Annotated in this window: 47 protein-coding genes, 1 pseudogene and 1 other annotated feature (2 of these 49 cut by a window edge); of the genes and pseudogenes, 19 read left to right on the plus strand and 29 right to left on the minus strand. The window is 49.6% G+C overall.

What is annotated here, in order from left to right:
* Positions 1-32, minus strand: the beginning of a protein-coding gene (locus tag A7975_RS21905; protein ID WP_483295927.1) for a carbohydrate-binding module family 20 domain-containing protein. 1,129 nt of this gene lie to the left of the window's left edge; the window shows 32 of its 1,161 coding nt (coding positions 1-32); the start codon lies at positions 30-32; its stop codon lies off the left edge, out of view.
* Between the two features lie 702 nt (positions 33-734).
* Here A7975_RS21905 and A7975_RS21910 point away from each other — a divergent pair.
* On the plus strand, positions 735-1,193 hold the full coding sequence (locus tag A7975_RS21910; RefSeq protein WP_053372756.1) for a Dps family protein: 459 nt from the start codon (positions 735-737) through the stop codon (positions 1,191-1,193).
* Between the two features lie 152 nt (positions 1,194-1,345).
* Here A7975_RS21910 and A7975_RS21915 read toward each other — a convergent pair whose 3' ends face one another.
* Entirely contained in the window at positions 1,346-1,978 is a 633-nt protein-coding gene (locus A7975_RS21915) for a fumarylacetoacetate hydrolase family protein (RefSeq protein ID WP_065386537.1), read from the minus strand.
* Between the two features lie 53 nt (positions 1,979-2,031).
* A complete protein-coding gene (locus tag A7975_RS21920; protein WP_065386538.1) occupies positions 2,032-3,972 on the minus strand; it encodes an ABC-F family ATP-binding cassette domain-containing protein in 1,941 nt (646 codons plus the stop codon).
* Between the two features lie 182 nt (positions 3,973-4,154).
* Here A7975_RS21920 and A7975_RS21925 point away from each other — a divergent pair, with 182 nt between their 5' ends.
* Complete coding sequence (locus tag A7975_RS21925) at positions 4,155-4,709, plus strand: guanylate kinase (protein WP_065386539.1); 555 nt, start codon at positions 4,155-4,157, stop codon at positions 4,707-4,709.
* Positions 4,710-4,768: 59 nt separating this feature from the next.
* Here the strand turns inward: A7975_RS21925 and fumC are convergent, their stop codons facing one another.
* The 4 genes from fumC to A7975_RS21945 form a co-directional block, all read right to left on the minus strand.
* A complete protein-coding gene (gene fumC, locus A7975_RS21930; RefSeq protein WP_053372760.1) occupies positions 4,769-6,154 on the minus strand; it encodes a class II fumarate hydratase in 1,386 nt (461 codons plus the stop codon).
* Between the two features lie 191 nt (positions 6,155-6,345).
* Positions 6,346-7,065: a glycoside hydrolase family 43 protein gene (locus tag A7975_RS21935; RefSeq protein WP_065386540.1), complete on the minus strand. Its 720-nt coding sequence runs from the start codon at positions 7,063-7,065 to the stop codon at positions 6,346-6,348.
* Positions 7,066-7,166: 101 nt separating this feature from the next.
* Positions 7,167-7,835 carry a bifunctional 2-keto-4-hydroxyglutarate aldolase/2-keto-3-deoxy-6-phosphogluconate aldolase gene (locus A7975_RS21940; protein ID WP_053372762.1) on the minus strand — a complete coding sequence of 223 codons (669 nt, stop codon included), beginning with the start codon at positions 7,833-7,835 and terminating at the stop codon, positions 7,167-7,169.
* 98 nt (positions 7,836-7,933) lie between these two features.
* A complete protein-coding gene (locus A7975_RS21945) occupies positions 7,934-8,245 on the minus strand; it encodes a Dabb family protein (RefSeq protein ID WP_053372763.1) in 312 nt (103 codons plus the stop codon).
* Between the two features lie 225 nt (positions 8,246-8,470).
* Between A7975_RS21945 and A7975_RS21950 the strand changes: the two genes are divergently transcribed.
* From A7975_RS21950 to A7975_RS21960, 3 genes and pseudogenes are all read left to right on the plus strand, one after another.
* Positions 8,471-9,373: a manganese catalase family protein gene (locus A7975_RS21950; RefSeq protein WP_053372764.1), complete on the plus strand. Its 903-nt coding sequence runs from the start codon at positions 8,471-8,473 to the stop codon at positions 9,371-9,373.
* 81 nt (positions 9,374-9,454) lie between these two features.
* Positions 9,455-9,676, plus strand: a pseudogene (locus tag A7975_RS35055) (hypothetical protein); the annotation flags it as partial.
* A 259-nt stretch (positions 9,677-9,935) separates the two neighbouring features.
* Positions 9,936-11,075 carry a winged helix DNA-binding domain-containing protein gene (locus tag A7975_RS21960; protein WP_053372766.1) on the plus strand — a complete coding sequence of 380 codons (1,140 nt, stop codon included), beginning with the start codon at positions 9,936-9,938 and terminating at the stop codon, positions 11,073-11,075.
* Between the two features lie 155 nt (positions 11,076-11,230).
* On the opposite strand, the gene A7975_RS21965 is transcribed toward A7975_RS21960, so the two are convergent.
* A complete protein-coding gene (locus A7975_RS21965; RefSeq protein WP_255314437.1) occupies positions 11,231-12,469 on the minus strand; it encodes a DUF418 domain-containing protein in 1,239 nt (412 codons plus the stop codon).
* A 107-nt stretch (positions 12,470-12,576) separates the two neighbouring features.
* Between A7975_RS21965 and A7975_RS21970 the strand changes: the two genes are divergently transcribed.
* Both A7975_RS21970 and A7975_RS21975 read left to right on the plus strand, forming a co-directional pair.
* Positions 12,577-13,317 (plus strand): response regulator transcription factor, encoded by a 741-nt coding sequence (locus tag A7975_RS21970; RefSeq protein ID WP_065386862.1) that lies wholly within the window; start codon positions 12,577-12,579, stop codon positions 13,315-13,317.
* Complete coding sequence (locus A7975_RS21975) at positions 13,314-15,050, plus strand: HAMP domain-containing sensor histidine kinase (protein WP_065386541.1); 1,737 nt, start codon at positions 13,314-13,316, stop codon at positions 15,048-15,050. Before A7975_RS21970 ends, A7975_RS21975 begins: the two co-directional genes overlap by 4 nt.
* Positions 15,051-15,095: 45 nt before the next feature.
* Here the strand turns inward: A7975_RS21975 and A7975_RS21980 are convergent, their stop codons facing one another.
* A complete protein-coding gene (locus A7975_RS21980; RefSeq protein WP_053372769.1) occupies positions 15,096-16,283 on the minus strand; it encodes an aminotransferase class I/II-fold pyridoxal phosphate-dependent enzyme in 1,188 nt (395 codons plus the stop codon).
* A gap of 53 nt (positions 16,284-16,336) precedes the next feature.
* Positions 16,337-16,574: a binding site (T-box leader), on the minus strand.
* Between the two features lie 247 nt (positions 16,575-16,821).
* Here A7975_RS21980 and A7975_RS21985 point away from each other — a divergent pair.
* Both A7975_RS21985 and A7975_RS21990 read left to right on the plus strand, forming a co-directional pair.
* Positions 16,822-17,511: a class I SAM-dependent methyltransferase gene (locus tag A7975_RS21985; protein ID WP_065386542.1), complete on the plus strand. Its 690-nt coding sequence runs from the start codon at positions 16,822-16,824 to the stop codon at positions 17,509-17,511.
* A gap of 223 nt (positions 17,512-17,734) precedes the next feature.
* Positions 17,735-18,076, plus strand: coding sequence for a hypothetical protein (locus A7975_RS21990; protein WP_053372771.1), 342 nt, complete (start codon positions 17,735-17,737; stop codon positions 18,074-18,076).
* A gap of 179 nt (positions 18,077-18,255) precedes the next feature.
* On the opposite strand, the gene A7975_RS21995 is transcribed toward A7975_RS21990, so the two are convergent.
* The 5 genes from A7975_RS21995 to A7975_RS22015 all read right to left on the minus strand — a co-directional run bounded on the left by A7975_RS21995 (position 18,256) and on the right by A7975_RS22015 (position 22,686).
* Positions 18,256-18,471, minus strand: a complete 216-nt coding sequence (locus tag A7975_RS21995; RefSeq protein ID WP_065386543.1) for a hypothetical protein — start codon at positions 18,469-18,471, stop codon at positions 18,256-18,258.
* Between the two features lie 259 nt (positions 18,472-18,730).
* On the minus strand, positions 18,731-19,411 hold the full coding sequence (locus tag A7975_RS22000; RefSeq protein ID WP_065386544.1) for an S-layer homology domain-containing protein: 681 nt from the start codon (positions 19,409-19,411) through the stop codon (positions 18,731-18,733).
* 79 nt (positions 19,412-19,490) lie between these two features.
* Positions 19,491-20,681: an MFS transporter gene (locus A7975_RS22005; RefSeq protein WP_065386545.1), complete on the minus strand. Its 1,191-nt coding sequence runs from the start codon at positions 20,679-20,681 to the stop codon at positions 19,491-19,493.
* Between the two features lie 51 nt (positions 20,682-20,732).
* A complete protein-coding gene (locus A7975_RS22010; protein ID WP_065386546.1) occupies positions 20,733-21,860 on the minus strand; it encodes a Gfo/Idh/MocA family protein in 1,128 nt (375 codons plus the stop codon).
* The gene (locus A7975_RS22015; RefSeq protein ID WP_065386547.1) at positions 21,853-22,686 is read right to left on the minus strand and encodes a sugar phosphate isomerase/epimerase family protein; all 834 of its coding nucleotides are present in this window, start codon (positions 22,684-22,686) and stop codon (positions 21,853-21,855) included. The genes A7975_RS22010 and A7975_RS22015 overlap by 8 nt, the downstream gene beginning before the upstream one ends.
* 349 nt (positions 22,687-23,035) lie before the next feature.
* On the opposite strand from A7975_RS22015, the gene A7975_RS22020 reads away from it, so the two are divergent.
* From A7975_RS22020 to A7975_RS22050, 7 genes are all read left to right on the plus strand, one after another.
* Positions 23,036-24,436, plus strand: a complete 1,401-nt coding sequence (locus tag A7975_RS22020; protein ID WP_065386548.1) for a stalk domain-containing protein — start codon at positions 23,036-23,038, stop codon at positions 24,434-24,436.
* A gap of 19 nt (positions 24,437-24,455) precedes the next feature.
* Complete coding sequence (locus A7975_RS22025) at positions 24,456-25,319, plus strand: phosphate ABC transporter substrate-binding protein (RefSeq protein ID WP_053372778.1); 864 nt, start codon at positions 24,456-24,458, stop codon at positions 25,317-25,319.
* Between the two features lie 170 nt (positions 25,320-25,489).
* Entirely contained in the window at positions 25,490-26,452 is a 963-nt protein-coding gene (gene pstC / locus A7975_RS22030) for a phosphate ABC transporter permease subunit PstC (RefSeq protein WP_053372779.1), read from the plus strand.
* A 14-nt stretch (positions 26,453-26,466) separates the two neighbouring features.
* Entirely contained in the window at positions 26,467-27,357 is an 891-nt protein-coding gene (gene pstA / locus A7975_RS22035) for a phosphate ABC transporter permease PstA (protein WP_053377476.1), read from the plus strand.
* 150 nt (positions 27,358-27,507) lie between these two features.
* On the plus strand, positions 27,508-27,999 hold the full coding sequence (locus A7975_RS22040; RefSeq protein WP_053372780.1) for a DUF1648 domain-containing protein: 492 nt from the start codon (positions 27,508-27,510) through the stop codon (positions 27,997-27,999).
* A 94-nt stretch (positions 28,000-28,093) separates the two neighbouring features.
* Positions 28,094-28,870, plus strand: a complete 777-nt coding sequence (locus A7975_RS22045) for a 3'-5' exonuclease (protein WP_053372781.1) — start codon at positions 28,094-28,096, stop codon at positions 28,868-28,870.
* Between the two features lie 116 nt (positions 28,871-28,986).
* Positions 28,987-29,868, plus strand: coding sequence for a DMT family transporter (locus tag A7975_RS22050; RefSeq protein ID WP_053372782.1), 882 nt, complete (start codon positions 28,987-28,989; stop codon positions 29,866-29,868).
* Between the two features lie 196 nt (positions 29,869-30,064).
* Here the strand turns inward: A7975_RS22050 and A7975_RS22055 are convergent, their stop codons facing one another.
* Complete coding sequence (locus tag A7975_RS22055; protein WP_065386549.1) at positions 30,065-30,613, minus strand: hypothetical protein; 549 nt, start codon at positions 30,611-30,613, stop codon at positions 30,065-30,067.
* 245 nt (positions 30,614-30,858) lie between these two features.
* On the opposite strand from A7975_RS22055, the gene A7975_RS22060 reads away from it, so the two are divergent.
* Positions 30,859-32,901: a methyl-accepting chemotaxis protein gene (locus A7975_RS22060; protein WP_065386550.1), complete on the plus strand. Its 2,043-nt coding sequence runs from the start codon at positions 30,859-30,861 to the stop codon at positions 32,899-32,901.
* A gap of 63 nt (positions 32,902-32,964) precedes the next feature.
* On the opposite strand, the gene A7975_RS22065 is transcribed toward A7975_RS22060, so the two are convergent.
* The 9 genes from A7975_RS22065 to A7975_RS22105 form a co-directional block, all read right to left on the minus strand.
* Positions 32,965-33,717 carry an amino acid ABC transporter ATP-binding protein gene (locus A7975_RS22065; RefSeq protein WP_053372786.1) on the minus strand — a complete coding sequence of 251 codons (753 nt, stop codon included), beginning with the start codon at positions 33,715-33,717 and terminating at the stop codon, positions 32,965-32,967.
* Positions 33,718-33,731: 14 nt separating this feature from the next.
* Positions 33,732-34,400: an amino acid ABC transporter permease gene (locus A7975_RS22070; protein ID WP_053372787.1), complete on the minus strand. Its 669-nt coding sequence runs from the start codon at positions 34,398-34,400 to the stop codon at positions 33,732-33,734.
* 52 nt (positions 34,401-34,452) lie between these two features.
* A complete protein-coding gene (locus A7975_RS22075; RefSeq protein WP_053372788.1) occupies positions 34,453-35,313 on the minus strand; it encodes an amino acid ABC transporter substrate-binding protein in 861 nt (286 codons plus the stop codon).
* Positions 35,314-35,709: 396 nt separating this feature from the next.
* Complete coding sequence (locus tag A7975_RS22080; protein ID WP_065386551.1) at positions 35,710-36,324, minus strand: DUF1349 domain-containing protein; 615 nt, start codon at positions 36,322-36,324, stop codon at positions 35,710-35,712.
* A 359-nt stretch (positions 36,325-36,683) separates the two neighbouring features.
* The gene (locus A7975_RS22085; protein WP_065386552.1) at positions 36,684-44,408 is read right to left on the minus strand and encodes a pullulanase; all 7,725 of its coding nucleotides are present in this window, start codon (positions 44,406-44,408) and stop codon (positions 36,684-36,686) included.
* 692 nt (positions 44,409-45,100) lie between these two features.
* On the minus strand, positions 45,101-47,539 hold the full coding sequence (locus tag A7975_RS33270) for a phosphodiester glycosidase family protein (protein WP_082198377.1): 2,439 nt from the start codon (positions 47,537-47,539) through the stop codon (positions 45,101-45,103).
* A gap of 322 nt (positions 47,540-47,861) precedes the next feature.
* Complete coding sequence (locus tag A7975_RS22095; RefSeq protein WP_065386553.1) at positions 47,862-49,970, minus strand: methyl-accepting chemotaxis protein; 2,109 nt, start codon at positions 49,968-49,970, stop codon at positions 47,862-47,864.
* Positions 49,971-50,083: 113 nt separating this feature from the next.
* Positions 50,084-50,263, minus strand: a complete 180-nt coding sequence (locus A7975_RS22100; RefSeq protein WP_141680387.1) for a hypothetical protein — start codon at positions 50,261-50,263, stop codon at positions 50,084-50,086.
* 38 nt (positions 50,264-50,301) lie between these two features.
* Entirely contained in the window at positions 50,302-50,727 is a 426-nt protein-coding gene (locus A7975_RS22105) for a DUF6157 family protein (RefSeq protein WP_065386555.1), read from the minus strand.
* Between the two features lie 168 nt (positions 50,728-50,895).
* Here A7975_RS22105 and A7975_RS22110 point away from each other — a divergent pair, with 168 nt between their 5' ends.
* Both A7975_RS22110 and A7975_RS22115 read left to right on the plus strand, forming a co-directional pair.
* Positions 50,896-51,147: a hypothetical protein gene (locus A7975_RS22110; protein WP_065386556.1), complete on the plus strand. Its 252-nt coding sequence runs from the start codon at positions 50,896-50,898 to the stop codon at positions 51,145-51,147.
* 146 nt (positions 51,148-51,293) lie between these two features.
* Positions 51,294-52,697 (plus strand): HEAT repeat domain-containing protein, encoded by a 1,404-nt coding sequence (locus A7975_RS22115; protein ID WP_065386557.1) that lies wholly within the window; start codon positions 51,294-51,296, stop codon positions 52,695-52,697.
* Between the two features lie 81 nt (positions 52,698-52,778).
* Here the strand turns inward: A7975_RS22115 and A7975_RS22120 are convergent, their stop codons facing one another.
* From A7975_RS22120 to A7975_RS22135, 5 genes are all read right to left on the minus strand, one after another.
* Positions 52,779-53,609 carry an AraC family transcriptional regulator gene (locus A7975_RS22120; protein ID WP_065386558.1) on the minus strand — a complete coding sequence of 277 codons (831 nt, stop codon included), beginning with the start codon at positions 53,607-53,609 and terminating at the stop codon, positions 52,779-52,781.
* 80 nt (positions 53,610-53,689) lie between these two features.
* Positions 53,690-53,824: a hypothetical protein gene (locus A7975_RS35060; protein ID WP_255314438.1), complete on the minus strand. Its 135-nt coding sequence runs from the start codon at positions 53,822-53,824 to the stop codon at positions 53,690-53,692.
* 191 nt (positions 53,825-54,015) lie between these two features.
* Positions 54,016-54,630, minus strand: coding sequence for an NAD(P)H:quinone oxidoreductase (gene wrbA / locus A7975_RS22125; RefSeq protein ID WP_065386559.1), 615 nt, complete (start codon positions 54,628-54,630; stop codon positions 54,016-54,018).
* A 39-nt stretch (positions 54,631-54,669) separates the two neighbouring features.
* The gene (locus tag A7975_RS22130) at positions 54,670-55,434 is read right to left on the minus strand and encodes a pirin family protein (RefSeq protein WP_065386560.1); all 765 of its coding nucleotides are present in this window, start codon (positions 55,432-55,434) and stop codon (positions 54,670-54,672) included.
* Positions 55,435-55,598: 164 nt separating this feature from the next.
* Positions 55,599-57,671, minus strand: partial view of an NEAT domain-containing protein gene (locus A7975_RS22135; protein ID WP_065386561.1) — the 3' portion only. It continues 1,821 nt past the right edge of the window; only the last 2,073 of its 3,894 coding nucleotides appear in the window; its start codon lies off the right edge, out of view; it ends in the stop codon at positions 55,599-55,601.

Genomic DNA, 57,671 nt, shown 5'->3' on the forward strand with positions numbered 1-57,671 from the left:
GTTTGCGTCAGCATAGAACCGAAGGAGCTCATCGTCTCCGAGAAATTGCCGAAAGCGTTCGTTGCTGCGCGGTAAAATTCAAAGTCAAGATTGTTTACCCCGGTACGAATGCAAAATGTACAGGCATTTGATTAAACGTTTCACTTTGTATTTTCTACTATATTTTATGGTGTATAATTTTTTCAATCGTTTTTTTGTAAGCGCTCTATTTAGGCGGAGTAGAATTGGATCTCCTGCTTTTTTTGGAGCTTTTTTCGTGTCGTACGGCATCGCTGCGCTAGAACGATTGGAACGCAGTCTGTTGTGAGGTTTCTATTGCAGTAACTGCAGCGTAGACCGTGAAAACAGTTAGCATATGAGTGTTGAGAGCGTTTTTAAGCGTGGTTTCTGCGACGAGACTGCTCGATAAGCACAAATGGATGCTTACAGGCCACACACTAGGGTTTCTCTTTCGCCGTTAGCGCATATACGTGCTAACGGCGGTTTTTCGACATGTTTTCTACGCCTATTTATCTCCCCCTCCTCTACTCGGGTTTTGCAGAAAAAATCAACACCCTGTTTCATTTCGAAGAAATTGGTTTATTAATATTGACAAACCTCTTCTAGTTTGTAATAATTATAAACAAAGAGTTAGTCTAAATCGTTATTTGGTCGACCCAATCACAATCAACATTACCATTTTCGTATTCACAGACTGCAAATAGCGCAGACTACCATCAGAAAGGATGATTACAATGACAACAACAACGAAAACCAACACAACCGTACAACAACATTTGAACCGCCAAATTGCCAACTGGAGCGTGCTTTACATCAAGCTTCATAATTACCACTGGTATGTGAAGGGCTCCCAGTTTTTCACTTTGCATGCAAAGTTCCAAGAGCTTTATGAGGAAGCTGCGCTTCACGTCGATGAGATTGCAGAGCGTCTGCTAGCGGTGAAAGGCACGCCAATCGCAACGATGAAGGATTATTTGAAAACTTCAAGCATTGAGGAAGCTTCCAACAAAGAGGACGCCACTCAGATGGTTGATCAATTAATTACGGATTTCACGACGGTTATCGGCGAGCTGAAGGAAGGCATGGAAGCCGCTCAAAAAGCTGATGACGAAACGACAGCCGATATGCTTCTTGCTATTCATACTACGCTTGAGAAGCATGTATGGATGCTGAGCGCATTTAACGGTAAATAAGCTGCTACAGCATAAGACGAGGGTGTCTCAGGAGCATAAGCGGCTCCTGGGGCATCCTCGTTTGCGTTCGTTCATATGAAGATAGCCCTATAACAAAAAAACAGCTCTTCCAACAACGGTTGGAAGAACTGCCCGCTAAACTATATCAAAACTTAAACAAGCTTCACACTGCAGCTGCCAACAGGCGATCCCGCCCATAGCGCTTGCAGCTGGTCGCCCTCATGCAAAGCAGCTACGCCAGCAGGCGTTCCTGTATACAGGATATCGCCGACGCCAAGCCCGTAATTCTCGCCTACATACTTAATGAGCTCGGAAACATCAAACAGCATATCGCTTGCTTTGCCGCGCTGTGCCTCTTCGCCGTTGCGCAGCAGAACAAATTCATCCTCCGCAAGCGCTGCTGCTCCCGGATAAGGCAGCCATTCGCCAAGCGGGGCTGAGCTTTTGAAGCCTTTGGCCGCAAGCCAAGGCTGACCCTTCGCCTTCAGCTTGGATTGTACGTCCCGAAGCGTTAAGTCCAGACCAAGCGCCATGCCGTCGATGCAAAGCTCGGTATCGATACCCGTCTCGTAAGCGCGCCCGATTCTCAGCACGATTTCCAGCTCAAAATGCACCTCGCCTACATTTCCCGGCAGCTCGACAACATTGCCTGCCATCGGAACAACAGCGTGAGACGGCTTCGTGAATACGAGCGGCTCGTCTGGCACCTCATTGCCCAGCTCCAATGCGTGAAGTCTATAATTACGGCCAATGCAATAAATGTTGCGAATTTCACTTGTGCTCATGAATCATGCCGCCTCTCTATCCTGTTCGTGTTATGCAATCCATATTTGCGCTTTTACTTCTGGGCAGCTATCTGCTCTGCCAATTCGTTAAGCTCTGCCCAGCGGTCCATAAGCTGCTCCAGCTTCTCTTCCAGCTGCTGCTGCTCCAACATCAGCTCCTGCAATCGCGCGGAATCGCTGCTTGCTTCTTCCATGCGGACAGCAATGTTGCTGAGCGCGGTTTCCGCCTCTTCAATCCAGCCGTCGATTTGCTCAAAGTCCCGTTGATCCTTGTAGGACATTTTAAGCGACTTGCCTGCCGGTTTCGCAGGCATAGGCGCAGATGCAGCCTTGCTGCTGGAATCAACGGCTGCTGCCGGTTTAGGAGCAGCCGCATCCGCCGGCGCAACATTGCCATGCTTTTCGACAAACGCCTGATAATCCGAGTAGTTGCCTGTATGATGGGCAATAACGCCGTTACCCTCGAATGCTATGATCTTATCCACCGTACGGTCTAGAAAATAACGATCATGGGAGACAACAAACACGACTCCCGGAAAATCATCCAAATAATCTTCAAGCACCGTTAATGTCGATATATCCAAATCATTCGTCGGCTCATCCAGCAGCAGCACATTCGGCGCGTTCATTAATACGCGCAGCAGCTGCAAGCGGCGTTTCTCGCCGCCGGACAGCTTGGAGATCGGCGTCCATTGCATCGTTGGCGAGAAGAGGAACCGCTCCAGCATTTGAGCTGCCGAAATCGTTGTGCCATCTCCGGTTTTGACCTGCTCTGCACCCTCGCGAATATATTCAATCACCCGCAGCGATTGATCCATTTCCTCATGCTCCTGCGAGAACCAGCCCAGCTTAACCGTTGCGCCAAGCTCGACCGTGCCTTCATCCGGCGTTAATTGGCCGGTAATGAGCTTCATCAGCGTAGATTTCCCGCTTCCGTTGCGCCCGACGATGCCAACACGATCCTCAGGAACGGCAATATAGCTAAAATCACGAATAAGCGTGCGATCGCCGAAGCCTTTCGTAACGTCTTCGATTTCAACGATTTTTCGGCCCAGCCTTGTCGAAGCAACGGATACGTCCATCTTGCCGCCAGCTTGCTTCGGCGCATCCGCTTTGAGCGCCTCAAACCGATCGATACGCGCCTTCTGCTTCGTCGTTCTCGCTTTGGCGCCGCGTCTAATCCAAGCAAGCTCATTGCGCAGCAAGTTCTGGCGTTTCGATTCCGTTGCCGCTTCGCGTTCTTCACGGTCGAGCTTCAGCTCTAGAAAACGGCTGTAGTTCGCTTGGTAAAAGTGAGCTTGGCCTTTGTCCAGCTCAATGACCCGATTGCTGACACGGTCAAGGAAATAACGATCATGCGTAATCATGAGAAGCGCGCCTCTGCGCTTTTGCAGCATGCCTTCCAGCCACGCAACCGAATCATTATCGATATGGTTCGTAGGCTCGTCAAGAATAAGCACATCCGACGGAAGCAATAGCGCGGCCGCCATAGCGACACGCTTGCGCTGACCGCCGGACAGCGTCTCTACCTTCGCTTCAAAATCGTTGATGCCTAGCTTCGACAGCGCCATCTTTGCATCGCTCTCGAGCTGCCAAGCATCAAACTCATCCATGAGCTGATTCGCCTTGATCAGCTTCTCCTGCAGCGCTTCATCGCTCGGTTTCAGCTCGATCGCTTCCATAGCCGCGGCATACGCCTGAACAGCTCTTAGCTGCGGCGAATCTCCGCCAAGCACATGCTCCAGCGCCGTTTCGTTCGGAGCGAACACCGGGTCCTGTGCCAGCATTCTTACCGTTACCCGGTTGCCGATTGACACCGTACCGGAATCCGCCGTATCGAGGCCCGCGATTACTTTAAGAAAGGTCGACTTCCCTGTACCGTTCACGCCGATGATGCCGACTTTATCGCCATCCTCTACGCCAAACGTTACATTTTCGAACAAAAGCTTCTCGCCATAGCTCTTCGTTATATGTTCAACAGACAATAAATGCATAAGGCAAACCTACTTTTTCGAATAGTATAGCTGCGGGTAGCAGCCTCTCGTATCATACCACAAAAAGGCCATTTCTTCACTTGGCAGCAGCCTTACAAGCCCCTTTTCCCATGCTTTCGGAAGCAATCATAATGAACGACCCATCTGCCGATATAAGTAGTATGAGGAAGGAGTGATTCCGCATGGGCAAGCCTTACTTGTTTATATTTACAGGCACTAGCGGCTCGGGCCGCAAAACCGCGGCGCATAAAGCGCTGCAAGGAACCGGCATCGCGCATATACCCTCCTGTACGGATCGGCCGCCGCGTGACAAAGAGCGTCCCGATCTGGACTATCGCTATGTGAGCAAAGAGAAGTTCGATCAAATGCAAGCCGAGGGCCTCTTTACCGAATCAGTCAAAATCGACCAATACCGCTACGGAATCGGCAAACGTTATCTAGATATGGCGCTTCAAGCCGGAAATAGCGTCTATCTCATTCTAAATCGCGACGGCTCGGATACGATTTGCAAGCTTTACGGTGACCGTGCCATTCGTATTTTCCTCTACGTCGACAAGAATACAGTATCCGAGCGGCTTGAGAGCAAAGGTACGCCGTACGAAATAATCGACAGCTACCTGCGCCATTATTCCGAGGAGGTCACCTACCGCAAAGCTTGCGAGCATGTGATCGAGAATTTGTCGCTTGAGCGAACGGCTCAGCAAATCAGAGCCATCATAGACAGCTATTTAAAATAAAAACAGAAAAAGGGCCGGCGCATCGTCATCACATGACGTGCGCCGGCCCTTTTTTATTATTAACGTTTTCCGATCATGTTCTCCGGACGAACAAACTCGTCGAACTGCTCGGAAGTAAGCAGGCCGCTTGCGATAGCCGATTCCTTAAGCGTAAGTCCTTTTTTGTGTGCGTTTTTCGCGATAGCAGCTGCGTTCTCATAGCCGATATGCGGGTTAAGCGCGGTAACGAGCATCAGCGATTGATCTAGATTGCGCTTGATTACCGCTTCGTTTGGCTCGATGCCGATTGCGCAATTGTCATTGAACGAAACCATGCCGTCAGCCAGCAAAGCTACCGATTGCAAGAAGTTATAAATAATGACAGGCTTGAACACGTTCAGCTCGAAGTTGCCTTGGCTTGCTGCCATCGAAATCGCTGTATCGTTGCCGATAACTTGACATACCGCCATCGTCAAAGCTTCGCTTTGCGTTGGGTTTACTTTACCCGGCATGATGGAGCTGCCCGGCTCGTTCTCAGGGATCGAGATTTCGCCGATGCCGCAGCGCGGTCCGCTTGCGAGCCATCTTACGTCGTTGGCGATTTTCATCAAATCAGCAGCAAGTGCTTTAACAGCGCCATGCGTATATACGATTTGATCGTGGCTTGTGAGCGAGTGGAATTTGTTCTCCGCTGTCACGAATGTTTTGCCAGTAAGAGCCGTTACTTCCGCCGCAACTGCAACCGCAAAATCCGGGTGCGCGTTAAGACCTGTGCCGACAGCCGTACCGCCAAGCGCCAAATCGCGCATCGTGTCTACGCTTTGCACGAGCATAGCGCGCGTTCTGTCCAGCATCGAATACCAGCCGCTAATTTCTTGGCCAAGTGTAATTGGCGTAGCATCCTGAAGATGGGTACGGCCGATTTTTACGATATCGTTAAACTTCTCCGCTTTCGCGCGAAGCGTCCCATTAAGCAAATCAAGTGATGGAAGCAACCGGTTCTCAAGCGCGATAACGCCTGCGATATGCATAGCGGCAGGGAAAGTATCGTTCGAGCTTTGCGAGCGGTTAACGTCATCGTTCGGGTGAATGCGCACATCGCTGCCGCGTTCTGCCAAAAGCCCGTTCGCACGGTTCGCAATAACTTCATTTACGTTCATGTTTGTTTGCGTGCCGCTGCCTGTTTGCCATACAACGAGCGGGAAATGGTCATCCCATTTGCCTGCTACGATTTCGTCTACCGCTTCACCGATAATAGCCGATTTTGCCGCATCCAAAACGCCGAGCTTCTCGTTGGCTTGTGCGGCTGCTTTTTTGATGTAAGCCATCGCATAAACGACTTCAATCGGCATGCGCTCTCCGCTAATTTTAAAGTTTTGCAGGCTGCGTTGTGTTTGCGCTCCCCAAAGCTTGTCCGCAGGAACTTGAATTTCACCCATCGTGTCCTTCTCAATCCGATAATCCATTAATTGAACGACTCCTTTAACCATTTGGTTTGTCACTTCATGACCCTGTTTCTGTTATAACGCTAATCTAGGCGAGAATCAAGCAATCCGGCTCAAAACGATCGGAAGATGCCCAAACAATTGACAGGAATTCGAACATTAGTTGAGCTGTAAAATAACGCCTCCGCGCATTTCCCCGTTCGATGCAGCTCTTATTGTTTTCGGCGAATCGTGCCGTCCATTTCTTCTACCTCTATGAATACCGCCCGCTCGTTGGGCTGATTGTTTGGCGTATGCATCGCTAGCATCAGCAGCTCGCCTGCTTTATTTTTGAATAGGAAAGGGCCGTCTGTTACGTATACGTTCTTCTCCTCGCCGCCAGCAACCGTCCAAGGCGCCTCGGAAGCCGCGAATAGCGCAATGGGCTCTCCTGCCGCTTCGCTCAAATCCTCGGTCAGAGGAATCGCGCACATTTTCCCATCCTTCACCTGTACCCATTCCTGGCAAAATACCATCCATGGCGCTCCATTCTCGTCAATGTGCAGCGTACCGTCCAGACACTCCCACTCGGGCGGCGTGACCGGGGTGCTGCTGATCGGCTCGAACGGGCCAAGCGGGCCGTCTGCTTTTAAAATTTGCGTAGCTCTGCGTTTATCCTCCGATTTGAAGGAAGCGAACATATAATAGCTGTCCTTGTGAAAATAAACCTCAGGCGCCCAAAAATGATGATCCGCCCAAAAGCCCGCTGCCGGACGAAAGGCTGGATAAGGCCCGTCCCATTGCTCAAGATCCGTGCTTTTGTACGTATCAAAGCCTGTTCCCGGGCCGGACCAGACGTTATCGTCTGTCGTTCCATAAAGGTAATAACATTGCTCCTGTTCACTCACGAGTATGTACGGATCACGAATTCGGATTTGTTCACGAGAAATCATGGGCTGGATATCCTCCTAGAGTTAGTTTCGCTGAATAACTTGGGAGACAAATGGAGAAAAACCCCTGACAGAGGCGTTTCCTCTCTATCAGGGGTTTTAGGTTACAGCCCTTTCGCTTCGCGGTACGCTGCGATGTAGGCGGCAGCTTTTTTCTCAATGAGTGAGAAGTCGCCGGTTTTGACAGCATCCTTCGTCAGATCGGAACCAATGCCGACCGCTACTGCGCCTGCTTTAATCCAGTCCTTCAAATTGTCGAGCGATACGCCGCCGGTCGGCATGACGTTAGCCTGCGGCAACGGGCCTTTTATGGAAGGAATGACACTTGGAGAGTACAGATTGCCCGGGAACAGCTTAACGATATCTACTCCGAGCTCAAGCGCGGTTTGAATTTCGTGAATGGTCATCGTGCCTGGCAAGATCGGAATCGAATATCTGTTGCAAAGCTTGATTGTATCCGGGTTAAGCGCTGGCGAAACCACATATTCGGCCCCTGCTAGAATAGCAGCGCGCGCCGTCTCCGGGTCAAGCACGGTGCCAACGCCGATAATGGCGAAGTTGTCCGCTTCAGGAGATACGTCGCTCGAATATTCCTTCGATAGCTGCTCGATTGCACGTAGCGCAAAAGGCACCGTCATCGTAATTTCGATCGCTTTGATTCCGCCCTTAATCGCACGGCGTGACATTTCCACTACTTCTTCTGGCGAGTCTGCACGCAATACCGCTACAACGCCCGCATCCGTAAGCTGCTGCAGCACTTTAAGCTTTTTCATCTGCTAGTCCCTCTTCCTATTTCGTTCGTTATTGTTCGAAAATGTTCCCTCTATAACGCTCATTATATGTCGTTTCTATTAAATCATCAATCGTAATTCTACTTTTTATAATCGATTTCTAGAAACTTTTCGACTTCCGTCACCCAACGTTCGTTAACAAACTGCACATGAAGCGGATGCTCATTATACGCCTCATAATCCGCTTGATTCGCAAATTCCATGGCAAAGCCGTGGCTGTACTCATTTTTGCCGCTTACCTGCTTATAGACCTGAAAGTTGGTTACGGTTGGGATTGATGTCAAAATGCGCTCTCCATCCTCCAAAAACCGGCGTTCCGCCTCCGATCCCTGCCCATGCTTCAAGCTAAAAATAACCGAATGCAAAATCCACTCTTTCGATTGCGTCGACATATGAATCGCTCCTTCCTCCATATGAAATAATATTATTCCTTTAAAAATAACATAAACAAGCCTCCGAATGGAACGCCTTCGACATTTTAACTGCAGAAATTTTACATTTTTCGCCAGAGTTTTTGTGCTGCATGCCGCTAACAACCGATTTATGTTTAACCTTGTCCAGCTAAGTTTAACCTACTAGGGTAAGACTAGTTCATAAATTAGGAGGTTGAGAAAATAATGTTCAGACGCATGGATGAAATTATGATCGAGATCCCGGATGTCGAGAAGCCGGATGCAAACGCTGCGGCCGCCATACAAGAATTGTTAGGCGGAAAGTTCGGAGAAATGTCTACGCTAAACAATTACCTATTTCAATCTTTTAATTTCCGTTCAAAAGAAAAGCTGAAACCTTTCTACGACTTGGTGATGAGCATAACCGCAGAGGAGCTTGGCCATGTCGAGTTGGTTTCGCATGCGATTAATAAATGCTTGAGGGGCACGACAAGCTATAAAGAACCGGATCAAACTCCGCTCGGTTCTGCTAAGGACGCACGTTTGTCCTATCATTTCCTTGCCGGAGCTCAAGGCGCTATGCCGTTCGACTCTATGGGCAATCCGTGGACGGGTGCCCATGTGTTCAACAGCGGCAATCTGGTGGAAGATTTGCTGCATAATTTCTTCCTCGAATGCGGCGCCAGAACGCATAAAATGAAAGTATATGAAACGACGGACCATCCGGCTGCGCGCGCAGTTGTAGGCTTTCTGCTCGTTCGGGGCGGCGTTCACGTAGTCGCTTATGCCAAAGCTCTGGAAATCGCAACAGGCGTGAACGTCACCAAATTGGTGCCGATTCCGTCTCTAAGCAACAAGTCATTTAATGAAGCAAGGAAATATGAAGAAAAAGGCGCGCACACGAAGCTGTACACATGGAGCGACAGCGACTTTACCGCGATTGATCAGATCTGGAAAGGGACGCATCCGGAAGACGGGCTTCCGCTAGAAGTCATTCAAGGCTCGCCAAAAGGGTTTCCGATCCCGGAAGCGCCTGCGGTCGAAGAGGAATTCGCGCCGGGCATTTCCACCGAGGAGTTTAAGGCAATCGCTAAGCGTTTGAAGCAGGCCGGAAATATTACGGAGTAATGATCGTTTGCCATTCACGTGGAGCCTGCTAAAGAGAATGTTATACTTTGAGCAGACGAAGAACGTCCTAATGCCACTCATGTGGCTTTGGGGCGTTTTTTTCTGCTGCAAAATGTATGTTGGCCGGTCTTCGGCACTTTTCGCAATTTGCATCCCGAATATGAAATATATGATTGGAATCGCAAATCTCAATTTCTTGATTTCGCCTTTCTTCCGGAGTTCGGCCGTTTCGGGCTGGAGTGCGACGATTTTCAGAGCCATATTAAAGATATGGATAGAGAGAAGCACAGCTATGCTTCAAATTTCCCGCCACGACGAGCTCTTCTGCTGCATTTCTGCAACGCAGCATCTTCTTACGCCCCTAATGTGAGCTTTCTGCTGCACAAAATGCAGGGTACGGCGCAGCATGCCCCGACCGTCATCACAGGCCGATGAAGCATTTCATCTCATCCGCACATTTATTTCACATGACCAATCAACGCTGACATAATGCTGTCAGGGTTTGCCGATTACAATTAAGTTAATAATGAACAACAATAACTAATGTGGAGGAGATTGCAGCATGCCTACCGTTAAAGCTCAGCAGGCTGGTACCGCCTTGGCACCCATCCTAAGTACGCGCCAGCTTAATCGGGCTTTGCTGGAGCGGCAAATGCTGCTGCGCCGCACGAGCCTCTCCGTACTTGAAGCAATCGAAAAATTAGTTGCGATCCAAGCACAAGCGCCTAATCCGCCTTATTTTGCGCTATGGACCCGGCTTGAGGGCTTCCACCAGGATCAGCTCTCTGCGCTTTTAAAGAAGCGGCAAGTGGTGCGCATTGCACTAATGCGCTCCACGATCCATTTGGTCAGCGCGCGCGATTGCTTGGCGCTTCGCCCCTTGATTCAGCCGGCAATAGAGAAAAGCCTGCTGGGTTCATACGGCAAAGAGCTCCGCGGCTTAGATTTACAGGCGGTTAGTGCAGCGGGGCGCGCACTTGTGGAGGAGCAGCCGCACACCGCAAATGAACTCGGCAAGCTGCTCGGAGCGGCATGGCCGGATCACGATCCAGCAACCCTCGCAAGTGTGATCCGAACATTCGTCCCGCTTGTTCAAGTGCCGCCCCGCGGAATATGGGGATCTAGCGGCCAAGCGAGGCATACGTCTGCGGAAGCTTGGCTAGGCGAGCCTATGGCAGCTGAGCCTTCTATAGAAGACATGCTGATTCGCTACCTAGCTGCCTTTGGCCCTTCTTCCATTAAAGACATGCAAATCTGGTCAGGTCTGAGCAAGCTTCATGAGACAGTCGAGCATATGCGTCCGCGTCTTCGCACCTTCTCAGATGAGCAGGGCAATGAACTGTTCGATCTGCCGGGTGCTCCCTTGCCGCCTGCCGACACGGTTGCTCCAGCAAGGTTCCTATCCGAGTTCGACAACATGCTGCTCTCCTATTTCGACCGCAGCCGGATCATTAGCGAGAAGCACAAACCGCTTGTGTTTACGATAAACGGCATCATTCGATCTACCTTTCTAATAGATGGATTCGTGCGCGGCATTTGGAAAATAGAACAAACCCGCCAGTCGGCTGCTTTAATCATTCAGCCTTTCGAGCCGTTAAATGATGCGGATCGCGAAGCGCTGGCAGCGGAAGGAGCTAAGCTCCTTTCGTTTGCGGCAGCGTCCTCCCGCTCGCATGACATCCGATTTGTCGGCTCCGATTAAAAGCTGCTGAAGCAAACAAAAAAAGGAGCCGACCGCACTACCGGCCGCTCCTTAACGCCCTCACCACAGGCATCTAACTGTCTCTTCCTAACCAGCTTCACCTAGCTCAAGCTTTCTTCCCCATCCGCAACGCCATTAACCATACGCTCCATTACCTACACCGCCGTATTCACATCCGGCGTCTCCGTTATTTTGCGCGATGCCTTCGACTTGCCGCTAAACGACCAATACGTCCACATCCGCAGCAACCGCTCTAAAGGGCCATTTTTAAATACTCGCAGCAAATAACTGGACACGATCGCTTGAATGGCATAAAGGAGAATCGCGAGAAGAAAACCGTTTAACATCCCGATTTCCCCGAACCAGCCAAGGCCATAACCGTAAAATAAAGTAGTACAAATAACCGATTGCATCAAGTAATTGGTCATAGACATCCGTCCCACCGCCTCGAATGCCGCTATAATCATCGAACGCTTCGATAAAAAGGACAATACGAGCGCAAGCCCAAATATATAACCGAGCGCCAGCAGCTCCGCCCCGGCTGTTGTCAGCAGGCCGCTCCATGCACCTTCGGGCTGCAGCACGGCAAGGCTCTTCAGCAAAATACCAATCGGCAGAAAGAGCGCGGTCGCCCATATATATCGGTGCCTCTCCCGCTTCGGATTATGGAACCACTGTTTATTGGCAGCCGCAATGCCGAACAAAAACATCGGGAGCAGCACCAATGGCATTAAAAAAACAAGCATAATGATTACCGCTTCCGGCAGGTCCAGCGGATCTTCATTCATGCGAAAATCCATAACCTCCAAATAGGTTCCCTCGCCATAAACCGCAATCGATTGCTCCACGTACCGCTTCATGCTTTCCTTCTCTTTTGGCGTATCGTCCTTTAACCCGTAGCTAATGCCCGCTATGAATACGCTTAGAATAAAGCCCCAGATCACCAGCGTCTTTGGCTTTCTTTTGACGAATAACAATAAGCAGAAGCCCGTTATCCCGTATGTGAGCAAAATATCGCCCTCCCACAGCAATATGCTGTGCAAAAGGCCAAGCGCCATCAGCATTAGAAAGCGCCGCACCAGCGGTTTTCCCGGTTTAATTCCCTTTGACACCAAGCTTTCCCTCAGCTTAAACAAGCTGTACCCGAACAAGAACATAAAGATCGGCATAAAGCTGCCTTCCACTAAAATAAGCAGCCATTGATGCGTCACAACGTCCAGCTTGGAAGGGTTGAAAAACTTCATCGTTTCTCTTCCGTAAATGCCGTATTGAAAAATAATCATATTGGCAATCAATATGCCGAGCAAGCAGAAGCCTCTAATCGCATCAATAATACGAATGCGGCTCCCTGTTTCAATTTGGTTAACCATCTCCATCACCTCTGCCACAATCATAATGACTCTTCTTGAACAAGTGAAAAACAGAACTATAACATCAGCTTAATTTTTTCCAGCCGTGTTCAACTTCTGTTAAGGTTTGTATGCTAGCATATAATCGGGTGATGAATATGAATAACATTGTTATCGTTGATGATGAACCGTCTATCGTTAAAATGCTGCAGCTTGTCCTTCAGAAGGAAGGTTTTCAGCACATTTATACAGCAGGAACCTGCCAAGAAGCACTCGATACGATCGCTCGATACGGCGCTGATATCGTGCTGCTGGATGTGATGCTTCCGGACGGCAGCGGCTTTGAGCTGTGCTCCAAAATCAGGCAGCTCGGCAACCCGCATATTTTATTTTTAACCGCCAAAGCCTCCGATCTGGATATATTGACCGGATTCGCGCTGGGCGGCGATGATTATATTACAAAGCCGTTTAATCCTTTGGAAATCGCTGCCCGAATCAAAGCGCGACTGCGCCGAATGGATGGAATGGACACCGCTTCAAGCGCGGCTCCTCCTTTCATGAACCCTTTAAACGCACAGCGAATCTATAGCTTTGGCCGATTTCAGCTGAATGAAGCAGCCGGCGAGCTGCTGGTTGATCAGAAGCCGGTCCTGTGCCCTGCCCAAGTTTTTCAGCTGCTGCTGCATTTTTGCAAAAATCCTGGCATCGTCTTCTCCAAGGGCCAGCTTTATGAAGCCGTATGGGGCATTGACGGCGTGGGCGATGACAATACGGTCATGGTCCATATCCGAAGAATACGGGAGAGGATTGAATACGATCCCAGCATGCCGACGCATTTGCTTACCGTACGCGGGTTAGGCCATAAATTAGCCAAGGAGCCCGCAAAGCTATGAAGATTCAACGTCGATTGGCTTTTCATTTTACCTACCAGCTCATTATCTATTCCATCCTTATCTTCATTGCAATGGTCTTGCTGTTCCTTATCCTCATCAGCAAACTAATGAATGACGATCTCAAACGAAACTTTCCTACCGGTGCGATCAGCTCCATTGTAGCGGGAAGCTACTACGAGAGTGACGAGCTCAAGCTGTCTGCGCATTGGAAGCAGCTCATTGAAGATCGCGAGATGTGGCTTCAGGTTATCGACTCTAAGGGCAACGCGATATACACCATTAATACGCCTGCCGATCAGCCTTCCTCTTATTCGGTTACGCAGCTGTTGTCGATTCAGCAAACCGGCAAATTCGGTCCATACCTCGTAGACAGTGAGCTCGATCAGACATACAGCTCTCCGCTATACTTTCTGCTCGGCTACAAGAGCCCGCAGCTAGAGAAGCTGACTGCTTGGTATACGTCCTACCAGCAAAATGGACTCGTAAACGAACAGCATAAAGATGACCTGCTTGCCAAGCTGCTGGAAACGGACAGCTATCTGCTGATCCTCGATCAGGCGGGCAACAGCGTCCAGACGATTGGCGCTAAAAACTCGGCATTCAACATTTATGAGCCCTTGGAAGTGCTGTCCATGCAGCAAAGCCCCGGCGATTACGACACGAATATAGCCGTATATCAGCCGTCAGCAAGCGGGATGACTTGGATCATGCATACGCCAAACGAGCGGGGAACGTTCACCAAGCAGCCTATGCTCAAAGAGATTATACGAATCTTTATTTGGGTAGGCGGCTCCATCCTGCTGCTGTCGCTTGCTATCTCCATTTGGCATGGCTACCGTTACGGGCAGCCGCTCATCTTGTTCTCCGGATGGTTCGAGCGCATGGGCAGCGGTCTTTATGAAGAAGTGCTTACGCCGAAGGATCGCCGAAAAGTATTCCGCCGCAGCGGCAAGCTTCGGATACGCTACCGCCTCTACCGAGAGGTAATCGCAGCCTTTTATCAAATGGCGGAACGGTTAGCGCGAACGGAGAAGGACCGGCTGCAGCTGGAGAAGACAAGAGAAGAATGGATGGCCGGCATCTCGCATGATCTGCGCACGCCGCTCTCTACCATTCAAGGTTATGGTTATATTTTGGAAAGCACGCCTACGAGCTGGAGCACGGATGAGCTTCAGGATATGGGGAAAATGATTCGCGAGAAAAGCGATTATATGCTGGATCTGATAACCGATTTCTCGCACATTTATCAGCTAAAGCAAGGTCCTTTGCCCATGGAGCGGAGCAAAATCGAGCTCACGGAGCTCGTTAGAAGATCCCTATTAAAATATGTCAACGATGCAACTCTTACGGAGGTCGAGCTCCGCTACGAGGGGGATGAGCTTCCCGTCGTCATATGCGGCAATGAAAAATGGCTGCAAAGGCTCATGGATAATCTGATATCCAACGCGGTGAAGCATAATGCTCCCGGCATCACGGTGACTGCCTCAAGCGGCATGCTGAATGACGAGGCATTCATCCGCGTCTGCGACGATGGAAAAGGCATGGATGAAGAGACGATCCGCAACCTGTTCGAGCGATATTACCGCGGTACCAACACCGAGGAATCAAGCGACGGCTCCGGCCTTGGCATGAGCATCTCCAAAATGATTGTAGAAGCGCACCAAGGGCGCATCGAGGTACAATCGGCTCCCCACGAGGGCACCACCATCCACATTTATTTTCCAATCGACTGATAGTATTGCTTTGACGGCAAGGGGGCCTTTCGCAGGCCCCCTTCTTCATATCCGCGGCAGGCCTGAAGCCTTTAAGCAGCGATCGATTCGGTCGACTGCTTCCGTAAGCCTGGATACGGAGGATGCGTAGGAGCAGCGAATGAACCCTTCGCCGCCAAGACCAAACACATGCCCAGGCACGGTAGCCACGCCTGCGTCGAACAGCAGCTTTTGCGCAAAATCATCGGAGCTAAGTCCCGTGTGCGCAATCGACGGAAACGCATAAAACGCTCCTCGCGGCTCATGGCAAGGCAAGCCGATTTCCCTAAGGCTCTTCACGAACATCCGTCTACGCTGAGCGTATGACTCCATCATCATGTCCTTCGCCTCCAAGCCGTTTCGCAGTGATTCAATCGCTGCGATCTGACCGATGATAGGCGCGCACATGACGGTGTATTGGTGGATTTTCAGCATCGCAGCTATTAGCTCCTGATGGCCGCAAGCATAACCGATCCTCCAGCCCGTCATCGCAAAAGCTTTGGAGAAGCCGCTTATAAGCAGCGTTCGCTCCCTCATCCCCGGCAGCGAGGCGAAGCTCACATGCTTCTCATCATAGGTCAGCTCTGCATATATCTCATCCGAAATGACGATAAGGTTGTTTTCCTCCACAAGCTTTATGATCGGCAGCCAGTCTTGCAGGGTCATGATCCCGCCTGTCGGATTATTAGGGTAGTTAATAATGAGCACCTTCGAGCGCGGCGTCAGCACCGCCTGCAAAGCTTCAGCCTTCAGTTTAAATTCATCCTTCGCGAACGTTTCGACCTCGACGGTCTTCCCGCCATTAAGCTGTGCAATAGGCGAATAAGCTATATAGCTTGGAACGGGCACAATGATCTCGTCGCCAGGCCCGATTAATGCCCGCAGCGCAAGATCGATCGCCTCGCTTCCCCCTACTGTCACGAGCACTTCATTCGTTGGCTCATATTTCACTTGGAAGCCATTGTACAAATAGCTAGCGATCTCTTCCCTAAGCTCAAGAAGTCCCGCATTTGGCGTATAAGAGGTTTTGCCGAGCTCCAATGCACGGACGCAGGCAGCCCTGACATTTTCCGGCGTTACGAAATCAGGCTCCCCTACGCCAAGCGAAATAATATCCTTATTGCCCTCTGCCATGCTGAAAAATTTGCGAATGCCCGAAGGCGGAATCTGCTGCACCACCGGGGAAATCATCTCGTTCATCGACCATGTTTTCATACCTATACTCCTCCTAAAGGTTGTTAAGAAAACAAAAAAGAGACCCGTCCCTATAAAGGGACGAGTCTCCACCCGTGTTACCACCCTAGTTTCGCGCACAAAGCGCGACACTCCGCTCATGTATCAATCAATACATGTTCCCGTTAACGCTGGAAATGCGGCAGAGCTTACTCTCGTTCAGCCTGCTTCTCGGAGATGGCTTTCCGCTAGCGCCCGAACGTTGGTTTTCAGCTGCCCCAACTCTCTGTTCGATCAGGCTCTTAACGTACTCTTTCTCGTCATTGAATGTAAAAGCTATTTAGCTTGTTGTATGAAATCATCGATAATCGCAAATTTTTTACCAATGATAACACCAAAAAACAGGAAGCGCAATACCCAGTTTTTAGCTGCTAGTCCGAGTTCATTTAATAGCCTTAAACTATAAAGTTTATTCTTTTTATATATTTCACTTATGAATAGCACAGCTGTAAGATACAACTAACCTAACACGGAAAAGCAGCAGAGAAAATCAAACCATCCACAAAGAGGAGGCTATTCTATGAGTGATATCGTCAAACAACATTTTGATGCGGTTGCCCCCCAATATGATCGTCAGCGCCGCCAGCTTATTCCCTGCTTTGATGATTTTTACGGCATTGCGACCGACATGGTAAACTGCGACAACGAGGCTCCGCGCATTTTGGATCTAGGAGCAGGAACGGGGTTATTCGCCTCGTTCATACGCAGCAAGTACCCAAAGGCTTCTCTTACTTTAATCGATCTAAGCGAGGAAATGCTGAAGGGTGCGCGCTTGCGCTTCGGCGATGATCCTTCCGTCAGCTATATTGCAGCCGATTATACAACCTACCCTTATACCGGAAAATACGATGCGATCATCTCCTCGCTGTCCATTCACCATCTGACGCATCCAGCCAAACGAGCGCTGCTGCGCAGCATCCATGGGCTGTTAGTTGACGGAGGTTGCTTCGTTAACGCCGATCAAGCGGCCGGTACGACACCGTATTGGGATAACTATTACATGACGCAGTGGCAGACAGCCATCAAGCAAAGCGGCCTAGCCAATGACGCGATTGAAGCTTCAATCGCGCGCCGGAAAGTCGACATCAACGCAACCGTCCAAGATCAGCTTGACTGGCTTCGCGAGGCTGGATTTGCCCACTCCGATTGCGTATACAAGCATCATGGGTTTGCTGTTTTTGCTGCTCTTAAAGGCCCGTGCTTCTCCTAATTTTCAATCCGATTTTAAGCAGCGGAATTAATCCCAATCTTATAGGTTGGAATTAATTCCGCTGTCCGCGCAAACTCAGCCGCCACGCTTAAATGCCTTATTGCGACTCTGTTTTCCTTATATCCGACTAATCTTATTCCAATTTAAACAAACCACTTGCATTTCCTTTAATTCCGAGTATAATACTAGGTATACGAAGTTACGGAGATTGGAGCTGACCTGCATGACGTATTCCGAGAAACAAATAGCAGCAAAATGGGTTGATGATTATTTGGATCTATACAACTTTGCCGTGAAAATCGGAGATGCCGAATGGCAGCAGCAAATTCTCCAAAATCTACAAGCGAAAGACAACCATATTCGTCTTGAAATCGAGCATGGCATTCGTGTGGATCTATGGCTTCGGTTCGATAACATTAATCGCAAAATGCTTGAAATATATGAACAGCTTCGTCATTCGCAGCATTCGGAGCAGCAGCAAAAACAGCTGCGGGATAAGGTTTGGGAGTTTAAGCTTCAACGTGTCATGATCGCAAGCAAGCTGAAAGCCCACTACACGATTTAGAGTAAAATTTCGAGGATAAATAACAGAAGGTCTCCAAATAAAAAAAAAGCCGGCATGCAGTGATCTGCTCTGCTTAGCTATGTAGGATCAAGCTATAAACAATGGCATGCAGCGAACTGCTCTGCCGATGGAACCACATCGTTGCGGTCTATGAATGGCCAGATTCATAGATCATATGCTTACATCGATACCTGCTCCATGTCGCGCATCATTTTCATCATCATTGTAGACATTTCGTCGCACTCTTGCATTTTCATCATCATCATGTTCATATCGATGCTGTCCATCATGTTCATTTCCATCATCATGTCCATCATCATCTTCATCGATTTCATCTTGCACATCATTTCATCCATGCACATGTTCATCATCATTTGCATTGCCATCTTTTCCATCCCCGTTCACCTCCCTTAATCTTTTACTATACTGAAGATACTACAGCCTGGAATAAAATTCAAGGTTTTTTTGCATTTATTTCTTGATTTTTTAATTGCAGATATGTTATAAATAAAGATTACACATTTAATTCTTATTACTCCGCTTGGAATTATCGCGATGCTCGGACAATAAATGCATATAAATCTTAGTAAAAAAACAGCTAATCAAGCGCTTTAGCAAAGCTCCTGATTGGCTGTTTTTCATTTGCCCGAAATATTAACCGTTTGCGCCCGTCTCTGGAGCGGCATCATCCTTATGCGCTTCAATAAAGCTAACCGCATCGTACAAGGAAGCTGCAGCTTCGGCGCGTGTCAGCTTGTGTGCCGGATCAAACTTGCCTGCTTCATCCAAAGAGGCGATTTTGTACAGAAGCGCACGCTGGATCGTACCTTGGTACGCTACCGTAATATCCTGCTCGTCTTGAATCGGAATGAACATTTTGACCGTCGGATACTGGCCTGTAAGCTCGAGCGCTTGCACGAGGTAATGCGTGAACTGCTCCTTCGTAAGCGGTGACTGCGGATCAATATCCGCCGGGATATCCAGACCATTATAGTGGGCAATGACAAAATCCTCGGCGTACCAAACGTCATTATTTATTTTTGTATAGAACCCGTCTGCAGTAGGCGCTTTGTTGAAATCAATAGCGGCGAGGCTGATTTGCGTCGCTCTCACGATTAGGGAAATGCCTTGCGCGGCAGTCAGGTTATCTTCTGGATGAAATGCCGTATCGCTCACCCCTTTAATGATGCCTTGCTGCTGCAGAGCTTCAATCTTCGCTTTGTTGCTTACGCTCGCGATATCGCCAAAAGGGCCTTCCGCGAAGGCTTGTGTTGCAATAGATGCAGAAAGCATGACCGCGACCGCTGCAATGGCAGTGCTCCAACGTTTTTTCATGGTCGTTCACCTCTTCTGATTAGTTGGCGTTGTCCGTTCTCTTACTTGAGAGACCCTACGCTAGAAAAGGTTGCAAGCGTCATGCGCTCGTGCTTATTTCCTTGCCCGTCTTGAGCGATCTGTGCAGCTTAGAGAACAGCAGTGCGAAACCAACGATTCCGACCGCCGCCAAAATGCTGCATAACTGGTACATCGCCTGCGGACCGGATTGCTCGAATACAAAACCTCCGATAATGCCAGCCGCGATGCCGGATAAGCCACCCCATGTCAGCGCATAGACCGCCTGGCCCGAAGCTCTGAATTCAGCCGGAACGAGCAGCACGGTCAGCTGCGTGCCGATATAGTAATAGCCGCCGAAGGTGATACAGTGAAGCACTTGAATGTAAATAATTTGTTCCGCGCTGCTCGTATGCGACATGAGAAACCAGCGCAGCGTGAACAGCACGCTGATGACGATTAGACATAGCACCATCGTCCTTGCGTTTTTTTTCAAATAGCGATCCAGCAGCAGAAATATCGGGATCTCAAAGATTGACGACCAAAAGGCAGACCAGCCAATCAAAGAAGCGTCCCCTCCCATTTCTTTAATATAGAGCGAAATGAAAGTTGAATTCATAGAGTTAGGAATCGAGATAACAAGACCAATGATTAGGAACAACAAAAAGGTTCGGTTTACGAACATGGAGCGATAGTTAACCTTGCCTGCAGGCGCAGCCCCCTTCACCTCGCCTTTCGGCAGCGTGAAGGCAAAGGCGAGCGAGATAAGCATCATTACCGTATAAATAATCCACAGCCGTTCGATGCCGATCTGACCGATAATGGGTCCTGCCGCCACAGCCATTAGTGCCCAGCCGAGCGAGCCAAACAAACGAAATGCGCCGAAATTTTGCCCTGTTCCCTCAATGCTATTTAGTATCAAGCTGTTGGTTTGCGAGAATAAAGGCATTTGAAAAAAGAAAAAGAACAGCATACTCGTATAAATGATGGTATAGGATTCGAACAAAAATACGAGCTGCATGATAAGCATGCTGCCTATGAGCATAATGATCAAGGACCGTTTGACGTTGCGAAGCCGATCGCTCAAATAGCCCCATAACGGATTCGCGATGATGGAGACGACAGGCCCGCCGGCCATTAATGTACCGATCTCCATGGTTGACATGCCAATGGATTGCAAATAAATCGCAAAAAAAGTGCTGTAGACGGCAATCGCGCCGTAGACGAAGAAATTAAACGCTTTAATGAAATGAAACGATCGTTTCTGGTTCATAATGTTGCCCTTCATCCCGCTGTCAGACCGTTAGCCGCCCGCTTCCCATGATTATAGTTCAACGGCGGACGTTCGCGAGCGCTTTATCACTTCCTCCGCGCTGACTTCCCGTCCAAGCTCCTCCGACATGTAGATGCCTTCGCTAATTAGCATAGTATTCAGCGCGATTTCCGCTGTTGGCAGGAGCGGAACTCTGCCTTGCAGAGCCGCTACCCAGTGGTGCTGCGAGGAATTGTAAGCCTCCTCATTCTCGTACAGCCGATGCCTGCGCAAATCCATCATATCCAAATCCAGCGTGCTGTCCATATCCATATCGCAAACGGTGCTGTGGAAGCTGAACGGCTGTGCAGCCGCTCCCGTCTGCTCATTCGGCAAGCGTACGCCGCCCTTGGAGCCGGCGATGCTGCTGCCCTCAAAGCCGCCCATATGTACGGCCCACGCTTCTACGATATCAAGCGTCAAGCCGCCTGCAAACCGAACAAAGCCCGCAGCGAGCTCCTCGACATCGAATCCGCTCTGCTCCCTTCTCTCCTCCAGCATATCCGTCTCTTGGTACAGCTTGCCTGAGACTCTCTCCACCTGCGGATTTCCTAATAAATAGAGAAGCTGCGCAATATGATAGACGCCCATATCGAGCAAAGCGCCTCCTGCCGCTGTTTCCTTCCGCGTAAAATAAGGCGTGCCGTAGCCGTCGACGAACGGACGGTTTCTTCTGCGGAAGCCCGTCGAGCGCGCATGGTAGAGCTTGCCGAGCATGCCCCCGTCAATTAACGTTTTTGCCGCTTTTGTATCTTTACCATATAACGTAAATAGTTGTACATGCAATTGCTTTCCGTAAGCTTTTGCGGCTTCGACCATCGCTTTGCCATCGAAATAGCTTCCTGCTATTGGCTTCTCGCAATAAACATGCAGCCCTGCTTGGAGCGCAGCAATCGTTACCGGAGCATGAAAATTGTTGTGCAGGCACACATCCACCGCATCCAAATCCTCGTGCTTCAGCAGCTCCCTAAAATCAGAATATACATGCGGAATGCCGTTCAGTTCAGCAACGCGCCTAGCTTCCAGTTCATTCACGTCACACACAGCCACAAGCTCAGCACCGGGTATGCTTTTGTACTTTTCGATATGCATCTTGCCGATCTGTCCTACTCCGATAATGCCAATTCGAATATTATTCATCGTGCTGAGCTCCTCTGCCTGATTGTTGATCTGCGTCCACCAGCAGCTTTTTCACTTTGGAAATAAGCAGCTCCGTCTCTACATACTGATTGCCTAGCGCGTTGTATTCTACTCCCCAATAGCCCTTATAGCCTGATTCCTGAAGCATATGAATCGTCTCAATGGCATGGTCGGAATTCGCCGTCTCCACGTCAAAATGAGTATGGTAGGCCCATGGCGCAACGATCCGGTCCCCTTCCGCTTGATCCACCTTCCAACGACCTAGATGAACTAGAAATCCGAAGGAAGGATGATCGACCGCCTCCGCGAGACGCTTCATTTCATTCGGGTCAAGCGATGCACCCATATGATTCTCTGGTCCGATTAAAAAACCATGGTCTGCTGCATAAGCAGCAAATTGCTGGTAGCGCTTAACTGTATATTCGAACTGAGCCTCGCCCATTTTCTCCCAATCCTGATAACTGCCGCCCGTATCAATACGAACCGTCTCTGCGCCTAAAAGCACAGACGCCCGCAAATGCAGCAGCGCATTATCGTACAAATGCTGGCGCATCTCCTCGTCCGGGTCCCACAAATGAGCGCCGTCGATTGCCAAATTAACCACTCGCATTTCCTTCTCGTCCAGCGCCTCGCGTATTTTCCGGATATAGCTTTCATCGGCCAGCTTCATTATAGGCTTGCTGCCACTATCTATAAAAAATCCATTCCACAAATCAACGACATCCATGCGATAGCGGTATTTGACGGTTTCCAAATAACCGAATACATCCATCTTTCCTTCCAAATACGTGTTATTGAATGAATAGCCTCCGATTGATATGTTCATCGATTAATCCTCCAATTGGCGAATAGATTTGCAGTCATCCCCATTATAAACCTCGTGTAAAAAAGGCTTCGGTGCACTTTCTTCTTATTGAGGGGGAAATTTCTACTTTAATGGAAGAATTACTGAAACTAGTTCTCTATTCCCCCTCTTCTTTACAAATTCAATACAATTTCTAAATAATGGGATGATAAATCGCTGTTATGATCAGGTAGAACTAGAAACCAAACATAAGTAATGTAACGAATTATCGCCGCCTGGGAGGGATCTAGCCAAATATACATACCGACCAAGGCTGTCGGAGATTCGGTTTACAATAAAAAACCCCATTTGAGAAAGGTGACCCTATTCCATGCAAATGAAAAAAGCAATGGTAGTTTCGATGATCGCCGTGGCAATTAGCGCAACAGCAGTTACTCCGATCTTCGCACAAACGGCAGCAAGCAGCCAAGCAGCACAAGTTAGCCAATCGAACTTTCTCGTTAATGCAAATCCGGTTTCCATTCGTACGGTTGTAGACGGTGGCGTTACGCTAGCTTCTGTTCGTGACATCGTCAATGCAGTTGGCGCTACGCTTCACATTAACAGCGACCATACGGTGGTTGTAAAGCTAGGCGAAACCACGCTGAAGCTGAAAATTGCTTCCAAAACGATCACAGTAAATGGTGTAGCAACTCCCCTTCAGCACCCTGCTAAAGAAGTCGCTTACTCCACTTACATCGAACCAACCGCATTCGTTCAAGCGCTTGGCGGCACCTACGAAGACAACACAATTAACACGGTTAAGCTTCTTCCGGGAGCAGAGCATGCGGTTTGGGTTAACTCTTCCCAGCTGATCGTTTCCAATACGGCAGGCGAAGGCCGTGAAGATTACTTAGTTGATGCAGCTTCTGGAAAATACGAGCTGCTGCTCGCATCAGAAGGCGCTTCTGAGCTTGTTCTTTCGCCAGATGGCAAAAGCGCGGCTTACTCCGATCCTAACGGCGCGGTGTTCATCATCGACCTGAGCACAAAACAAGCGAAGCAAGTTAGCACGGACAACTCGATCAAAAATGAGCTGACTTGGGCAAAAGACGGCTCGGCCCTCTTCTTCTTGCAAGGCGACAAAAGCTCAGTTATCGCGAAAGTTGCTGTAGCTGATGGCAAAGTATCTAAAGTACTGGAAGACAAAGTAGATTACAAAGCGAACCTGAAGGTTTCTGATGACGGCACGCAATTTGCATTCTACGTCTTCAAACAACCGAAAGTTACGGCTGACAGCAGCAAAGAAGTAGATCTTGATGATGTAGCGATCGATGCTACAGGCACTGAGCCGCAAATCTACTACTACAACGCTGCAACTGCAAACAATAAGCCTGTACAGCTAACGAAAGATACGGCAGATAAAGTATTCCTTGAGCTGGCTGCAGACGGATCCAAAGTTAGCTACGTAAGCGTGAGCGCGGACGAAGCAAGCGTTGGCCAACTGGTTACTGTTGATAATACAGGCAAAGCAAGCACGCCATTGTTCGCTGACAAAGACGTGTATGAGCTGGTTAAAGGCGGAAGCAAGCTGTTCCTGCTTACTGCTGACGGCAACAGCACAAATGCGATCTACGAGATCGATAGCGCGGCTGGCACTAGCAAGCTCGTACAGACGGTTTCAGACAGTGCATCGGAATTGATCGTTTCCGGCAACTCGGATATCGCAGCTCTTATTGATGGTCAGCTCGCCGTATCCGCGCAAGGCAAATGGAAAAACATCACAAACTAATTAATGGAGGTCATTCCTAATGAAATGGTTTAAACAATTAACAATCGCTGCGCTTATTGCCGTAATTGGCTTCAGCTCAGTTCCAGCATCCACTCCTACTGCTACAGCAGCAAGCAAGCTAAGCGGCAAAATCGTAATTAACGGCTCTTCCGCACTTCTTCCATTGACGCTTCAAGCGGCTAATGAATTCAAAAAGCTTAACCCTAAAGTAAAAATTTCCGCATCCGCTGCCGGTTCGATCACTGGACCGCAAGCTGTACGCAAAGGCATCGCTAACATCGGCGCTGTAGACTGGGACGCTTCGAAGGATGTACCTGGCTTCAAAAAATTCGATGGCCAAGTCGCTCATAAAGTTGCAGTTATTCCTTTCGCCGCAGTAGTAAACAAAAACGTTACAGCAACAAACCTAACAACGAAAGAGCTGCAAGGCATCTTCTCCGGAAAAATCAAAAACTGGAAAGAAGTTGGCGGCGCAGACGCTCAAATCATCGTCGTAAACCGTACTTTCGGATCTGGAACTCGCGTTAACTTCCAAGACAAAGCGCTTGACGGCACTGATTTCATGACTAAAGGCGACAACTACAAAGAAGTAAAAACAAGCGGCGACATGAAATCCACAATCGAAACGACTCCTAATGCGATTGGATACATGGACCTTGCTTACGTAACAGACAAAATGACAGCTGTAAAAATCAACGATATTGCACCAACTGAAGCTAACGTTATTAACGGCAAATACAAAGTTTGGGGCTACGGCTACTACATGACTAAAGGCGAGCCTACTGGCGCGACTAAAGAATTCATTAAATACGTACAAGGCACGAAGTTCCAAAACGGATCGCTGAAAAAGCTTAAATTCATTCCGATCTCGGCAATTAAATAGATTGGAATCAAAAGAGCGGCCGGCTTGCGCAAATGAGCGCCTAAGCCGGCCGTTCTTTCCTTCCAAAACATAAGATTTTAATTATTTGCCCCGTTCATATTTCACCGCGAAACGAGCTAAGCTGCCAACCGGCCGGCTACAGTCGATTTCGCTTGAAGGAGCCTATTCATATGTTGGAATCTACTCATGCCGGCCCGCAGCCGCGTATCAACGCAGAGCTCGGCAAGGCGATTTTAGCTGGCAGCAGTAAGCCTTTTGACCGCAGGTCACGCCTTTTCTTCACGAACCGTCTCTTCCGTTATTTGTGCATAGCAGCCGCAAGCTTTGTTTGCCTCATCCTCTTTCTCATCTTGCTGCTTATGTTCCGGACCGGCGTACTGACGTTTGGACAAATTTCATTCGCGGACTTCTTTTTCTCTGCGGAGTGGAATCCCGAGAATGAACAATACGGTGCGCTCATCTTCATCTTCGGCACCTTTGCACTGACCGCATTAACGCTGCTCATTTGCGTGCCGATTTCTCTAATCATTGCTGTATTTCTGTCCGTATTCGTTCCGGCTTGGCTAAAAAACATGCTGCGCCCGGTACTGGACTTGCTCGTTGGCATCCCTTCGGTCGTTTACGGCTACCTCGGCTTAACGGTGCTGATCCCATTAATTCGAAATGTTACCGGAAGCGGCATGGGCGATGGCCTGCTTGCAGCAGCGCTTGTGCTTACGATCATGGTTTTGCCTACCGTAAGCCGCATTAGCGACGATGCGATCAGCGCGGTCCCTGCCAAGTTCAGCGACGCTTCCTATGCGCTTGGCGCTACTCGGTTTCAAACGGTATGGAGAGTGCTCATTCCATCAGCCAAAAGCGGCATCATGTACGCCGTTATTCTCGGCATGGCCCGCGCGGTCGGCGAGACGATGGCCGTCGTCATGGTTATCGGAAATACGCCGCAGCTGGCTGACAGCCTGCTTAAGCCAACCTCCGTCCTTACGAGCAACATCGTTATGCAAATATCGAATGTACCTTTTGACTCGACGTGGAACTACGCTCTTTACTTGATGGGCTTCCTGCTCCTCGTTATCTCATTGCTTATGATCGTTGCCATTCGCTGGCTTCAAAGAAAGGGGTCTCAAGCATGAAGCAAGCTATAGACATGAACCCTTTAACGAATCCCTTTAGCGGCAAAAAAGGACTTAATCGGCTAAAAGACCGCTTATTCACCGGCATCGTTTGGTCGCTTGGCGTCCTTATTATCGCGTTTATTTTCGGGCTCCTGTATCTCATTCTGCAAGATGGTCTCCCGAAGCTCACTTGGGACTTTTTGTTTGGCTTGCCAAGCGAAATCGATGAGGGCGGCGGCATAGGCCCGACCCTGCTGAACTCCTTCTACATCCTGTTTATCTCTTTGCTTATTTCGATCCCGCTCGGGATGGCTGCAGGAATCTATTTGGCGGAATTCGCTCCTGACAACAAGCTGATCGGTTTCGTGCGAATTTGCGTAGAGGGGCTCGCTTCGGTTCCTTCCATCATCTTCGGCTTGTTCGGAATCGCGTTATTCGTTGAATACTTCGAGATTGGCTTAACCATTCTCGGCGGCGCAGTCAGCCTTGCCTTTCTTAACCTGCCCGTTCTAACCCGCGTAACCGAGGAATCGATCCGTTCGGTGCCGAAGGAGCTGAAGAGCGCTTCGTTCGCGCTAGGCGGCACCCATCTGCAAACGATAACGCGCGCGCTTATCCCGGCTGCGCTTAACGGCATCATAACGGGCATTTGCCTTGTTGCTGGCCGCGCTTTTGGCGAGAGTGCCGTTATCATCCTCACCGCTGGCGTTACGACATCCGGCGAAATGTGGGATTTCAGCCTCTTCTCGCCAGGCGCTACGCTAGCCGTTCATCTCTGGTATGTGCAATCCGAAGCCATCGTAGGCGATGCGCAGGAAATTGCCCAGAAAGCAGCAGCCGTGCTCGTGTTTGTCGTCCTGCTCATCAATTTAGTTTTCCGCATTCCGCTATGGCTTAATTCCCGCCGTACGAAACGTTCATAGGTGAGAAAAAAACCTTCCGTATCCGCCCATTTGGCTGATGCTGAAGGCTTTTTTCATGGAAACTTTATCCTATAGTTGTTACCAAAAGATACAAATTCAAGGTATAATTAAAGGGTAATCTCATTACGAAATGAACGGCGGTGCTGCATATTGTCCAAATTACCAAAGCTCGTCATTCCAAAAACGAATCTTGAAAGATGGCATGACGGGCTGTCCATTATTATTTTGCTCTTCTCCTTCGTCTATTTAATCGTAAAATGGTCCGAGCTTCCGCAAACGATTGCGATTCACTTCAATGGCAGCGGCGAAGCTGATGGCTGGGGAAGCAAAGCCTTCTTGTTCATCCTGCCTATCTTTGCCCTTCTTATCTTTATAGGCCTAACGCTATTGCGAAAGGTGCCTCATCAATTCAACTACATGGTTCCGATAACGGATCAAAATGCTCCTTATCAGTACAAGAACTCGATCTATCTGCTAAGCTGGATCAAGCTTGACCTCGTGGCGATATTCGCTTACGTGCAGTGGGCCGTTATTCAAGACGCTTTGGGGATTACCTCTGGCATTGGCATATGGCGCATCCCGATCGCACTCGTCATCTTGCTAGCAACCGTAGTCTTTTATGTCATGAAATTAAGAAAATAAACGGGTAAAGTCGTTCTACCATATTGTAGTTTCCATCTGGATAACGTTTTCTGATAGAATGGAGAACACAGGCTATCTATCGGAGGTTAAGATTTTGGACTATATTATACTCGACATTGAATTTAATGGACGCAAGTTTGCAAGCGAATTGCCCATGGAGGTTATTGAGATCGGCGCGGTTCGTTTGAATAGCTCGCTTGAGCAAACCGATGAATTTTCCGCTTTGATCAAACCGATTTATTTCTCCAAGCTAAACAGCTTCATTAAGAAGAAAACGGGCATCCCGCAGGAAGATATCGATACCGCGAGCCGCTTCCCGAAAGTGATTGGCGATTTTACCGCTTGGCTCAAAAAAAGCGACAGCTTCCTGCTCTTCACATGGGGCGGCGAGGATTTAAAGCGAATTGTATTCGATACGCGGATGCATAAGCTCGATGACAGCTTCTGGATGGCTGCCGATTATTTTGACCTATTAAAGGGCTATATTCGTTATAAGAACGTTACGAACGATGTCAGCGTCGAGGCGGCTCTCATCGATCTCGAAATAACGGCAGAAGGCTCCGCGCACCGGGCACTGGATGATGCACGCATGACAGCCGAAGTGTTCCGCAAAATTTTTGGCGAGCTGGATTTTGACCTCAAGCAGCAGTTCAAGGATATGTACACGAATGCGAAGGAACGCAGAATGGTCAAAAATGCGATTCGATCGATGAACGCGCAAAAAATCGTGCCGCAATGGGAGGTTTTCGCTGAGCGTTACCTCGCCGGCAAAGCCTCCTTTGAGGACGTGCGGAAGGTAGCAGAGCTGCAGCAATACTTCGACGCAGAGCTGGAGAAAGCAGCGAAGCCTTCAGCCGGACAAGCCGGATAGTTTATCCGATGTTTTCATGCGATTAATAATATGAAATAAACCCCTGCCTATTAACAACAGCTGCCGCTGCTGCAATGGGACGCTAGGGGTTTTTAAGTATGGGAGAATCAACAGCTATGAACCGCAGCACCAAATCTTTTGCTACCCATGAATTGCTTTACATTATCGGCATTATCGCGATCTCTTTTTCTTCGATATTCGTTCGTTGGTCTGACGCCGACGTCGCCGTGATCGCGATGTACAGGTTGTATTTAACCAACCTTATTATGCTCCCGCTCGTCTGGAAATATCGGGCGGAATTGTTCCATCTCACCGCAAGGCAGTGGCGGCTGTTAACGGCCTCCGGCATCATGCTGGCACTGCATTTTTTGCTTTGGATGGCGTCACTGCGGCTAACGACTGTCGCCAGCTCTACTGTTATTTTGACGCTGGAGCCGGTCATGGTCATGCTTGGCTCTTATTGGCTGTTCCGCACAAAGGCAAATCGCATGATGCTTTGGGGGATGGGCATTGCGCTCATCGGCTCCGTTGTCATCGGATCAGGCGACCTCTCCCTCTCGAGAGAAGCGCTGCTCGGCGATGTGCTATCTTTGCTGGGCGCGGCTGCTGTAGCCGTGCACATGCTGATCGGCAAGCAGCTGCGCAAGGATATGAGCGCATTTGCTTATAACTTCTGGGTGTTCGCGCTTGCCGCCACGGCACTCGCCTTCTACAACATCGTTCGCGGCAACTCCTTTACGGGCTACAGCCCGAAGGAATGGGGCATCTTTCTGCTGCTCGCGATCGTTCCGACGTTGTTTGGCCATTATTTGTTCAACTGGCTGCTCAAGCATATGAGTGCCGCCGCCGTATCGATGTCCGTGCTTGGCGAGCCTGTCATCGCTTCCCTGCTCGCTTGGGCGCTTTTGAAGGAAGCATTAACGGGCTATCAGCTCGCGGCTGGCGCGCTAATTTTGTTCGGCGTATGGCTTTTCATTCGCCATGGCAAAGAAGAGTGAAAGCGGGATTGTCCCTAAGCAGTATATGTTCTCGGAAAGATTTTTGATCTGGCAGGTTGGAAGGAAGCTCGCTCTTTTGGCAGGTGACGTGTGCAGAAATAAGGCTAATTTCTAGTCTTATTTCTGCAATTTCGGCTTGTTTGAGTGAAATAGTGCTAGTTTCTAGCTCTATTTTTCATTCCGTTTTTTCTATCTGCTAAGCCTTATCGGGAAGCCGCCAAACTATCGTGCCAAGGCGGCACTTTTCCGCAACCGCAGGCGCTGGTAGTCTGCCCTTACGCTCCAAATCCTCCATAACTGCAAAAATGAGCGTCGAGCCATCCACCATCGCTTTATACACGATCTCCTTATCCGAGATGAACGATGGCGAGTCCCTTCTCCATATGACGATCATATCCTCGTAAATTTGATTCGCTTTTGCTTTAAATTTTCGTACGATTTCGTAATCAGGCAAATTCGTTTTATATTCCTCTTCGCTATATACAATAGAAGCGTTTACGATGTATTTCCCGCCATCTTTTCTTTCATCCGGCTGATTTTGATCATAATAGGCTTGATCTTTCACTTGAAAATACTTCTTCCATACCGCATAAGGCAGCAGCGACCATAGAAGAAAATTGTCATTCAAATGCGAGCCTTGAAAAGCAAGTCCGTTGCTCCGTGTGAAGCAGCAAATCGTGTGAACCCCTGCGTCCATGTTGTCCACCTGCTTGCCCGTTAGAAGCGATCGGTACAGTGCCAGCAATATCTCCTGAGACAAATCCTTCGCATTTTGTTCATGTGCCGTCTTGGATACCCTTGTTTGCCATGTTTTCCTGCTCTCGGAGTAAGTTTTGTTAAGCCAGCGTTATCGCAAAATTTTCTAAGCATTAAATTAGAACTAGAGAACTATTTTTTGAAGGATAGTGTCTTATTTTGTCTAATTATATAATAGAAAAAGTAACAATGACCATTTTTTATGCAGAAATTTCACTAACAACGGAGGGTTTCATGAAGAGCATTCGAACGAAGACCTTATTAACGATTTTGCCGCTGGTTCTGTTAACTCTCATTGCTGTGTCTGTTCTATCCTATTTTTATTCGAACACCCTGTTTCTGAACGAAACGGAAAGAACGATGACCGAGCAAATAAAGGGCACGATCGACCGAATTGACAACCGTTTTATTGCCCATAGCAAGACGGCAGAAATTTTCGCCAGAGCGATTGAGCGATACGCCTCGAGCTTCTCGCTTAAGCAGTACGATCAGATGATCGGAAACGTGCTTCAATCCAATGACGACACCTTCGGCATGGGCATTTATTTTGAACCGAACCGTTTCATCCAAGGGACCAAATATGCCTCTACATACGGATATAAGGATCAAGGCAAGCTCGCGTTCACTCAGGAATACAGCGATCCAAAGTACGATTACCTGAATCAAGAATGGTACAAAACCGGCGTTAACACAGACAAAAGCCTCGCCTATACGAACCCGTATTATGACGCTGCCACCAGTGTAACGATGTCCACGGTAGCCGTTCCCGCATACGATACGAGCAGACAACTGTTAGCCGTGGTTACAGCAGACATCGATCTGGTCACCATTCAAGACCTTGTAAAAAATACTAAGGTCGGAAACACCGGGTGGGCCATCTTATTAGATCGGCAAAATCAGTACATAGCCGGACCTGATCCGGAAAAGATTATGAAGATGAATGTCAGCCAGGACCCCAACCCCTCATTCGCTTCCCTTTCAGAGGCTCTGCTTAGCAGCGTAACTGGGCAAGCGACTTATTCCGATGACAATGGGCTTAATCATGTGTACTACGAGAAAATCCCGCAATTGGAGTGGACGCTGCTGCTCATCATCCCGGATCAAGAATTAAAGGAACCATTATCTAAGATGCTGAGGGTGCTTTTGATCGTCAGTCTTATCGGGATTGCAATTATTATCGCAACGATATGGCTGTACAGCCGGTTTATCGCAAATAATCTCAAGAAAGTGAACCGTTTGTCTTCTACACTAGCCGAAGGGGATTTCACGCAATCGTTATCTATCCGCAGCAAAGACGAATTCGGGCAAATGGCACACCAGTTTAATCGGATGATTTTGCAAATCAAATCGATGTTGAGCGAAGTGTCGGGTCACTCTCTGCACGTTGCCTCAACCTCCGAGCAGCTCATGGCGAGCGCAGATCAGACAAGCAAAGCGACAGAGATGATTACCGAATCGATGCAAGTCGTAGCCGGAGGCTCCGAGACACAAGTGCAAAGCTCCGATGATACGGCAAGGGCCATGGAGGAAATGGCCGTCGGCATTCAGAGAATTGCAGAGTCGGCAACCGCGGTTTCCGAATCCTCCAATATCGTGTCCAGCAAAACCTTTGAAGGAAACGGACTCATTCAAAGGACGGTTCAGCAAATGCTGTCCATTCGCGATTCCGTAGATCAATCCGCCCATATCATGGACACGCTGGACGAGCAGTCGCAAGAAATCGGTAAAATTATCGATGTGATTAGCAGTATCAGTACACAGACCAATTTATTGGCGCTCAATGCGGCTATTGAGGCAGCTAGAGCTGGCGAGCATGGACGTGGATTTGCTGTCGTAGCTGGAGAAGTAAGGAAGCTGGCAGAACAAACGCTCAGAGCGACCGATCAAATCGCTTCGCTAATCAAGTCGATCCAGATGGAGACGCAGCGTGCAGTCGCCTCGATCCATCAAGGGAACAAGGAAGTGCATGAAGGAACCAAAGCCGTGCAGCTAACGGGAGAAATCTTCCATGACATTATGACACAAATGGAGCAAGTCTCAGGCCAAGTACAGGAGGTGTCAGCCGCATCCGAGCAAATGTCGGCTTGCAGCGAGCAAGTATCGGCTGCTGTCGTACAGCTCGCCTTCATTGCAAGGGAAGCCGCTGATAACACGCAAAGCGTAGCTTCCGCTTCCGAAGAGCAGCTAGCGTCGATGGAAGAAGTAACTTCGTCCGCAGAGTCACTCAGCATGCTGGCCCAGGAACTACACGGCTTGATCGGCAAATTCAAAATATAACGGATCAACAAGAAGGGATGCTGCGCATTAGCGCAGCATTCCCCTTAGTTGATTGTTCTTTTGTTAAATTTCATAGCTGGCTATTCGATTCAAAAATTGAATGGCGCGTTCGCTTCGAGGATTTTCCAGCACATTCTCTGGCGGCCCTTCTTCAATGATAACTCCGCCATCCATTAGGATGACCCGATCCGCTACGTCTGCGGCGAACCTCATCTCATGGGTAACGATGATCATCGTCATCCCGTCCGCTGCAAGCTGCTTGATCACTTTAAGCACCTCTCCCACCAGCTCAGGATCTAACGCCGATGTCGGCTCATCGAACAGCAGCACTTCAGGCTCAACAGCCATGGCTCTTGCAATGGCTATCCGCTGCTGTTGTCCGCCTGACAATTGATGCGGGTAGAAATCAGCCTTATCTGCGAGACCTACCTTATCAAGTAGCTCAGTCGCGAGCTTCCGAGAATCAGACTTGCTTTTCTTCTGCACCGTTACTTGCGCTTCGATTATGTTCTCAATCGCTGTTTTGTGCGGAAAAAGGTTGAATGACTGGAATACCATCCCCGTTTGCTTGCGCAGGGCGACAACCTCTTTCTCCCGTGGCTTCTTGCCTGCTTGGAAATTCATCGTTTGCTCACCGATTGTGAGTTCGCCTCGATCTGGCACTTCCAGAAGGTTGAAGCACCGGAGCAATGTCGTTTTCCCCGATCCGGATGGGCCGATAATCGTGAGCACCTTGCCCCTCTCCAGCTTTAAATCTATTCCCTTCAGAACCTCTAACGAGCCGAAGGATTTATGCAAATCGCGTATTTCAATCATCTTCGCTCACTCCCTTAGCTGGCGGAATACCGTGCCAATCGTTTCTCCGTAACGCCCTGCAGCCACGACAGTACAGAGCTGAACAGCAGATAGATGACCGCAACCTCGCAATAGATCAGAAGCGGCTCGAATTTGGCTGCGTTAATCTGCTGCGCAACGCGGAACATTTCCACATACGTTATGCTAGCCGCAAGGGATGTATCCTTTACCAGGCTTATGAAGGAGCTGCCAAGCGGCGGTATCGATACGCGCGCAGCCTGCGGAAGAATAACGCGCCGAAGCGCCTGCCACCTTGTCATTCCGAGTGAATAGGCAGCTTCCCACTGCCCTTTTTGAATCGACTGAATCGCCGCACGCACAATCTCGGAGCCATAGGCACCTACGCTAAGCGAGAATCCTATAATAGAAGCGGTGAACGGATCTAATATAATCCCTACATAAGCAAGACCGTAGAAGATAATAAATAATTGTACAAGCAGCGGTGTCCCGCGAATGATCCAAACATAGAAGCGTGCAATTTGCCGCAGTACCCCTATAGAAGATAACCTTGCAAGAGCAGTAGCAACGGCTAACACTAAACCTAAAGTGAAAGAGATTAATGTTAGCGGTATTGTAAAAGCTACCCCTGCCTTAAGCAGGGGTAGCAGCGAATCTATAAGAATCTGTATTTGACGATCAGTCATCATCTATGCATCCTTTACGCCTATAGGCTGTTAGTCAGCAAGGCAGCATTCATCATTTCGAGACGTCGGCTCCAAAATATTTCTCTGATATTTTCAAATAAGTGCCGTCGCTCTTGATCTCAGCAAGCGCGCCGTTTACGGCTTGAATTAATGCTTCATTGCCCTTTCTAAATAGAGCAGCGTTTTTGGATGCATCCGGCAATTCTGCAACTATTTTAAGCGGCAGGTCAGGTTTTTGTTTCTTTAGATCAAGGAAGGATAGTCCGTCATTTACGGTAGCATCGATTCGCTTCGAAGCGAGCAAATCGATCGCCTGGTTGAAGCCTTCTGTTGAAATAATTTCTGCGCCATTCTCGCGAGCAATGTCAGCAAGGTTGCTCGTCAGTGACTGCCCCGCCTTCTTGCCCTTCAGATCAGCGAACGTTTTGATATCCGTGTTCTCTTCACCAACGATCAATACCGCTTTGGAGACGATGTAATCATCGGAGAAATCGTATTTCTCTTTCCGTTCATCCGTAATCCCTACTTGATTAAAGATCGTATCGAAGCGCTCAGCATCAAGTCCAGCAATAATGGAATCCCATTGCGTCTCAATAAATTCAGCTTTAAGGCCAAGGCGCTTAGTAATCTCTTCTGCAATCTCGACATCAAATCCAGTCAGCTTGCCAGAATCATCATGGAATGTGAAAGGCGCATAAGTGCCTTCTGTCCCAATACGGAGCTTGCCGCTTGCTTTAATGGCATCCCATGCCGCTTGCCCCGGTGCTGGTTCTGCCGTGCTTGCAGCTTCCGCAGTCGGACTGACCGCCGGCTCCTGCGTTCCGCCATTTTTATTCTCATTCTTGCCTCCGCAAGCTGCTAGCAGCAATACAGTTAGTGCTATTAACAATGTTAGTGTGCTTATTCTTTTCATATTATTCCCCTCGCTATTCATAATCCGTCATGGATTTACATGTCGACTAAGTGAATAGTATACCGCGGGGAATGCTGTGTCAATTCTTTTTCCGATAATTCTCATTGGAATTATCAATTTTAATTTTTAGCTCACTATATTGGTATTGAAAAAGCCCCTTATAGTCATTAACTCTCAAAAACTTATAGGTAAATTGTTGATCATCGCGCAAAGGCATCTCACTTTTAAGGGAGTAATGGATTTATTGCAAGGCTTGCTGCAGGGGTTAAGATGGGGATCATCCTTCGAAGAAGCACTATGTTCGATGAGTAAAGGCCGAAATGCCAATACTAGCTTCTCGGCCTCTATTATCGCGATTCGCGTCAATCTACCCACACGGAATCTTTAATGCACGTTTTATTCGGCGATGCGAATATCCTTCTGCTCTTGTCGGGAAAAGGTCAACTCCTCAAACAAAACTTCGCAGCCATTGCCAATTGGCGATTGCGCGACTACGCCAACCTTCAGCTCGCCCGGACAGCTCATTCCGAAGTAACGCACCAAATTCCAATTTTCAGCGTCAACAGAATAATGAAACGCAAAGCAATTCCCTGCTCTAGCCACTCTCAAATATGGCTTTAAGGTACCCGCTTCTCCCGAAATGCAATCATCGGAGTCGCCTTTGGTCACAACGCTTATTATAGAGCGCTTCGCTGCAAAAAACTCATTGCACAGCTTCGCCCAGTTTTGGTCGTCCGCCATCACCATCAGACAGCCGGAATCGTATTGCTCCTTCATTTCCACGCTGACGCGGGCCGTCATGACGAAATCGCCTTGTACGGTCGCATATAGAAATGGCGCAGACGACTTAACCTCTTCTCCGGATGGATTTATGAAGAAGTCTCCCATCGCCGGAGCTGAAACACGCAGCGCATTGCTATCATCAAATGCCCACGTTTGAGGCTCGTTCATCCATTTTAAATCGGAAATTGCCGTTTGCTTTAAGCCATTTTCAAATAAATTCACCAACATCCACTCCCTGCTCCGATAAAATCATATTTAATTAGGAACTATTATTTCTAAACAATAATCAGCGTTCAGAGTTACTTCCTTATCATGAGTAGCAAACTCTCTTCGCCAGTACATCGTAAACAATTTTGGCATATCCATCCACTTTAAGCAACGGTGGATTTTCCGCTACTTGGAATCGAAAGAATCAATTAAAACACGATCTGCCTTTTAAAACATTTCGACAATGAAGCCCAAATATTGAAGGCCGGTAGCCTCTCGATAGAAAGAGGATTACCGGCCTTCTTTTTGTAGTTCACAAGAGATTGATCTCGACTGAAAGGTTCTCATTCCTGCTAACGGAACAGACCATTTAAGTCCGTTTATTTCCCCAATAGGTTATAAATCACCTGCGCGCTTTCGGCACGCGTCATTTTCCCCTTCGGTACGAAGGTTTCATTTGTTCTTCCTTGAATCAGCCCTAGCTCCTTAGCAGCCGCAACAGATTCGGAAGCCCACTTGCTGATCTGGCCGCGGTCCGTGAACGTCGATTCCGCCGTTGCCGAGCTAGCCGCTTCCCCATTCCTAACCGCATAAGCTCGGATCAGCATGACTGCCATCTCCTCACGGCTGATCGTTTCGTTTGGCGCAAAAGCTTGATCGCTGCGCCCGTTTACGATGCCAAGCTTGCTTGCTGTCGCGACGTAAGCGGAATACCATTTGTCCGCTTCGACATCCGAGAAGCTAGCTGAGCCTTCCGCTTTTAAGCCAAGCGCTCGAACGAGCATAGCCGCGAATTCCGCACGGGTTACGTTCGCCTGCGGCGCGAACTGCTTTTCGTTAACGCCTGTCACGATATGCCTCGCAGTCAGTGACTTAATCGCTGCCGATGACCAGTGGCTAGCTTGCACATCTGCAAACGATTTATCGTATTCAAGAACAGCATATTTGCTAAAATGGGATATCTCCGCTGTCATGCTGTCGCCGCTTAGCACCCCTCCGATAAATTCAAGCTTGCCATCATCACTCACGTAATACACGCCAATTAAGTCTCTATCCGCATTCGCGTTGATCTTAAACGTGACTGTTATTGGCTTCTCAAACTTCGTAACCGGAATGCTCTTGCCGTCTTTGGTAATGACGCTTAAGTGGAACTCATAAATCAAGGAGCCAGCTTTCACATCCGCTTGCTTGTCATCGATTCGTTCAATCAAAGCATCTGCTTCTGCATTCGCCGCTGGTTTTGCTTCAAGCCGGATACGGGAACCATCCGCTTCGCCTGTCGGCACTAGCCCTTGCATCGAGGCTAGCATTTCATTTGGCAGCATAACCGAAATACCGCTTGCTTTCAGCTCCAAAGCATTGCCTGCTAACGCAGCGGCCGCATTCAGCGGCAGAAGCACAATATTTTTGCCATCTGCAAGCTGTACCGTTGCTTTGCCGTCCTTGCCGCCTCGCAAGCTGCCATCGTCAATAACTTGAACGTCAGCCGCCAGCGGTGTACTTGTCGGCGTATTCGATAATCCATTTGGCGTTGCAGCCGGCGTTGGTGCTGGTGTTTCCACCGGTGTCGGCGTTGGCGTTGCGGTTTCTTCCGGTGTTGGTGTCGGTGTCGCCGTTGGCGTTGGTGTCGGTGTCGGTGTTTCCTCCGGTGTCGATGTCGGTGTTGGCGTTGGCGTCGGCGTCGGCACAACAGCCGATTCGCCGCTCAAAATAACCGTTCCGCCTTCGTTCCTTCCTGGCACCTCAATCGTCAGCTCGCCGTTCGCCGCTACTTTGTACAGTTTGCCGCTATATTCATCTTTCGCATCCGTTCCGGCCGTGAATGGAACAGTCAGCGTAACGGACTTGCCCTCCGCTGCCGTGTTAATGACCGTCACGACATTCGTACCGTCATATTGCTTGTTGAATGCCAGATATCCGAGTGAATCCGAAGCTGAAAGCGTTGTTCGCGCGCCCTTGGCATATACCTTGGAGAACTTGGCCCGGATATGGAGCAGCTTCTCGTAATGGTCATGCAGCGCTTGCTCCGCGTTCAGCTGGTCCCACGGCATATCCGCGCGATTTTCGCTAAATTGTCCTGCTCCCATGTCAACCGCATTGGCTCCCGAACGGCCGAGTTCCTCGCCATAATAAATGACCGGCTGGCCTTTCGCCGTAATTTGGAGCGCCGCCGCGATCTTCAGCTTTCCTTTGTCTCCATCCACAAAGTGGGAAAGGAAACCATTCTCGTCATGGCTGCTTAGGAATTGACCCATCGTAGCGACGTTATCAAGCTTAGTCTCACGATCGGCTAGATAAGCATCAACCGCTTCGATTTTGCCGCCCGCAAAATCTTTCGCCCTGTCATTAAAGCTGAAATCAAGCAAGCTATCCATTTGGCCGCTGCGAAGCATGCCGCCATCGCCGTCGATCGTCCCTCCAAAATATTCCCCAATCAGCTTGAAGTTTGGATTAATGGCAGTAAGCGCATTTTTAAATGCCTTCCATGTCGTGCTCTCCACATGCTTGACGGTGTCTACGCGGAAGTAATCGATCATATCCCCGCGCTCCGTTTTGGCACGCTCTAGCCAGCCGGCCTGCCATTCGATTATTTTCTCACGTACAGCAGGATCTTCTGTCTTAAAGTCTGGAAGATGGTCGAGCTCGCCCTCAATCGGATTCGTGCTGGCTTGCACACCATTCGTCCGCAGCATGCCCTCAAAGCGTGCTTTGTCCTCCGGCGTAATGCCAGGACGGTTCTCATCTGCCTTGAGTCCGTATCCTGTGTGGTTAAGCACCACATCAACCATAATCTTGATGCCCTTGTCATGTGCCTTGTCGATAAGCTCCCTGAACGTATCCATATCGCCCAGATGCTCGTCGAGCTTCGTGAAATCTTTCGCCCAATAGCCATGGTAGCCATACTGCTTGCTGTTAAAATCGGCACCTTTGTTGAAATCGATATTGTCGACGATCGGGGTAATCCAAAGCGTGTTGATGCCAAGCTCCTGCAAATAATCCAGCTTGTCGATCATCCCTCTAAAATCGCCGCCATGGTACGCTTCAAGATGATCCTTATCCACATCCGCATTATTCGTTGCATCGCCGTCAGCGAAGCGGTCAGTCAGAGCGAAATAAATGCGTGCCTCATCCCAATCAAAGTCGAGATCGCCCGCAGACATTCTCGCTTTTACCGTTACCGAGCCTGTATGCTTATGCTTGTTGCCGTATTCGTCGATAAGCGTAATCGGTATTTCCTTGGTTCCCGCGGTCACCGTATCCTTCACAGCAATCGATTGCGCGAGCAGCTTGGTGTCAAAATAAACCTTGGCTGCACCGCCTAATGCCGTTAGATCCATATAGCCTTCAGTAAATGCTACCTCTTCCGAAGCGGCTGCCTTTACCGTCAGAACTGCATTCTCGTTATACGATATCGCAGGCGGCTGCACAGATGACGTCATTGTGACGATAGGCTTCCGATACGTAATGACCGATTTGCCGTCTATCGTATTTTTCGGATCGGTTATTTCAACTGTTGCCCCATCCTTGTTCGTGACTAGGAAGGTGTATTCGTATTGGCCGCCTTCTACTTCGGAAAGGGTATACGCAAACCACTCTTTCGTTGCGTCATACGCCATGTCATAGGCCGTGCCGTTTATTTTCACTTTAACGCCTGTTATATCTCCCAATTGCCCATTTTTGAATAAGGTATCATCCCGATAGAGGAAGGTGATGCCGCCATCCTTCAGAATAGGTCCGTTTATGCTAGGCAAAATATCAACCTGGCTCACCATGCTGACAATGTTCACTTTCGTAAAAGCCGCCCCCGGCGCAATCGGAATGACGCGGTCATCCGGAATATCCTGCTTCGCGGTGTTCCAGTCTGTTCCTTTGCGGAGGACAAACCCTACGCTTGTTGCATCCTGGGCAATTTCGAGCATAACGGTAGCTATGCCGTTTTCGACTTTATCAAAGTTGATTTGGTCGTTTTTCACACCCGTATTCCAAATCCATAGATTCCAGTCCGTATAGTTTTTGTCGGGCCGGATGTAGTTCAATTGCACATAACGCTTCAGCGATTCGGTCGTAACGGCAACCGCAACATTCTCCGACATGCCATTATACGTAACCGTGATCGTTGCATCTCCTGCACCGATCGCCGTTACCAAACCGCCCGTGCTTACAGCGGCTACCGATGGCTTGTTGGAGGTGTACGTCGCTTGCCCCGTTACATTTTTTCTGCTGCCGTCGCTGTATTTCGCGTAAACCGCGGTTTGGTGCGTCGTGCCTACCTGAAGCGGATAGCTCGCGCTGTCCAGCTCCAGCTTAGTGAACACAGGCGCTGACGCTTCCATTCTAATAATGACCGCAGTCAAAGGATCAAGCGTAATCGAGCTCGCTGTCAGCTCGAAGCCAGACACAGCGGAAACGGCCTCAACTCCCGCCTCGTCATTGTCTACAACCACCGTGCCTGCGGTTAAATCCTCCGTAAGCGTAAGCGTTCTTGCCGTATTGTCCGCATTCATAAATACATAATAATTGCCGGTTCCGTCCGTCGCTTTGTTCTTGTAGCCGATGACTAGATCGCTTGCTTTCATCTCCTTTGCTTCAACAAGCGTAACGTTGGAATCAACCAATGCTTTGTCTCCAAGTCGGAACGCATCCGTATGCTTCCTAAGCTCGATTAAGCCAGCCGTATATTCCTTTGTGGTATGGTTGATCGGATATAGATCGGCATCAGCAGCTTTCTGCCAGTCAAATTTATTAATGGCATCGGACGAATCGTACGAATCATGGACAAAATAACCAAAGGATTGATCCTGCGCATCCTTGAGCTCGTGATATTTCTGCTCCGGCATTCCCTCTCCCAGCCACTGCTTCGTTCTGCCGTATTCTTGCCCCGCATGCAGGAACGCCGTACCCTGTGAGGTCAAAATCAATAAATTCCCCAGCCGCACGCGCTTATGAATTTCTAGATCGTTAGCTGCAACTGACGGATCTTTCTTGATGGACTGTGCAATAACGTCATACAGCGGCAGGTTGTCATGGGCTTCAATGTACTGCACCATGTCGCCCGGATCATCGGCAGGCGTGTTGCTAGGCTGCGCCTTAATGTTAGCCAAAATCGTCGCGATGCTTCTAGCTCCGCCCGTTATAAATCTTGGCTCGCCCTCTGAGCCAAAGCCTGATTTCAGCTCGTTGCGAATCTCATCGGAAAATACGCCAACGTTATCCGTTTTGTCCATCCAGGCTTGGTCTGCGCCCTTGCCTGCCAATGACGGATCGGAAGCGGCTCCTCCGAACGTTTTCCAGCCTTCGCCGATGAACAAGGCGTTCGGGTTAATGCGGGCTGCGGCATCATAAGCATGCTGAACCGCATCATAAGTCGCGTCGCCCATCATATCCCAGCGCATGCCGTCGATTTTGTACTCATCGAACCAATATTTAACGGAATCAACCATCAGCTTCTCCGCCATTTTGTGAGAGGTAGCCAAGTTGTTGCCGAAGCCGCCGATATTGTTTCCGTTCGCATCCTGGAATGCGTAGTAGTTAGGTACGATATCGTTCAGGAAGCTTGCTTTTGCCATGTGGGTGTACACGACATCAAGAACGACCCCCATGCCCGCATCATGAATCGCATCGATTAGTCCTTTTAATTCTTTGACTCTAAGCTCCGGATCGGCAGCGTTCTCGGAATATGCGCCGTCTGGCGAGAAATAGCTGTGCGGATCATAACCCCAGTTGTATTCATTATCGATAGTCGAATAATCCATTTCCCTTGTGCCCATGTTCGCCTCATCGCCGAAGTACCAAGCCATGACCGGAAGCAGCTGAATATGGGTAACGCCTAGCGACTTAATATAGTCCAGCTTATCTTTGAATGCGTTATAGGAGCCCCATCTCGCATTCAAATCACCCGCAATAGAGGGATCAGACGTGAAGTCTCTAATATGCGCCTCCCAAATAATCGCATCTTCCCGTTTCTCATAACCGTCAATCTTGGCAAAATCATAGTCAGCCGCTGGATCAGTCCCGCCAAGGTCAACGATTGCCGCCTTACCGACCTCATCGCCGTCCTCCCCGGCTTCTCCCTTGGTGTTGACTCTGAACTCCGCCATCGATTTGGCGTACGGATCGAGGACATTTTTTGTTACCCCGTCATTTGTTACTTCATATTGATAGAAATAACCTTTCAAATCCGTTATTCCTTGTACATCTAAATCAGTTGGCGCAATGGCAGTCGACCACACGCCCTTGTCGCCTTGCGTCAACTCCACGCTGCCTACTAGCTGAGTAGAGTCGCTTTTATCGTAGACGTTGGCTACGACGGAGCTTGCTTTTGGCGCCCACAGCTTCAAAACAACGTTGCCCGAGTCATAGCTCGCGCCAAGGTCATTTCCTTCGTAGCTGTATAGCTCGTCAAGCATTCTCCAGCCTGCGGCTGCCGTTACCGTTTTGCCTTGGTAGGAGACGCTTAGCGGAGCCTGATCCAGTTGTATATTCGCCGAGACGAGAACGCTTTTCTTATCCGCCTGCAAGGTCACTTGATTAATAGCGACGGCTGCTCCGCTTTTATCCTTAATCGTGATCGCTTGCTTCAATTCGTCCGCCACTAGCCCGTCGGTCATCGTAAAACCGAGAAGAAGCTTGCTCTCAGACAATATTTCTGCGGATACAAGGCCGGTAGGCAGCTCCCAATAAGGAGAAACATAAACATTGTTGTCGCGCTCTCTAATCCATAGCTGATCGTAGCGGTCAAGAAGGCTGAAGGTACGGTCGCCGCCATCCTTATCTGCATCGCCTAACGTTCGGTTCACGACCAGAAAGCTAATTTTTTGCGCATTTTGCTCGAGCGGAACATCCACATAGCCGCCATATCGATCGACGTTCTCGGCTTGGAAGGCAGCTGCGCCCGCAGGCCAGCCCGTTGATGGTGCCGCAACCTGATCCCACAGCCACAGCCCATACGCGCTCTGATTCTTATCCTCTCTAACGTAGTGGATGCGAACGGTATTAGGCGGAAGCGCTACCGGTTCGTAATAAAATACCTTATCAGAGTCCTTCTGTATCCAAACCTCGTTCACTTCAGGCGAGCTTATGGCTACCGCTTTATCGCCGCCATCCTTTGAACCATCCGATCGGTTGACGATTAGAAAGCCCACTTTTTTGGCGTTATCGGCAAGCGGAATATCCACATATGCGCCATAGCTGTCCCTCTTATCCTCCGGGATAGCCATTGCACCCTGCGGCCACCCAGCAGATGGTGCGGCAACATGATCCCAAGCCCATACGCCTTGATTCGTATAAACGCCATCCGCCCGGCTATAGTGAACGCGCAGATGGTTGGCCGGGACAGGTTCTGTATTTGAACCTCCCGGGTTCGGATTCGGCTCTACGGGCGCCTTGAAATCTGCAGCCACGTCATGCGTTGCCGCATTATACTTGAAGGTAACCGGCAGATCGGCAGGCAAGCTGAGCGCTCGGTTGCTTTGCGGGTAAGCTGCATCCTCCCAAGTTGATCCCAGCAATATTTTGAACGCGTAGTCCCCTTTAGGCACTTCCTTCGTAAGGGTGTACACGCTGTCAAAATCAGAATCCTCCAGTACCGAAAGCGCCGTTTCCGGCGACCAGTCGGATGGATCACCTATTTCACTCTGCAGATCGCCTACGATACGCGGGAGCTTGTCGCTAGCTAGCGGAACATAATAAGTAGAATCTGCGATTTTGTGCGAGACATGATTATAATAAATGGTTACTTCTGCCGCTTCGGCGAGGGTCAGCTTAATATTTCCCTCGTTGCCGGCACCGCTTGGGTTCGTGTAGTGGTCAAAGCCATAGCTTTCGTCCCAACCGCCATTCAAAGCGATCTTATATTGATAATCACCCGCTGGCAAAGTCGCGGTAAAGCTGTAAATCCCGTTGCCCTTGTCGACCATTTCGGTTGCCGCTGCCGCCGGGTCCCAATCTTTGTCATGTCCAAGCTCTGACTGCAGATCGCCGACAAGCACAACCTTCGTTGGCGCAGCAGCGCTCGCACCGTTCGGAATAGCCCCAATAATCGACCAAAGCATAGCTGCTATCAGCATAAGAGAAATCATTTTCTTTCGCTTAAAAGCAAAGCCCATTCGGATGAACCTCCCCAATTTATCGTAAAAGCGCTTTTGAATCCTTACTGTTTTGAAGCCTTTAGCCTGCTCATTCGCTCTGCTACGCCACCTCCTGATTGGTTGAAAATAAAAACCCTGAACGTGTGCAATCGTTTGCACAAATAGCACAAAAAATGTGAGTCCTTCCTTCCATCCTCTTGCAACAGCCTTAATTGCGCTAACAGAACTGTGAAAGCGTTTACTTAGACCCATATTAATACCAAAAATAAAGCGCTGTCAATTATTTTCTCGCTTTTTTTTTGTTTCCACATGTGTATGCGTCCTTTTTACTGCAAATGACAACGTTTGCGCAGAAAGTTGCACAGCTATGCGGTATGCATGCATGTCTGATACCACTCATCTTTTGCATAAGAAAAACGCCTGACGGCGTCCTTGAAGTGCATATCTACTTTCGAGCATGCGAAGCAACGGCACGCAAGGAGATCCCTTACGTTCTGTTGCTTCTCTCATTTTCTATTCGGTATTCATGTCCGTGAACGCCTTTGTAATACTCAGTCATCACTCCGCGGCATTCCTCACATTCGAATTGTGGCGGGACAGCCGGATCTCCACCGTCCATTGGCTGGTGTGCGAAGGATGCCACGACCTGCGGCGCCGAACATTCTGAAACGCATCCGCCCTGCATGAGGGCGGCCTAAACGCTGCTTTCGTTACCATTTCAACTTTGTACCAAATACGAGTCCGTTACTGATAAGCCTGCCTGGCGCCGTAATCAGCTTGCCTTGCGCATACATACCCGAAGAAGCTCCGCCATCCAAATTCATCGCCTGCTCCGCACCTAGCTGCAGCATGATTTGTCCCCACTGCTTCATCGTTGCCTGAGGTACGGTCGCCATGATGACGGTTCCGTCCTTTTTAACAAGAATGCCGCTTCTGGCTGCGGAGTCTGTTAAAATTTTGGAGCTGCTGAAGCCTTCGCCCACGGGGTTAATCGCCAGCCTCCCGTCCTTTACCAGTCTTGGACCAGCACCAACTGCCGTATGGACGCGTGACCAGGCAATCGGCGTATTGGACAAGTTCGTCATTTCCGTCTTATAGTCCACCAAAGTGCCGACCTTAAAACGTGCGGCAAGCTTTTCTTCCGAGCCTGTAAAAACGAGAACATACCCATCTGCCGGAATGCTCACATTTTCTTTTTTGCTTATTTTGGTCACGACGCCTTTGCTGACGGTAACAGCCGTCCCAAGCGCAAAGCCTAGCTTAGCGCCCCGCTTCGGAGTAAACATAATGGCGGATGAGCCGCCCGCTACCGGCGTACGGTTTATGAAATACACATACCAGTTATTCGGCGATTTGAAAGAACCATCCGTCCCGCCCAGCAGCTTCACCCGGAGCGTATCCATGATAACCGTCCCGTCCCATGTAAAACCGATCGCCGTACCCGTATTGCCGATATGCTCCACATTTCCGTCTGCGATGAGGGTGCCATACGGTTCGGGAATGCCGCCGTAAGCCTCGAAGAATGTCCCGTTGATAGCTGCATCAGCATTGTAGGCTTTCGCAATCAGCGCAAGCGGCTGGACAACGCCAACCTTCCGGCTTGCAAGACCTGCGGTCATTGGAACTCCCTTAGGAATGACCACCGTTTGAACCGTATAGGACTTGCCTGAAATGCTGACCTTTTTCGCTTCATGCTTCACCTTCAGCTTGGAGTCCGAGGCCGTCACCTGGACAGGCAGCTTGAGCTGGCCTTTATAGCCGCTTGCGATGACATCCACATAAAGATTTGCTGAGCCCACTGCAACCGGGGTCACGATGCTCTTCTCCGTGATGCGAACGATCGCCGTATTATCGGAGCGGAAGCTGAGGGCGACGGGATCGGACAGCTTCAGCTTGTCCGTGAGCAGGAGCCTTATATCCAGCGGCAGCTTAAGCGTCGCCGCTGCGTAGGTAATCGCGACGGGGCGAACCGGCCCCGCTGCGACCAACTGGCTGGCGGACGTATACGCGAAGCGTCCGCCGCCCATCGGCGTCACGCCGCTCGCGGGAACCGCGGCGTGCCCGCCGTAGGTGTACAAGATCGACTTGGCAGAGCCGTCGATCGCGTACACCGCGCCGGATCGGCCGCCGGCCAGCACGATGCCGGCGGCAGCATCCGGCGCCAGCGCCGCGGGGCCGAAGCCTCCGGCCCCGGCGGCGCTGATGCGCCATAGTTCCGCCCCGTCTGCGAGGCGGAACGCAGCAATGCCGTTGCCGCCAAGCTCAGCGGCAACGACAGCTCCCGCATCCCCGGGCAGAAGCACCGGGGATGTCCAGCCGCCTGCGGGCGCCGCCGCAAGCTCGCGCGTGAATCGGACTTTGCCGTCCTCTTCATACGCAGCGACCGCTTTGCCCGCGAGCAGCAGAACGCCGCCGTTAACCCGGTCGGCGGCCAGCTTACCCCCAAGCAGCGGCTGTTCCAGAGCCGCTTCCCAGACTACAGCTCCGCCGCGCACCGCATACAGCGCGCCGTTGCTGCCAAGCACATAGACGCCGCTCTTGCCCGCGGCAAGCTCCTTCACGCTGACGCCCTCCGGCAGCAGCGCCGCCTGCTTCTCACCCGCTTCATCCAGCGATAAAATCGCATGCTGATATGCGAAATAAGGGAGTCCCTGCGCGTCCGTGACTAGTGCAGACGGCTGAAGATTCTCGGTCTTTCCTTTAAAATAAAAAATACCGGCCTGACCGCCATTTCCCGCTTCATCGTATTGATAGAGCCGCGCGCTTTTGCCAGCAGCAAATATTTGGCGTTTCCCGTTCAGCGCCGGCGCGGACAAATTCGTATAGGCATTGACCCGCTTCACTTCTTTGCCCGTGCTGGTGACAATGGTCACCCAACCATTAGCGGCTGCGGTGAACAGATTTCCATTCGACAAAACTAGCGCCGGATGCAGCGTTCCTTCGGCTGCGTAACGCCAATATTCGATTTCTGCTTTATTGACCGTTGCGGCTGTCGTGCTAACCGCTTTGCCTTCCGCGGCCTTAACCGTGACAGTTTCACCTGCTGCTGCGGCGGCAGCTGCCCCGCTTCCGGCATAACTTAAACCCATAGACGCTATCAATAGCGCGGCTATTCCTTTTTTTCCCCACATCATCCAATCTTGCTGCATCAAAGCTGCACTCCCTTATCTATGCGTATTCCAAATAGTCCCAACGAACTATATCGACAAAGACCTATTAAAAATGAAGAACAGCTCATAGCATCACGAGAAAAGCCTTACCATTCGATAACCCTATAACAATCCTATTCCGTTTTTTCATAGATTTCATGTTTCTTATATCGTCACAGTCACCTTTCCACTCAATGTAAAACGGCTGTCGCCGTCCTTTGGCGTCGCAGCGCGTTTCATTATATATTTTCCTATATTTAAAAAAAAGACTGGCATTCGCCTCAGCAATGACGTTCACTGAAAGCTATGCCAGCCTTGATTGCTATATTTTAAAATGAGACAGCTTCTCCAAAAGCTCCTGTACCATGGTGCTAAGCGCTTCTGCCGAGGCTGAGATTTCCTCCATAGACGCAAGCTGCTCCTCTGAAGCTGCGGCAACGCTTTGAGAATCGGCGGATGCCTCTGATGCAAGATCGGCAAGCTGCGACACGCTGGCTGAAATTTGCTCGGTGCTTGCCGTCATTTGCTGGGCAGCAGCCGATACCTCTTGGGTTTGCTCATTTACCTGCGTCATTTCCGTAAGGATAGATGTGAATAACAGACCGCTCTCCGTTACGCTTTGTACGCCCTGTTGAACCTTCTCGTTGCCGGTAACCATCGTGAGTGATGCTTTATTCGTGTCCATGCGCACATCTTCAACCAAGCTCGTCACCTGATCCGCTGCTTGCTTCGTCTGCTCTGCAAGCTTGCGAATTTCAGTTGCGACAACAGCAAAGCCCCGTCCATGCTCACCCACTCTGGATGCCTCGATCGCCGCATTGAGCGCCAGCAAATTCGTTTGCTTGCTAATGTTCGCGATTAGATCAATCATTCCGCCGATCTGACCGGATCTCTCGCCTAAGCGCCGAATGGCGCTTCCCGTTTCCTCAAACGACCTTTGAAGCTCGCCCATCTGCGTGACTGCCGTTTGGAGCTGCACGCTGCCCTGCTGCGTTTGGTTAGCCACTTCCTCGGCAGATGACGATACTGCCGAAGACGAATCCGCAATTCGCTGAACGCCTATTGCCATTTCGCCCATCGCCTGGGATGACTCCGACGCATACTCATGCTGATTTTGCGCGCCCTCTGCAACACGGCCAATGGAGTGTGCAATCGTCTCAGCCGCTTTGCCTGTCTGCTCCGCGCTTGCTGTAAGCTGCTCCGATGTTGCGCCCACAGCCATCGACAAATCCGAGACCAGCTGGAACATCCCGCGCAGCTTGCCGGTCATTTCATTAAAGTGACCGCCCATCACCCCAAACTCATCGCCAGATCGAAAATCCAGCTTCTGCGTTAAATCTCCCTGCGCCATTAGCTGCAGCTTAGCCGAAAGGGCACGAAGCGGCTTAATGACCATGCCCCATACAAGAAGTCCTATCACCGCTGCCAAAATGACCAGCGCCGCAAGCACCGTAATGCCCGCGTTTGTTCTAGCTTCATTATATGTTGCCAAAACAACATCCTCTAAGACAGCGGTTTGCGTATACCAAATCTGCTCGCTGCCCGGCAGCTTGATAGGCTCGAATACACGCAGCACATCATCGCCTTTGGAATTAGCCGTATATGCTTTTAACGTCTGGCCGCTCTGGACCTGCTTCCATAACTGCTCCTTCTCCGGCGAATCGCCGTATGGCTGCAATATCGATGCCGGATCATTCGGATTGGCAGCATAGACTCCCGCTTCGCTAATAAGCGAAACATATCCATCAAGCGGTCTGTAATGCGTTGCCTCCTCCTGAAGGTCGGAAAGCGAAAGATCTACGCCAACAATGCCTAAAAAAACGCCCGATTCGTCAAGAATCGGCTGGACGATAGACATCATCTGCGTTTGCTCGCCCGCCGCCTCATACGTGTATGGTTCCAAATAAGAGAGCTGCTTGCTCGCCTTTGGTATAAGATAGAAATCGCCAACGCCCTGCTCCTCATAGCCTTTTAACGGTTCGGCAACAATTTCTTTATTCTGTTGAATCAAATAAGGAATGAATCTTCCCGTGGCATCGTCATATTTCGCTTTGCTCCGGTTTGCCTCATCGTTACGATCAAATGCATTAGGCTCCCAAAGCGTGTAGATACCGAATACTTCCGGGCGCTTCTGGAGCATTCCCTTCAGCAGGGAGATAACCTCTTCCCGTGATAGGCTTTGGCTCGCCCGTGATTCCTCAAGCACCTCTGACAATGATTTCAAGGTTGATTCCAGACTAGTCACTTTTTTCAAAAACGAATTCGCGTAATCATTTCCAGCGTTCTCCGCTGCAAGCTCGCCGTTCGTAAGGCTTACTTTCTTTAATTGCTGCAAATTTACGAAGAGAATAGAGCCTAACACTAAAGCAATAACGACTCCAACTACTGCAATAAATTTGAATGATAAGGAAAGCTTCCGATATGCGGCCATTGCATCCACTCCACCCATCCAAGATAAGACATTAATCGACAAAATACGACTAAAAATGAATAGGTATAATGGACTAGTCTGAAAATGAATATCGCGCCAGTTCCTCGCTTTTGTTAGAGCGTGCTTTCGTCAGCCGCCGCTCCAGCTTGACTAAAGAGCTGGATATTACCTTGCTCGCTCAATCTCCATTCAACCGCAGGCAGGCTTAGTGTGATATGCACGCCCATTTTCACCGCGCTCTCGTACTCGCCATTCAACTGCGAGCTGCTATCATGAGCAGCATGCCTAATCAACGAATCAAGCCCCGCCAGGGCAAGCACACACTCACCATTTATTTTTTGCTGCTCCGCATGCCTCGAAGCACCGTCACCTGATCGCGCCCGCCCTCTGCGAATTGGCCGTATTCCTCCGATTCCTTTGGCACGAGCGCCAGCTTGCCCTCTTCATTAAAGTGGATGCCCCAGCCGTATTTCTTCGGAAGCATCGACGCCCTTAGACAAGCCTTCGGCTTTGAAAAAAACTCGTCCCAAACCTCCTTCCCTCTTGCTTCGAGCTCCTCGGCCGACAACTCCTTATGCCGAATGTGCACCTCATACATCAGCTCTTCCTGCGTATACCTATAGGGTTCATTGGCTGCCAGCTCATACTCAAGGCTCGGCTTCGTCCGACCGCCCTTCTTGTCCGGCGGCACCGTGCCAATCTCCGCTGGACAGTCTGCCGACACCGTGATGAATGTATTATAATAGTTCCAATTCATGACTAGTTTCCTCCTAATCTTGGATAAGGCTATTATAGCGATATCACACTTTTGTGACTATACAATCTCATTTATGTCCATTTCCTTTAGTGATTAATATCGTTTATATTGTGATGAGAACAATTATCATCAATGGAGGTTGCTACGTATCATTTCAGATAGCAAGGAATGGTAGACGGTGAGATGTATTTGCCCCGCCCCAAAGAAGCGCCCATCATCTATGAGGTGCTTGGCTTCGATATTCCGGATTCGTTGAAAATGCTCATGACGATAAACCCAGCAAGGCTGTTCATCCCCGCCGATGATTTCCCCCTCTATGCCGCTGGCCGAATTTTTATCGTATGCAGCAGCATTCACGGCGCCAAGGAAACCTATGCTCGCATCATCGGCATTGGATTTCGTAAAATGAGCAACGGCTAAAGCGAAAAAAATAATTTAACTTCATCTCCCGTTATGTGGAGGAAGTTAGTTTTATGCAAGCTTCACTTAGTTTCGTGTATGTAGCATTCGGGTGACATCTCCTATAATCGGTTTATAAATTCATTTCTTAGGAGGATATCGATCACATGAACCAATCACCACTGTTACTGAATGATGAGCAAATGAGAAAATTTATTACGGAAGGCTTTCTTATTTTAAAAACCGACTTTCCCGAATCATTCCACCATGCGTTGACCGCAGAGCTTAATAAAGTGTATGACGCGGAAGGAAATCCCGGCAATAACCTGCTGCCGCGAATTCGCGAGATTCAGCAAGTATTCGATAGCCCCGTCATCACCGGCGCATTAACGAGTGTGCTGGGACCAAACTACATGCTTCATGCACATAGACATGGCCATTACAATGCGCAGCCCGTTGCCGGCGGCTGGCATAAGGACAGCTACTGGGGCTACTCGCGGATGCGCAACCACCATCCATGGTGGGCGATGATTATGTATTTTCCGCAAAACACGCCGCTTGAGCTTGGACCAACAAGCGTGCTTCCCGGCACGCAAAACTACGAGTCACGCACTTTCGTATCCGATGAAGTCGCAGGGGAGGCCTTCGCTAACGGTGAAGCTGGCACATTTGCGCTCATCCATTACGATATCTGGCACCGTTCGACGCCGAATGTACTAGGCAATGCACGCTTCATGCTGAAGTTCGAATTTATGCGTACGGCTGCGCCTGCCGCACCGACTTGGGACAATCAGGCAACAGCATGGTCAGAGCCTTCCGATCTTGCGCTTCCCATTGCAAACCATGAAACCTTGTGGGAGGAAACCTGGAACTGGCTGTCCGGCAGCGTTGGCAGCATAGCGAATTCCCGGAGTGAAGATGCTAATAAGCTTAATGAGCTAGCACGCGAATTAGAGGATCAATTCGAGCCAACCGCGCTGAACGCAGCTTATGAGCTTGCAAGGTATGGCAGCAAAGGCGTAGCAGCCTTGCTTGCTGGACTGCACCATCAAAGCGCCGACGTATCGCGCGTGTCTGCCTATGGACTATCGGCGGCAGGAGAAGAAGCCGTAAACGGACTAATTGCCGCGCTGGAACATGACCGCGAGGAAACCGTCTATCATGCCATATTTGCGCTCGGGGAGCTGGGCCAATTTGCAGAAGCTGCTCTTCCAGCGCTTACAAGCTTGTTGTCCCACCCTTCCGCTACCATTCGCACGGCGGTGGCCGATGCGCTGGGCATGATCAAATCTACCTCCGCAGCTGGGGTAGACGGCTTAATTACATGCCTGGCAGATAAGGATGCGCAGGTCCGTTTTACGGCTGGCCTTTCGTTATCGAAGCTTGGCTCCACGGCTGCTGCAGCGATTCCTGCGCTGGAAGCTGCGCTGGATGACGAGGACCGCTACGTGCGGGCACATGCGCTGGAAGCGCTCCGTTATATCGGCACCGAGGAAGCAAAGGATCTTCTAATCAAGTCGCTCTTTAATGCGCGCTGGTGCACGACAACTACATCTGCCGACACCTTCTAGGCTTGATCCTCATAAAAATAACGAAGAACCGCCGGTTAAGCAACCGGCGGTTCTTCGTTTCTTCTTCATTAAGAGACACCTTTATTTCAGCAAAAGCTCTCTGTATTCGCTCGGCGACAGCGCCGTATACTCCTTAAAAAGCCGCGAGAAGTACGTCGCATCCATCCCCAGCGCTTCAGCAACAGCGGAAATGCTTAAAGCGGTGAAAGTAAGCATCTCTCTAGCTTTGTCCATCCGCTTGCGGTTCACATAATGAATCGGCGAGAGCCCGGTCGTATTTTTAAACATGCGAATGAAATAATTGGGGTGAAAATGAACCAGCTGCGCCAGCGTATCTACTGAAATATTTTCAGAAAGATGCTCCTCGATATAAGAAAGCACGACGTTCATTTTCTCGAATGAGCTTGTTGTTGGCGCATTGATCGTTACCCGGTCAGTCTGCTCCAAAAACATGGCCATGATCTCGAGGAAGGTCGCCTGCACATGCAGGTCGGCCGTCCACTCCTCGCTCTTATAATGATACATAAGGCGGTCGAATTTATCCTTTAATAAAGGATGGTCCGTTACCGTTAGGATCACAGGCATCTCAAGCACTTGAAACAGGTTGAAATTGCCCAGCTTCGCCGTAAAGTGGCACCAATATTTGCCGAAAGTATTTTCATTAATCGTTCCGTAGGACTGGGTCACATCCGCCGGCATCAAGCATAGGTCGCCAGCCTTCGGATAAAAGGTGCGATTGCCAATCTTAATATACCCTTCGCCCTCTTGAATGTAATAAAGCTTGTTCACGTCAGGCGTGTAATTATCGTCATTCCATGAGCGCGGCACCTTCGTATACTCAACTACAGCCACATGCAATTGCAAGCCGGTCAAATACGATTTCCAAAATGATTTCATGCTATTTTCGTTCATTGCCACTCCCGCCCTCCAAGCCCGTGATGTCACTTCTAATTGTTAAAATCCATTCTCGGCTCTCGCTGAGGCGTATTGGTTTATTTGGATAAATAACGGTGCAACGCGGAAATAAGCAAAGCATGATCCTCCTGATCCGGCAAGACGGACATGCTAATCGTGCTGATCCGCTCTTCCAGCTCCATCCGCAACAAACGTTGTTTTATATTCAGCATAATAATTGCCTAGATTCTATTTTATAAATCTATACTAAATGATACCCGCTGCATCCTTCCAACCCTATCTTATCTCTTATCCTTTTCCTTGCCAACAGAACCCTTGAAGCCGCTTGTTTTTAGCCATGCACGCAAAAAAAAAAGGAAGCAGCATTACGCTGCCTCCTTCCTCATTCTCAGCCTCTTCAAGCTTACGCCTGCGCTTGTCCGAGCTGTACCCACTGTGCGACATTTACTGTCCGTTTCGCTTGGTATTCAACCGCCGCTTTTACGTCCTCGACCATTTTGCCGCCTTGAACCGTCACGCTCGTTCCATATGGATTGCCGCCCGCCTCAAAGGTAACGGGACTTGAATAGCCTGGCGCCGCAACGATCGCTCCCCAATGATACATCGAGGTGTATAAGCTGAGAATGGTCTGCTCTTGACCGCCGTGGGCATTTTGAGCTGATGTCATCGCGCTGACCACTTTATTAACGAGCTTGCCGTTAAACCAAAGCGAGCCCGTCGAATCGAGAAATTGCTTAACAGGACCAGGCATGCCGCCAAAACGAGACGGGACGCTGAAAATAATCGCGTCAGCCCATTCCAAGTCCTTATAGGAAACCTCCGGTATTTCCTGCGTAGCCGCAACATGAGCTCGCCAAATCGGATTCGCTTGAATCGCTTCTTCATCTGCCAGCTCCGGCGTTTTCAAAATTCTCACTTCGGCGCCCGCTTCCTTTGCGCCTTCCGCGGCCCATTGCGCCATTTGATAATTGGTACCCGTTACGCTGTAATAAATAATGGCAAGTTTAATGGCTGACATCTGATCCATCTCCTCAATAATAAAGTTATGATCTAACGATTAACGCTGATATAGCGGGTATGCTACTTGATTAGGCAGCTGAATGACGATCATGCGCACCTTGTCTTGCCCGATTGCCAAGCGAACCGCCTCAGGCTCTGAATCTGCCTGCACAACGGTAAAATCTTTATGCTGGAATGGAGTCGTGGCTTCCCTTGTGCTCCAATTGCCATTTCCTCGAATGGCTAAGGCGGCGATCGAATATCCTGCTGGAACGGCATGCTCATATTCGCTGCCAGCTTCCAAGGAAATATCCCACATTTGCGCATCCGTCACCAAATGAATGGGAGATCCTTCGCCAATAATCGTTTTCTTATGAACCTGTCCGCTGACGGTCTCTGGAAAATCTTCAGCAACGTATTCGTGATAGGTAGGCTTCCTTTTAATCGCTTCATTTAGATCCGGTTCAAACCAAATTTGAAAAATCTCGGCATCAGGACCGTCTATTTTCTCGCGATGCGATACGCCGGAGCCCGTCTGCATAACCTGTGCGCCGCCGGGTCCGACGGTGCTCTCCGTCCCAAGCGTGTCGCCATGCGAGACCTGCCCGTTTACGACATATGTCATAATTTCAAATCCTTTGTGCGGATGCAGCCCGATGCTGCCGCCCTCCTTGGCATGTGCCCAAGCCCAGTAAAATAAAGGACCAACCCGCTTAACCGCACCCAGATCCTGAGGGAACCCAATCGGCTTTTGCTCAATGATTTTGCCCCCTTCAAACGAGCCCGTTGCTTGCTGTAGCGGCGTATATATATTCATCCTCATGGTATAACCTCCCTTTGATTTATTTATCTTAATATCGTGAATCCTAATGTTAGTATATATTCATCCTATCATCAGGGTATATAGATGTCAACTAACTTTTTTAAAGTAATAAAAACCGGCGTTTTCCAAATCGGAAGACGCCGGTTTAACGTAGCTATGCGTTGTTACAAATTTTCAAGCACCCGCAAAATAAGCGTCAAAGCTTCAGCTCTCGTAGCGCTCGCATTAGGGTCAAATTTATTATTGCCTTTGCCTTGGATCAGGCCAGCCTGGATGGCTGCAGCTGCTTCCTTCTTCGCCCATGCCGGGAACTGGTCGGCATCGTCGAACGATAATACCGCATCCTCGCTAATTTTCAGCTTGGCTGCGCGCGCTATGATAACGGCAAGCTCAGAGCGAGTTATTTCATTGCTTGCGCGGAAGGTTTGATCCTCATATCCGCCGATTAGTCCCGCTCCAACCGCTCTGAATATATGCTCCTGCGCCCAGTTCGGTATTTGCGAATTGTCATTAAACTTAGCATCAGCTGCGCTGCTCTTCAGCTTCAAGGCACGGCTGATCATTACGGCGAATTCACCCCGCGTAATGACTCCGTTAGGACGGAACTTGCCGTCTTCGTATCCTTTGGCAATGCCTAGCGCGATGGCCTTCTCAACGGAAGCTTGCGCCCAGTGCCCCTCAATATCTTTAAAGCCAGTAACTACAGGCTCAACCAGCTCTTCCTTGCCTTTGCCTTCGTCCTTATCCTTCTCTTCCTCGAGCTCTATGTCGCCTTGCCCGCTGATCGGCTTCATGCTGGACTCATCAAATTTAATTTGAATGTTGTATTCATGGTGATAGCTCATTTCCGGCCAGTCGATCTTCACCCAGCCATCTGTCACCTTGGAGAGATCCGATACCGGGAAGTAAACGACCCGTGTATTTTTCTCTTTGTTGCTGCTTTCCGTCGAAACGTTAGCCCCATTAAATTTTAACCCCGTAATTTCTTTGTCCTGCTTAATCGTCAGGTAGACCAGCTTGCTGCTGCCGGCTACCTTCAGCCTAGCCGTAGGAATAATGTAATCCTGCATGACTGAATCCTGATCCGTGCCAAATTTCAAAATCCGAACGGCTATGCTGTATTGTCCATCCGACGAGCCTGGATTCGGATTCGGAATCGGGTCCACGCCAATCTTCGCTGCTTGGAAGGTATCCAAAGCCTGCTTCAACTTTGCCGCGGCTGCGTCAATTATCGCTTGTGACTGAGGCGCTTGCCCCGCCGCTTGCCCCTCCGTAATCGCAGCTGCAAGTAAGGCTTTGGAGCCGGCTTTAAAATTGCCCGCTTTCGTCCCCTCAACCGCTGCGTCATGCGTTTCCTGCGCTGTCTTAATCAGAGCATTCAGCGCAGAAGCATCAAAAATTCCTGTAAGGGAGCTTGCATCCAGCTTCAATTGAATATCGTACTCATGATGATAATTGATGGCAGGCCAATCTACTTTCACCCAGCCATCCGTAACCGTAGTCAGATCTGTTAGAGGCAGCGATACGACTCGCGTATTCGTTGCTTCATCGATGCTCTCTACTTTTACATCCTGTCCTTTAAATTTTAAAGCTGTAATTTCCTTATGCTGCTTGAGCGTAATGAACATCGTTTTGTCCGCTCCGCGTACCTTCAAGCTTGCAACTGGATTTACGTAGGTCTGCATAACGGAATCTTCATTCGTCCCGAACTTCAATATCCTGAAGTTCACTTTGTAATCACCGTCGGCAATGCCTTTAATCGCTTTATCCTTGAACGCTGCAACTGCCTGATTCAGCGCCAGCAGCGCTTCGTCTGTCTGAGCTTGCGTATTTTCCGCCCCAGCAGCAGCGGCACCCGCGGCGGTGATTGCCGCTTGTAGAGCGTTTTTCGCCTCAGCCGGGTACTGTCCAATCGCCGTGCCGACTACTGCCGCTCTTTGAACAACCGACGCTGCTGAAATAGCCTGCGCTAAAGCGGTATTATTTACATCGTTAAAGTTAAGACGAATATCATGGGTTTGGTCATAAATTTGGCCTCCCTGCGATACTACGACACGAACCTTTGCCTTATGAAGTACAGATAGGTCGGCCGTTTTAAAGGTAACGACGCGGGTATTTGCCGCTTCGTTTACGCTGGCGATCTCAACATCCTTATAGCTTCCGTCACGCTCTACTTTTATTTCTTTTATCGCTGCGTTGTCCTTCACCGTAAACGTGACCGAAACGTCGCCATTTGC

Source organism: Bacillus sp. FJAT-26390 (assembly GCF_001682865.1).
Lineage (GTDB): Bacteria > Bacillota > Bacilli > Paenibacillales > Paenibacillaceae > Pristimantibacillus.

Excerpts from the sequence above, each read along its gene's own strand:
- A7975_RS21910 (WP_053372756.1), top strand. The coding sequence starts at position 735 with ATGACAACAACAACGAAAACCAACACAACCGTACAACAACATTTGAAC.
- A7975_RS21915 (WP_065386537.1), bottom strand. The coding sequence starts at position 1,978 with ATGAGCACAAGTGAAATTCGCAACATTTATTGCATTGGCCGTAATTAT.
- A7975_RS21920 (WP_065386538.1), bottom strand. The coding sequence starts at position 3,972 with ATGCATTTATTGTCTGTTGAACATATAACGAAGAGCTATGGCGAGAAG.
- A7975_RS21925 (WP_065386539.1), top strand. The coding sequence starts at position 4,155 with ATGGGCAAGCCTTACTTGTTTATATTTACAGGCACTAGCGGCTCGGGC.
- fumC (WP_053372760.1), bottom strand. The coding sequence starts at position 6,154 with ATGGATTATCGGATTGAGAAGGACACGATGGGTGAAATTCAAGTTCCT.
- A7975_RS21935 (WP_065386540.1), bottom strand. The coding sequence starts at position 7,065 with ATGATTTCTCGTGAACAAATCCGAATTCGTGATCCGTACATACTCGTG.
- A7975_RS21940 (WP_053372762.1), bottom strand. The coding sequence starts at position 7,835 with ATGAAAAAGCTTAAAGTGCTGCAGCAGCTTACGGATGCGGGCGTTGTA.
- A7975_RS21945 (WP_053372763.1), bottom strand. The coding sequence starts at position 8,245 with ATGTCGACGCAATCGAAAGAGTGGATTTTGCATTCGGTTATTTTTAGC.
- A7975_RS21950 (WP_053372764.1), top strand. The coding sequence starts at position 8,471 with ATGTTCAGACGCATGGATGAAATTATGATCGAGATCCCGGATGTCGAG.
- A7975_RS21960 (WP_053372766.1), top strand. The coding sequence starts at position 9,936 with ATGCCTACCGTTAAAGCTCAGCAGGCTGGTACCGCCTTGGCACCCATC.
- A7975_RS21965 (WP_255314437.1), bottom strand. The coding sequence starts at position 12,469 with ATGATTGTGGCAGAGGTGATGGAGATGGTTAACCAAATTGAAACAGGG.
- A7975_RS21970 (WP_065386862.1), top strand. The coding sequence starts at position 12,577 with ATGAATATGAATAACATTGTTATCGTTGATGATGAACCGTCTATCGTT.
- A7975_RS21975 (WP_065386541.1), top strand. The coding sequence starts at position 13,314 with ATGAAGATTCAACGTCGATTGGCTTTTCATTTTACCTACCAGCTCATT.
- A7975_RS21980 (WP_053372769.1), bottom strand. The coding sequence starts at position 16,283 with ATGAAAACATGGTCGATGAACGAGATGATTTCCCCGGTGGTGCAGCAG.
- A7975_RS21985 (WP_065386542.1), top strand. The coding sequence starts at position 16,822 with ATGAGTGATATCGTCAAACAACATTTTGATGCGGTTGCCCCCCAATAT.
- A7975_RS21990 (WP_053372771.1), top strand. The coding sequence starts at position 17,735 with ATGACGTATTCCGAGAAACAAATAGCAGCAAAATGGGTTGATGATTAT.
- A7975_RS21995 (WP_065386543.1), bottom strand. The coding sequence starts at position 18,471 with ATGGAAAAGATGGCAATGCAAATGATGATGAACATGTGCATGGATGAA.
- A7975_RS22000 (WP_065386544.1), bottom strand. The coding sequence starts at position 19,411 with ATGAAAAAACGTTGGAGCACTGCCATTGCAGCGGTCGCGGTCATGCTT.
- A7975_RS22005 (WP_065386545.1), bottom strand. The coding sequence starts at position 20,681 with ATGAACCAGAAACGATCGTTTCATTTCATTAAAGCGTTTAATTTCTTC.
- A7975_RS22010 (WP_065386546.1), bottom strand. The coding sequence starts at position 21,860 with ATGAATAATATTCGAATTGGCATTATCGGAGTAGGACAGATCGGCAAG.
- A7975_RS22015 (WP_065386547.1), bottom strand. The coding sequence starts at position 22,686 with ATGAACATATCAATCGGAGGCTATTCATTCAATAACACGTATTTGGAA.
- A7975_RS22020 (WP_065386548.1), top strand. The coding sequence starts at position 23,036 with ATGCAAATGAAAAAAGCAATGGTAGTTTCGATGATCGCCGTGGCAATT.
- A7975_RS22025 (WP_053372778.1), top strand. The coding sequence starts at position 24,456 with ATGAAATGGTTTAAACAATTAACAATCGCTGCGCTTATTGCCGTAATT.
- pstC (WP_053372779.1), top strand. The coding sequence starts at position 25,490 with ATGTTGGAATCTACTCATGCCGGCCCGCAGCCGCGTATCAACGCAGAG.
- pstA (WP_053377476.1), top strand. The coding sequence starts at position 26,467 with ATGAACCCTTTAACGAATCCCTTTAGCGGCAAAAAAGGACTTAATCGG.
- A7975_RS22050 (WP_053372782.1), top strand. The coding sequence starts at position 28,987 with ATGAACCGCAGCACCAAATCTTTTGCTACCCATGAATTGCTTTACATT.
- A7975_RS22060 (WP_065386550.1), top strand. The coding sequence starts at position 30,859 with ATGAAGAGCATTCGAACGAAGACCTTATTAACGATTTTGCCGCTGGTT.
- A7975_RS22065 (WP_053372786.1), bottom strand. The coding sequence starts at position 33,717 with ATGATTGAAATACGCGATTTGCATAAATCCTTCGGCTCGTTAGAGGTT.
- A7975_RS22070 (WP_053372787.1), bottom strand. The coding sequence starts at position 34,400 with ATGACTGATCGTCAAATACAGATTCTTATAGATTCGCTGCTACCCCTG.
- A7975_RS22075 (WP_053372788.1), bottom strand. The coding sequence starts at position 35,313 with ATGAAAAGAATAAGCACACTAACATTGTTAATAGCACTAACTGTATTG.
- A7975_RS22080 (WP_065386551.1), bottom strand. The coding sequence starts at position 36,324 with ATGTTGGTGAATTTATTTGAAAATGGCTTAAAGCAAACGGCAATTTCC.
- A7975_RS22085 (WP_065386552.1), bottom strand. The coding sequence starts at position 44,408 with ATGGGCTTTGCTTTTAAGCGAAAGAAAATGATTTCTCTTATGCTGATA.
- A7975_RS33270 (WP_082198377.1), bottom strand. The coding sequence starts at position 47,539 with ATGCAGCAAGATTGGATGATGTGGGGAAAAAAAGGAATAGCCGCGCTA.
- A7975_RS22095 (WP_065386553.1), bottom strand. The coding sequence starts at position 49,970 with ATGGCCGCATATCGGAAGCTTTCCTTATCATTCAAATTTATTGCAGTA.
- A7975_RS22105 (WP_065386555.1), bottom strand. The coding sequence starts at position 50,727 with ATGAATTGGAACTATTATAATACATTCATCACGGTGTCGGCAGACTGT.
- A7975_RS22110 (WP_065386556.1), top strand. The coding sequence starts at position 50,896 with ATGGTAGACGGTGAGATGTATTTGCCCCGCCCCAAAGAAGCGCCCATC.
- A7975_RS22115 (WP_065386557.1), top strand. The coding sequence starts at position 51,294 with ATGAACCAATCACCACTGTTACTGAATGATGAGCAAATGAGAAAATTT.
- A7975_RS22120 (WP_065386558.1), bottom strand. The coding sequence starts at position 53,609 with ATGAACGAAAATAGCATGAAATCATTTTGGAAATCGTATTTGACCGGC.
- A7975_RS35060 (WP_255314438.1), bottom strand. The coding sequence starts at position 53,824 with ATGCTGAATATAAAACAACGTTTGTTGCGGATGGAGCTGGAAGAGCGG.
- wrbA (WP_065386559.1), bottom strand. The coding sequence starts at position 54,630 with ATGTCAGCCATTAAACTTGCCATTATTTATTACAGCGTAACGGGTACC.
- A7975_RS22130 (WP_065386560.1), bottom strand. The coding sequence starts at position 55,434 with ATGAGGATGAATATATATACGCCGCTACAGCAAGCAACGGGCTCGTTT.